At 67.6% G+C, this 54,293-nt stretch carries 59 protein-coding genes (2 of these 59 cut by a window edge); 24 read left to right on the forward strand and 35 right to left on the reverse strand.

From position 1 onward, the window contains the following. Positions 1 to 1,172, reverse strand: the 5' portion of a protein-coding gene (locus MRS60_RS08765) for an alpha/beta fold hydrolase (protein WP_243564545.1). Its footprint begins 10 nt before the window's first position; 1,172 of the gene's 1,182 nt are visible here — the first part of the coding sequence; it begins with the start codon at positions 1,170 to 1,172; its stop codon lies beyond the left edge, outside the window. Here MRS60_RS08765 and MRS60_RS08770 point away from each other — a divergent pair. From MRS60_RS08770 to MRS60_RS08785, 5 genes are all read left to right on the forward strand, one after another. Next, complete coding sequence (locus MRS60_RS08770; protein ID WP_217589600.1) at positions 1,158 to 2,039, forward strand: LysR substrate-binding domain-containing protein; 882 nt, start codon at positions 1,158 to 1,160, stop codon at positions 2,037 to 2,039. The two genes, MRS60_RS08765 and MRS60_RS08770, sit on opposite strands and share 15 nt — an antisense overlap. Before the next feature lie 78 nt (positions 2,040 to 2,117). Next, on the forward strand, positions 2,118 to 3,218 hold the full coding sequence (locus MRS60_RS08775; protein WP_243565612.1) for an NAD(P)H-dependent flavin oxidoreductase: 1,101 nt from the start codon (positions 2,118 to 2,120) through the stop codon (positions 3,216 to 3,218). 185 nt (positions 3,219 to 3,403) lie between these two features. Continuing rightward, on the forward strand, positions 3,404 to 3,775 hold the full coding sequence (locus tag MRS60_RS08780) for a GFA family protein (protein ID WP_243564546.1): 372 nt from the start codon (positions 3,404 to 3,406) through the stop codon (positions 3,773 to 3,775). Next, complete coding sequence (locus MRS60_RS34940) at positions 3,772 to 3,900, forward strand: hypothetical protein (protein ID WP_256260697.1); 129 nt, start codon at positions 3,772 to 3,774, stop codon at positions 3,898 to 3,900. Before MRS60_RS08780 ends, MRS60_RS34940 begins: the two co-directional genes overlap by 4 nt. A gap of 128 nt (positions 3,901 to 4,028) precedes the next feature. Continuing rightward, a complete protein-coding gene (locus MRS60_RS08785) occupies positions 4,029 to 4,484 on the forward strand; it encodes a MarR family winged helix-turn-helix transcriptional regulator (protein WP_034184210.1) in 456 nt (151 codons plus the stop codon). 48 nt (positions 4,485 to 4,532) lie between these two features. Here MRS60_RS08785 and MRS60_RS08790 read toward each other — a convergent pair whose 3' ends face one another. The 6 genes from MRS60_RS08790 to MRS60_RS08815 form a co-directional block, all read right to left on the reverse strand. Next, on the reverse strand, positions 4,533 to 5,249 hold the full coding sequence (locus tag MRS60_RS08790) for a GNAT family N-acetyltransferase (RefSeq protein ID WP_243565613.1): 717 nt from the start codon (positions 5,247 to 5,249) through the stop codon (positions 4,533 to 4,535). A 247-nt stretch (positions 5,250 to 5,496) separates the two neighbouring features. Then, positions 5,497 to 5,829 (reverse strand): DUF4148 domain-containing protein, encoded by a 333-nt coding sequence (locus MRS60_RS08795; protein ID WP_243564547.1) that lies wholly within the window; start codon positions 5,827 to 5,829, stop codon positions 5,497 to 5,499. Positions 5,830 to 5,903: 74 nt separating this feature from the next. Beyond that, positions 5,904 to 6,230, reverse strand: a complete 327-nt coding sequence (locus tag MRS60_RS08800) for a DUF4148 domain-containing protein (protein ID WP_243564548.1) — start codon at positions 6,228 to 6,230, stop codon at positions 5,904 to 5,906. A 58-nt stretch (positions 6,231 to 6,288) separates the two neighbouring features. Continuing rightward, on the reverse strand, positions 6,289 to 6,615 hold the full coding sequence (locus tag MRS60_RS08805) for a DUF4148 domain-containing protein (protein ID WP_243564549.1): 327 nt from the start codon (positions 6,613 to 6,615) through the stop codon (positions 6,289 to 6,291). A 66-nt stretch (positions 6,616 to 6,681) separates the two neighbouring features. Continuing rightward, a complete protein-coding gene (locus MRS60_RS08810) occupies positions 6,682 to 7,101 on the reverse strand; it encodes an organic hydroperoxide resistance protein (protein WP_243564550.1) in 420 nt (139 codons plus the stop codon). A 276-nt stretch (positions 7,102 to 7,377) separates the two neighbouring features. Next, the gene (locus tag MRS60_RS08815; protein WP_105390146.1) at positions 7,378 to 7,842 is read right to left on the reverse strand and encodes a RidA family protein; all 465 of its coding nucleotides are present in this window, start codon (positions 7,840 to 7,842) and stop codon (positions 7,378 to 7,380) included. 215 nt (positions 7,843 to 8,057) lie between these two features. Between MRS60_RS08815 and MRS60_RS08820 the strand changes: the two genes are divergently transcribed. After that, positions 8,058 to 9,023, forward strand: a complete 966-nt coding sequence (locus tag MRS60_RS08820; protein WP_243564551.1) for a LysR family transcriptional regulator — start codon at positions 8,058 to 8,060, stop codon at positions 9,021 to 9,023. Positions 9,024 to 9,054: 31 nt separating this feature from the next. On the opposite strand, the gene MRS60_RS08825 is transcribed toward MRS60_RS08820, so the two are convergent. The 4 genes from MRS60_RS08825 to MRS60_RS08840 all read right to left on the reverse strand — a co-directional run bounded on the left by MRS60_RS08825 (position 9,055) and on the right by MRS60_RS08840 (position 11,941). Then, on the reverse strand, positions 9,055 to 9,762 hold the full coding sequence (locus MRS60_RS08825; protein ID WP_243564552.1) for an SDR family NAD(P)-dependent oxidoreductase: 708 nt from the start codon (positions 9,760 to 9,762) through the stop codon (positions 9,055 to 9,057). Positions 9,763 to 10,294: 532 nt separating this feature from the next. Next, on the reverse strand, positions 10,295 to 10,858 hold the full coding sequence (locus MRS60_RS08830) for a shikimate kinase (protein WP_243564553.1): 564 nt from the start codon (positions 10,856 to 10,858) through the stop codon (positions 10,295 to 10,297). After that, a complete protein-coding gene (locus MRS60_RS08835) occupies positions 10,855 to 11,502 on the reverse strand; it encodes a hypothetical protein (RefSeq protein ID WP_243564554.1) in 648 nt (215 codons plus the stop codon). The genes MRS60_RS08830 and MRS60_RS08835 overlap by 4 nt, the downstream gene beginning before the upstream one ends. A 28-nt stretch (positions 11,503 to 11,530) precedes the next feature. Then, positions 11,531 to 11,941 (reverse strand): acyl-CoA thioesterase, encoded by a 411-nt coding sequence (locus tag MRS60_RS08840; RefSeq protein WP_034184218.1) that lies wholly within the window; start codon positions 11,939 to 11,941, stop codon positions 11,531 to 11,533. 383 nt (positions 11,942 to 12,324) lie between these two features. Between MRS60_RS08840 and MRS60_RS08845 the strand changes: the two genes are divergently transcribed. Further along, positions 12,325 to 13,437 carry a 3-deoxy-7-phosphoheptulonate synthase gene (locus MRS60_RS08845; protein WP_063835079.1) on the forward strand — a complete coding sequence of 371 codons (1,113 nt, stop codon included), beginning with the start codon at positions 12,325 to 12,327 and terminating at the stop codon, positions 13,435 to 13,437. A 19-nt stretch (positions 13,438 to 13,456) separates the two neighbouring features. Here MRS60_RS08845 and MRS60_RS08850 read toward each other — a convergent pair whose 3' ends face one another. Together MRS60_RS08850 and MRS60_RS08855 are read right to left on the reverse strand one after the other, a co-directional pair. Then, positions 13,457 to 14,824 carry a glutamate--cysteine ligase gene (locus MRS60_RS08850; RefSeq protein WP_243564555.1) on the reverse strand — a complete coding sequence of 456 codons (1,368 nt, stop codon included), beginning with the start codon at positions 14,822 to 14,824 and terminating at the stop codon, positions 13,457 to 13,459. Between the two features lie 120 nt (positions 14,825 to 14,944). Then, positions 14,945 to 15,781, reverse strand: a complete 837-nt coding sequence (locus MRS60_RS08855) for an AraC family transcriptional regulator (protein ID WP_034184220.1) — start codon at positions 15,779 to 15,781, stop codon at positions 14,945 to 14,947. 103 nt (positions 15,782 to 15,884) lie between these two features. On the opposite strand from MRS60_RS08855, the gene MRS60_RS08860 reads away from it, so the two are divergent. The 5 genes from MRS60_RS08860 to MRS60_RS08880 all read left to right on the forward strand — a co-directional run bounded on the left by MRS60_RS08860 (position 15,885) and on the right by MRS60_RS08880 (position 21,605). After that, positions 15,885 to 17,384 carry an efflux transporter outer membrane subunit gene (locus tag MRS60_RS08860; RefSeq protein WP_051983821.1) on the forward strand — a complete coding sequence of 500 codons (1,500 nt, stop codon included), beginning with the start codon at positions 15,885 to 15,887 and terminating at the stop codon, positions 17,382 to 17,384. A gap of 9 nt (positions 17,385 to 17,393) precedes the next feature. Then, positions 17,394 to 18,761, forward strand: coding sequence for an efflux RND transporter periplasmic adaptor subunit (locus tag MRS60_RS08865; RefSeq protein ID WP_034184221.1), 1,368 nt, complete (start codon positions 17,394 to 17,396; stop codon positions 18,759 to 18,761). Next, on the forward strand, positions 18,758 to 20,296 hold the full coding sequence (locus tag MRS60_RS08870; protein WP_243564556.1) for a DHA2 family efflux MFS transporter permease subunit: 1,539 nt from the start codon (positions 18,758 to 18,760) through the stop codon (positions 20,294 to 20,296). Before MRS60_RS08865 ends, MRS60_RS08870 begins: the two co-directional genes overlap by 4 nt. Before the next feature lie 59 nt (positions 20,297 to 20,355). Next, positions 20,356 to 20,784, forward strand: a complete 429-nt coding sequence (locus tag MRS60_RS08875; RefSeq protein WP_034184290.1) for a hypothetical protein — start codon at positions 20,356 to 20,358, stop codon at positions 20,782 to 20,784. A gap of 86 nt (positions 20,785 to 20,870) precedes the next feature. Next, a complete protein-coding gene (locus MRS60_RS08880; protein WP_081938595.1) occupies positions 20,871 to 21,605 on the forward strand; it encodes an autoinducer binding domain-containing protein in 735 nt (244 codons plus the stop codon). On the opposite strand, the gene MRS60_RS08885 is transcribed toward MRS60_RS08880, so the two are convergent. From MRS60_RS08885 to MRS60_RS08915, 7 genes are all read right to left on the reverse strand, one after another. Further along, on the reverse strand, positions 21,528 to 22,310 hold the full coding sequence (locus MRS60_RS08885) for a glutamine amidotransferase (RefSeq protein ID WP_105390137.1): 783 nt from the start codon (positions 22,308 to 22,310) through the stop codon (positions 21,528 to 21,530). The genes MRS60_RS08880 and MRS60_RS08885 overlap by 78 nt on opposite strands. Positions 22,311 to 22,331: 21 nt before the next feature. Beyond that, positions 22,332 to 22,976: a glutathione S-transferase family protein gene (locus MRS60_RS08890; RefSeq protein ID WP_034184223.1), complete on the reverse strand. Its 645-nt coding sequence runs from the start codon at positions 22,974 to 22,976 to the stop codon at positions 22,332 to 22,334. Further along, the gene (gene metC, locus MRS60_RS08895; RefSeq protein WP_051983830.1) at positions 22,970 to 24,163 is read right to left on the reverse strand and encodes a cystathionine beta-lyase; all 1,194 of its coding nucleotides are present in this window, start codon (positions 24,161 to 24,163) and stop codon (positions 22,970 to 22,972) included. Before metC ends, MRS60_RS08890 begins: the two co-directional genes overlap by 7 nt. 35 nt (positions 24,164 to 24,198) lie before the next feature. Then, the gene (locus tag MRS60_RS08900) at positions 24,199 to 24,852 is read right to left on the reverse strand and encodes a pyridoxine/pyridoxamine 5'-phosphate oxidase (protein ID WP_034184224.1); all 654 of its coding nucleotides are present in this window, start codon (positions 24,850 to 24,852) and stop codon (positions 24,199 to 24,201) included. An 8-nt stretch (positions 24,853 to 24,860) separates the two neighbouring features. Continuing rightward, positions 24,861 to 25,763, reverse strand: coding sequence for an HpcH/HpaI aldolase/citrate lyase family protein (locus MRS60_RS08905; RefSeq protein ID WP_243564557.1), 903 nt, complete (start codon positions 25,761 to 25,763; stop codon positions 24,861 to 24,863). Between the two features lie 49 nt (positions 25,764 to 25,812). Then, positions 25,813 to 26,955: an acyl-CoA dehydrogenase family protein gene (locus tag MRS60_RS08910; protein ID WP_243564558.1), complete on the reverse strand. Its 1,143-nt coding sequence runs from the start codon at positions 26,953 to 26,955 to the stop codon at positions 25,813 to 25,815. Positions 26,956 to 27,414: 459 nt separating this feature from the next. Then, positions 27,415 to 28,290, reverse strand: a complete 876-nt coding sequence (locus MRS60_RS08915; RefSeq protein WP_217589590.1) for a lipid A biosynthesis lauroyl acyltransferase — start codon at positions 28,288 to 28,290, stop codon at positions 27,415 to 27,417. A gap of 731 nt (positions 28,291 to 29,021) precedes the next feature. On the opposite strand from MRS60_RS08915, the gene MRS60_RS08920 reads away from it, so the two are divergent. From MRS60_RS08920 to MRS60_RS08930, 3 genes are all read left to right on the forward strand, one after another. Next, complete coding sequence (locus MRS60_RS08920) at positions 29,022 to 29,495, forward strand: universal stress protein (protein ID WP_243564559.1); 474 nt, start codon at positions 29,022 to 29,024, stop codon at positions 29,493 to 29,495. Positions 29,496 to 29,544: 49 nt separating this feature from the next. Beyond that, positions 29,545 to 29,820, forward strand: coding sequence for a DUF1488 domain-containing protein (locus tag MRS60_RS08925; protein ID WP_034184230.1), 276 nt, complete (start codon positions 29,545 to 29,547; stop codon positions 29,818 to 29,820). Positions 29,821 to 30,007: 187 nt separating this feature from the next. Then, the gene (locus MRS60_RS08930; RefSeq protein WP_034184231.1) at positions 30,008 to 30,442 is read left to right on the forward strand and encodes an Hsp20/alpha crystallin family protein; all 435 of its coding nucleotides are present in this window, start codon (positions 30,008 to 30,010) and stop codon (positions 30,440 to 30,442) included. Positions 30,443 to 30,543: 101 nt separating this feature from the next. Here MRS60_RS08930 and MRS60_RS08935 read toward each other — a convergent pair whose 3' ends face one another. Continuing rightward, the gene (locus MRS60_RS08935) at positions 30,544 to 31,209 is read right to left on the reverse strand and encodes a nitroreductase family protein (RefSeq protein WP_243564560.1); all 666 of its coding nucleotides are present in this window, start codon (positions 31,207 to 31,209) and stop codon (positions 30,544 to 30,546) included. 230 nt (positions 31,210 to 31,439) lie between these two features. Here MRS60_RS08935 and MRS60_RS08940 point away from each other — a divergent pair, with 230 nt between their 5' ends. Then, a complete protein-coding gene (locus MRS60_RS08940; protein ID WP_034184294.1) occupies positions 31,440 to 32,090 on the forward strand; it encodes a BON domain-containing protein in 651 nt (216 codons plus the stop codon). 94 nt (positions 32,091 to 32,184) lie between these two features. Further along, positions 32,185 to 32,385, forward strand: coding sequence for a hypothetical protein (locus MRS60_RS08945; protein WP_243564561.1), 201 nt, complete (start codon positions 32,185 to 32,187; stop codon positions 32,383 to 32,385). Positions 32,386 to 32,471: 86 nt separating this feature from the next. Here the strand turns inward: MRS60_RS08945 and MRS60_RS08950 are convergent, their stop codons facing one another. From MRS60_RS08950 to MRS60_RS08970, 5 genes are all read right to left on the reverse strand, one after another. Beyond that, positions 32,472 to 34,220 carry a SulP family inorganic anion transporter gene (locus MRS60_RS08950; RefSeq protein ID WP_243564562.1) on the reverse strand — a complete coding sequence of 583 codons (1,749 nt, stop codon included), beginning with the start codon at positions 34,218 to 34,220 and terminating at the stop codon, positions 32,472 to 32,474. A 186-nt stretch (positions 34,221 to 34,406) separates the two neighbouring features. After that, on the reverse strand, positions 34,407 to 34,658 hold the full coding sequence (locus tag MRS60_RS08955) for a hypothetical protein (RefSeq protein WP_034184234.1): 252 nt from the start codon (positions 34,656 to 34,658) through the stop codon (positions 34,407 to 34,409). A gap of 144 nt (positions 34,659 to 34,802) precedes the next feature. Next, entirely contained in the window at positions 34,803 to 35,741 is a 939-nt protein-coding gene (locus tag MRS60_RS08960; RefSeq protein WP_131948864.1) for a TIGR00730 family Rossman fold protein, read from the reverse strand. A gap of 27 nt (positions 35,742 to 35,768) precedes the next feature. Continuing rightward, positions 35,769 to 36,104: a c-type cytochrome gene (locus tag MRS60_RS08965; protein ID WP_105390125.1), complete on the reverse strand. Its 336-nt coding sequence runs from the start codon at positions 36,102 to 36,104 to the stop codon at positions 35,769 to 35,771. Positions 36,105 to 36,146: 42 nt separating this feature from the next. After that, positions 36,147 to 37,148 (reverse strand): Acg family FMN-binding oxidoreductase, encoded by a 1,002-nt coding sequence (locus MRS60_RS08970; protein ID WP_175749443.1) that lies wholly within the window; start codon positions 37,146 to 37,148, stop codon positions 36,147 to 36,149. 176 nt (positions 37,149 to 37,324) lie between these two features. Here MRS60_RS08970 and MRS60_RS08975 point away from each other — a divergent pair, with 176 nt between their 5' ends. Next, positions 37,325 to 38,314: a zinc-dependent alcohol dehydrogenase family protein gene (locus MRS60_RS08975; protein ID WP_131948830.1), complete on the forward strand. Its 990-nt coding sequence runs from the start codon at positions 37,325 to 37,327 to the stop codon at positions 38,312 to 38,314. 34 nt (positions 38,315 to 38,348) lie between these two features. On the opposite strand, the gene fnr is transcribed toward MRS60_RS08975, so the two are convergent. Together fnr and MRS60_RS08985 are read right to left on the reverse strand one after the other, a co-directional pair. Next, positions 38,349 to 39,122, reverse strand: coding sequence for a fumarate/nitrate reduction transcriptional regulator Fnr (fnr, locus tag MRS60_RS08980; RefSeq protein WP_034184297.1), 774 nt, complete (start codon positions 39,120 to 39,122; stop codon positions 38,349 to 38,351). 301 nt (positions 39,123 to 39,423) lie between these two features. Continuing rightward, on the reverse strand, positions 39,424 to 40,071 hold the full coding sequence (locus MRS60_RS08985; protein WP_034184238.1) for a response regulator: 648 nt from the start codon (positions 40,069 to 40,071) through the stop codon (positions 39,424 to 39,426). 346 nt (positions 40,072 to 40,417) lie between these two features. On the opposite strand from MRS60_RS08985, the gene MRS60_RS08990 reads away from it, so the two are divergent. Continuing rightward, on the forward strand, positions 40,418 to 40,876 hold the full coding sequence (locus MRS60_RS08990; protein ID WP_034184239.1) for a universal stress protein: 459 nt from the start codon (positions 40,418 to 40,420) through the stop codon (positions 40,874 to 40,876). 52 nt (positions 40,877 to 40,928) lie between these two features. On the opposite strand, the gene MRS60_RS08995 is transcribed toward MRS60_RS08990, so the two are convergent. From MRS60_RS08995 to MRS60_RS09005, 3 genes are all read right to left on the reverse strand, one after another. Then, entirely contained in the window at positions 40,929 to 41,762 is an 834-nt protein-coding gene (locus MRS60_RS08995) for a universal stress protein (RefSeq protein ID WP_243564563.1), read from the reverse strand. Next, complete coding sequence (locus MRS60_RS09000) at positions 41,759 to 42,262, reverse strand: universal stress protein (RefSeq protein WP_105390122.1); 504 nt, start codon at positions 42,260 to 42,262, stop codon at positions 41,759 to 41,761. The genes MRS60_RS08995 and MRS60_RS09000 overlap by 4 nt, the downstream gene beginning before the upstream one ends. A gap of 191 nt (positions 42,263 to 42,453) precedes the next feature. Beyond that, a complete protein-coding gene (locus MRS60_RS09005; RefSeq protein WP_034184242.1) occupies positions 42,454 to 43,293 on the reverse strand; it encodes a universal stress protein in 840 nt (279 codons plus the stop codon). Between the two features lie 209 nt (positions 43,294 to 43,502). Here MRS60_RS09005 and MRS60_RS09010 point away from each other — a divergent pair, with 209 nt between their 5' ends. The 4 genes from MRS60_RS09010 (at position 43,503) to MRS60_RS09025 (ending at position 47,745) form a co-directional block, all read left to right on the forward strand. Further along, on the forward strand, positions 43,503 to 44,000 hold the full coding sequence (locus MRS60_RS09010; protein ID WP_175749448.1) for a hypothetical protein: 498 nt from the start codon (positions 43,503 to 43,505) through the stop codon (positions 43,998 to 44,000). Then, a complete protein-coding gene (gene phbB, locus MRS60_RS09015; RefSeq protein WP_034184298.1) occupies positions 43,990 to 44,736 on the forward strand; it encodes an acetoacetyl-CoA reductase in 747 nt (248 codons plus the stop codon). Before MRS60_RS09010 ends, phbB begins: the two co-directional genes overlap by 11 nt. Further along, entirely contained in the window at positions 44,733 to 46,547 is a 1,815-nt protein-coding gene (locus MRS60_RS09020; RefSeq protein WP_105390119.1) for a PHA/PHB synthase family protein, read from the forward strand. Before phbB ends, MRS60_RS09020 begins: the two co-directional genes overlap by 4 nt. Positions 46,548 to 46,704: 157 nt before the next feature. Further along, entirely contained in the window at positions 46,705 to 47,745 is a 1,041-nt protein-coding gene (locus MRS60_RS09025; RefSeq protein WP_105390118.1) for a zinc-dependent alcohol dehydrogenase family protein, read from the forward strand. A 79-nt stretch (positions 47,746 to 47,824) separates the two neighbouring features. Here MRS60_RS09025 and MRS60_RS09030 read toward each other — a convergent pair whose 3' ends face one another. Then, complete coding sequence (locus MRS60_RS09030) at positions 47,825 to 49,228, reverse strand: MBL fold metallo-hydrolase RNA specificity domain-containing protein (RefSeq protein WP_243564564.1); 1,404 nt, start codon at positions 49,226 to 49,228, stop codon at positions 47,825 to 47,827. A 247-nt stretch (positions 49,229 to 49,475) separates the two neighbouring features. Here MRS60_RS09030 and MRS60_RS09035 point away from each other — a divergent pair, with 247 nt between their 5' ends. Continuing rightward, a complete protein-coding gene (locus MRS60_RS09035; protein ID WP_243564565.1) occupies positions 49,476 to 50,039 on the forward strand; it encodes a hypothetical protein in 564 nt (187 codons plus the stop codon). Positions 50,040 to 50,079: 40 nt separating this feature from the next. On the opposite strand, the gene MRS60_RS09040 is transcribed toward MRS60_RS09035, so the two are convergent. The 3 genes in view from MRS60_RS09040 to MRS60_RS09050 are tightly spaced (at most 2 nt apart) and all read right to left on the reverse strand, a layout consistent with a single transcriptional unit that may run on beyond the window. Continuing rightward, complete coding sequence (locus MRS60_RS09040) at positions 50,080 to 51,204, reverse strand: ABC transporter permease (protein ID WP_243564566.1); 1,125 nt, start codon at positions 51,202 to 51,204, stop codon at positions 50,080 to 50,082. Positions 51,205 to 51,206: 2 nt separating this feature from the next. Next, on the reverse strand, positions 51,207 to 54,011 hold the full coding sequence (rbbA, locus tag MRS60_RS09045) for a ribosome-associated ATPase/putative transporter RbbA (protein ID WP_243564567.1): 2,805 nt from the start codon (positions 54,009 to 54,011) through the stop codon (positions 51,207 to 51,209). Further along, a protein-coding gene (locus tag MRS60_RS09050) for an HlyD family secretion protein (protein WP_034184249.1) crosses the window boundary here: on the reverse strand, positions 54,008 to 54,293 show its 3' portion. The gene runs 788 nt beyond the window's last position; only the last 286 of its 1,074 coding nucleotides appear in the window; its start codon lies off the right edge, out of view; it ends in the stop codon at positions 54,008 to 54,010. The genes rbbA and MRS60_RS09050 overlap by 4 nt, the downstream gene beginning before the upstream one ends.

The raw sequence follows: 54,293 nt of genomic DNA on the forward strand, positions 1-54,293 counted from the left end.
CCGATAGCGCCATCCTGACGCATCTTCGCCATGGGCTCTGTAAAGGCGAGTACAGTTCGGAGAAATTTTTCCCTGTCCGGTCCCGGCTGGAGATTGGCATAATGGGAGGCTCCGGCGAGCTCGATAAATTGAGCTGACGCCGCATTGATCAGATATGCCAATAATGTTTGGGCATCGGCAGATCGCGACCAAAAATCATTTCCTGATCGCAGAATCAAGACATGAGAGCGAATAAATGAAGCGTCGAAAATCTGTCGGCCGTTAACCATCAACAAGGTATCGGCAAATGGTCCGGTGGGATACCTAAAGCTCGCGGGTGTACGCGTATCTGCAGTTGGATCCCCTTCCATGGCCAGTGCAACATAGCGCGTGAGAAAAGCTGGATCGATCCCATCGTTGCGCCAGCGGCCGGCGAGTGCATCGGCGGTCGACAACTGGTATGCGCCGTAGTGCTTGCGATTCAGCTCCGCCGGATGCTGTGGATCGCCAAATTCCGCCTGCAGGCTCCATCCACCCGGCGGACCGCCGTATGCACCGTTGTAATAAACCAGGTACGTGATGCTGTCGGGATAAAGGGATGCATAGTGTCCAAGCCATTGAGACCCGGTCGCCCAGCCCATCGCTGCCAGGCGCGTCTCGCCCGGATTTCGGCGTTTGATGTCCTTTACCACAGCGGCAATATCGCGCACCGCTTCGTTGGACCGGACTGCAGGCGGGGCGGCGAACTGTCCGCCTTTCAATTCCGCAGGAAAATCTGATCTCCCGAACCCGCGTACATCCATCAGATACAGGCGATGTCCCGCTTTTGCGAGTTCCTCCGCCGTTGACGAGCTGGGCGCATTGACGTCCCAACTCGCTAATACGCCCGGCCGGCCGCCGTTGACCAGGAGCATCGGGCCGCGATCCGAACATGCCCGAGTATCACGAATTTCTCGTACGAAAATGTGTAGGCCATCTTCGCCCGGAATCGTGTAGTCCCGACGAATGATCTCCGCATACGTCTGGTGTGACGACAGGGCAGACAGACTGAGCAGCGTAGCGAAGGCAATTTGAGAGTGGCGCACGGACGTTTCCAGGTAAAGGGAGTCAGCTCCATTGTCTGGCCAGATTAGTAACGCATCCATGCTGCTGGTGAGGTTTTTTGATATCGTGGTGATATGGAACTTCGTCATCTGCGCCACTTTCTTGCTGTCGCGGCAGAGTTGCACATGGGGCGTGCCGCCCAGAGCCTCGGAATGGCACAACCACCGCTCAGCCAATCGATCGCGCGCCTCGAAAAGGAGCTCGGAGTTCCGCTCTTCGTCCGGGCTCATCGGCGTTTGAGCCTGACCGCGGCCGGTATGGCTTTTCGTGAGGAAGCCCAAGCGTCTGTCCATCATGCAGAATGCGCAGCCGCCTTCGCGCGATCGGCATCGCTCGGAGAAGCTGGGGTGATCCGGATCGGCTTCGATTCGGCCGCGCTCTATCAGCACTTACCGCAGCGATTGCTGGCCTTGAAGGCACAATATCCAGCGATCCACCCTGATCTGAAGGAACTCTCGACTAATGATCAGCTCGAGGCCTTGGCAGGCGGGGTTATTGATATCGGATTCGCCCATCCGCCATTCAGCACCAGGAACGCTCTGGTAGTTCACGATTTCCCCGCTGAAATCAGCATGGCCGTTCTGTTCGACGACGGCGCGACCGGCGATATCACGTTAACGGAAATTGCCGAACAGGGGTTGATTCTCTTTCCCGCTCGACAGGGCCCCGTACTTCACGCTCAGATTCTGGAAGTATTTGCCACGGCGGGACTCGAAGTCAGAATCGCTGCCGAAGCCAACCGTGCTTTAACCATGTTGTCGCTCGTCTCGGCGAAACTCGGCGCGACAATTCTGCCGGCTTCGACAAAGCGACTTCAGTTCACTGGTGTGCGGTTTGCGCATATTTGCGATGCAGCGATGCCGAAATGGCCGCTGTCCATGGTGACGAGACGCGACCAGACTTCTCGTCTGGTCAGAAAAGTATGGCAACTGTTCGTGGAAGCACAAGGTAAATAGGATTGGACCATCGGCGAATGGCAGAACGATCCCTTAACGTACGTAAAAATCCGCTTCTTGAGCGCACCCCTGACCGACATGAATCACCCGACCGATAACCGGACGCTGTTGCGCACGCTCGGCATTCGCACACCGATCGTCCAGGCGCCGATGGCCGGCGTCAGCACGCCGGCGCTGGCCGCCGCCGTGTCGAACGCGGGCGGGCTCGGCTCGCTCGGCGTCGGCGCGACGAACGCCGACGGCGCGCGCAAGATGATCCGCGACACGCGCGCGCTCACCGACCGGCCGTTCAACATCAACGTGTTCTGCCATCGTCCGGCCCGCGCCGACGCGGCCGTCGAACGCGCGTGGCTCGACTGGCTCGCGCCGGCGTTCCGCGCATACGGTGCAACGCCGCCCGCATCGCTGTCGGAGATCTATACGAGCTTCGTCGCGGACGACGCAATGCAGGCGATGCTCGCCGAAGAAAAGCCGGCCGTCGTCAGCTTCCATTTCGGGCTGCCGTCCGCGGACGTGATCGCCGCGCTGAAGCGCGCGGGCATCACGCTGTTCGCGACCGCGACGAATCTCGACGAAGCGCGGCAGATCGCCGCCGCCGGCATCGACGCGATCGTCGCGCAGGGCATTGAAGCCGGCGGGCACCGCGGCGTGTTCGATTCGACCGCCCACGACGACCGCCTCGGCACGTTCGCGCTGACGCGCCTGATCGTGCGCGAATGCGCGCTGCCCGTGATCGCTGCCGGCGGCATCATGGACGGCGAAGGCATCGCCGCCGCGCTGGCGCTCGGCGCGCAGGCCGCGCAGCTCGGCACCGCGTTCGTCGCCTGCCCGGAGACGTCGATCGACGACGGTTATCGCCGCGCGATCCTCGGCGACGCGGCGCGCCGCACGACGTTTACGTCCGCGATCTCGGGCCGGCTCGCGCGCGGTATCGCGAACCGGCTGACCGCGCTCGGCGACGACCCGCACGCGCCGGCCACGCCCGCGTATCCGATCGCGTACGACGCGGGCAAGGCGCTGCATGCGGCCGCGAAGGCGCAGGGCGAATTCGGCTACGGCGCGCAGTGGGCCGGGCAGGCGGCGCCGCTCGTCCGCTCGCTGCCGGCCGCCGAGCTGTTCGCGACGCTCGAGCGCGAAACGCGGGCCGCGATCGAGCGCCTGCAGCACGCGCTGGACTGATCGCGTTCGGCCGGCAAGCCGCCCGCACGTGCCGGCGATCCGTGCTTCAGATCGCCGCGCCGAACGTGTTCCGTCTGCCATCGATTTGCAATGCTCTGTATCTGCGCGAACCGCGGATACAGAGCGATACAAAGCAGGTTCGGGCGTCCGCTATAAAGCAGGCATGACTTCTTAGAGAGCACATCATGTCTGCAACCTGGTTCAAAGGGTCCTGCCATTGCGGGGCCGTCAAATTCGAAGTGAAAGCGGCCATTGCGCCGGCGGTTCGCTGCAACTGCAGCCTGTGCCGTCGCCGCGGCGCGCTGATGAGCCCGATGTTTCCCGCTGACCACCTGAAGATCGTCGAAGGCGAGGGCGCACTGACGTGCTACAGCTTCAACACGCACACGGCCCGCCACTATTTCTGCAGCCGTTGCGGCGTCTATCCGTTCCATCAGACACGCATGGACCCCGCATGCTGGCGCGTCAATCTCGGCTGCCTCGACGGCGTCGATCCGTATGCGCTCGACGCAACCGTCGCAAACGGCGCGAGCCTGTCGGTCGTGGAGGACGCATGAAACGCTGGCTGATGATCCTGCTGTTTGCCGCAGGCGGGCTCGCGACCGAAATCGCGCATCCGGTGCAATGCTCGCTGCTGTCGGAAAGCCGGTTGCAATCCGGCAAGCGCCGCAGGCAGGACTGACGGCGGCGATCCGGCCGCGTTGCACCATCCCGTCGCTTCATCGACACCGATTTATCATGCTTCCGATAAGATCGCACGCGATATATAATGCGTCTATCTGCGGCCGTTCGCGTCGCTGGAGGAAGTTCATGAAACCGACCGAAGCACCATCGCCCGCCGCGCCGAAGCTGTCCGAGTTCCTGTGTTTTGCGATCTACTCGGCGAACCTCGCGTTCGGCAAGGCGTACAAGCCGATCCTCGACGAGCTCGGCCTCACCTATACGCAATACATCACGATCATTGCGCTGTGGGAGCAGGACAACCAGACGGTCGGCCAGCTCGGCGAGAAGCTGTTCCTCGAATCCAATACGCTGACGCCGATCCTGAAGAAGCTCGAGGCGATGGGTTACCTGGAGCGGCACCGCGATCCGTCGGACGAGCGCCAGGTGCTCGTCAGCCTGACGAAGAGCGGCCGGCGCGTGCGCGAGAAGGGGCTCGACATGAACCTGGTCGAAGCCACCGGGTTGAAGCCGGACGAATTCGCGAAGGTGCAGAAGGCGATCGTCACGCTGCGCGGCAACCTGATCCGGTCGACCGAAGACTAAACACACTGGCAACAAGCGGCCGACGCGCGTATCGCGTCGGCCGCTTCGTCATGCGTGTTCGTCGCCCAGCACCAGCAGGTTCATTTCGCGACGGACGACAAAACCAAGCGCGAGATAGCGTTCGATCGCGACCTCGTTTGACGTGAGGACGTGCAGGAACGGTGTTTCCGCGCGCGCACCGATCGCCGCAATCAACGACCGGATCAACCGTGCCGCAAGCCCTTGCCGCCGAAACGCGGCATCCACGCAGACGGCGCTGATCTCGGTATACCCGTCGACCTGCATCCGCTCGCCGGCCATCGCCGCCAGCCGGCCTTCGCTGCGTACGCCGATATAGTCGCCAAGCTCGATCGTGCGCGGGCCGAACGGGCCGGGCTGCGCGGCCGTGGTCAGCGCGAGCATGTCCGGCACGTCGGCTTCGGCGAGCGCGACATGCTCCGATGCATGCGCCGGATCGGGTGTCCGTTGCCAGATCATTTGAAGCAACGTCGCGCGCCGGAGCACCGACAATCCCGCCGGCGGCCGGATCTCGTCCGGCGTGACCAGCGCCGCCGGCCCGTGCGCGGCGATCAGTTCGCGCAACGCGTCGAACGATGTCGGGCTCGCGTCGGCGATCGCGGCGAACGGCGCAATGGCCGCGGGAAACCGCCGCGCGCGGTCGCTGCCGAGCGCAAAGCGGCGCTGTTTTCCCGTGAGCGCGTTCCAGACGACATGGTCGAGCGGGTGTGCGCCGCCTGTCGTGTTTCCGGTCGTGGCTTCCGGCATCGGCTGCTCCTCGATTGAAGATTTCGTGCCGCACAGAATAGACCGGATCGGCCGGGCAGGTAGCCCCGCAACGACATGGATCGCGTCATTGGCCTGACGCGCGTGCGCTGGCCTTCTTCGTTCTCGACGAATCCATAACCGGAAGACGTCGATGCAAATCAGGGCGCCCCAAATAGAAAAGCGCACGCGATTAAATCGCATGCGCCTTATGTGGCGGACGTGGACGGCCGATTCCGTCGTGCAATGCTCAATGACCGAAATAAATCGAGCGCTCGGCCGTGCGAACCGCGCTGCGGCTGCCGGACTGCGTTGTCGCGCCATCCGCGTCGTTGCCGTAACCGGACGCCATCGTATCGGCTGCGGCTACGCCGTTATCGCGAATCCGGCTCAGCGCCGCCTGGAGATTGTCCGGGTAGTTCGGATCGTTGGGGCGGTTCGGCAGGTAGCCGGCCTGCTGCAACGCGGCCAGTTCCGCACGCACCTGCGCACGCGTCACGGTACTTTCGCTGGCATTCGCCGGCGCGACGACGGCGGCCGACACGGCAACGAGGAGGGCGGCAATCAGTTGGGTTTTCATCATTCACCTCGACAAGAAAAAAGGAATTCAGCGGTTGCGCGCCGCACGCCGGCAACCGGCGCCGTTCGCGGTTTCGTTCAATGACCGAAGTAGATCGAGCGCTCGGCGATGCGCGTCGCGGGCCGGCTGCCCGACTGCGTGGCGGCGACGGCTTCGCGGCCGTAACCGGATGCCGATGCATCGGCCGTCACGGCGTCGTTTGCGTGAACGCGTGTCAGTGCGGCCTGCAGGTCGTCCGGATAGTGCGGATCGTTCGCGCGTCCCGGCCGATAGCCGGCTTGTTCGAGCTGCACGAGTTCGGCACGCACCTGCGCGCGGGACACGACGGCTTCATCGGCAAACGCCGGGACGGCAACGGCGGCCGAAACGGCCACGAGAACGGCAGCGATCAGTTGGGTTTTCATCATTCACCTCGGAACAGGAATAAAAAGAATTCAGGGGTCACGTACTGGCGCACGACGCTCAATGACCGAAATACACCGAGCGTTCGGCCACGCTGACCGCATGCCGGCGGCCCGATTGCGCCGCGGCATCGCCGTTGCTGCCGTAGCTGGATGCCTGCTCGTTGGCCGCGACGGCATCGGCCGCATGGATCTGCGCCAGCGCAGCCTGCAGATCGTTCGGATAGGTTGCGTCGGTGGCGCGATTCAGCGGATAACCGGCCGTTTGAAGCTGCGCGAGTTCGGCGCGCACCTGCGCACGCGTCACGGCGGTTTCGTTTGCAAACGCCGGTGCGGCAACAGCGGCCGAAACGGCGACGAGAAGGGCGGAGATCAATCGGGTATTCATCATTTGCCTCTATGGGAAAAGAGTCGGGAGTTCGGCAGGGCGGCGCTCGGCCGCCCGATGCCGCATTCACGCAATACGGATTTCGACGTCGATGTTGCCGCGCGTCGCCTTCGAATACGGGCAGGTCTGGTGCGCGACATCGACGATGCGCTGCGCGACCTCGCGGTCGAGCCCCGGCACGCTCACGTTCAGCCGGGCCTGCAGGAAGTACGCGTTGCCGGCCGTGCCGAGATCCACTTCGGCGTCGACGGCGAGATCGGCCGGCAGCGTCACCTTCGAGGCGCGCGCCGCAAGCTGCATCGCACCGATGAAGCAGGCCGACCAGCCGGCCGCGAACAGTTGTTCCGGGTTGGTGCCGGTGCCGGCGCTGCCCGGCGACGACAACTGGATGTCGAGGCGGCCGTCGGAACTGCGTGCCGAGCCGTCGCGGCCGCCCGAAGTCGTATGCGTCTTGCCCGTGTACAGCACTTTTTCGATCTTGCTCATCATTTGCTCCGTCAGTTGGCAGGTTTTTCTCTGATGCGATTCGATCGCATGCGATGGAGTTTCGTCGAGGCGACCACCCATGTCAAGCGCATTCGATTAAATCGCACACGATATTTTGTATTTCAATGTATCCGGAACGTGTCGGGCTTTGCGGGACAAGGCTTTCGGCCGATCGAGCCCCGATATGCAAGCTAACGGGGCGGGTGACGAACGCCGGGCAGGGCGGGCGGAAACGCCCTTGGAAATGGATTGCCGCCCCGCGAGACGGCCGATACGTCACGCCGGCTCGATCTCGGCGATCACGACGAGGATGACGGCCGCGTCGGCCGGCAACTGGCGCTGGGAGAACGCCGAGCGCGCGTGTCCCGCCTTGCCGCCCAGCGCGGCGGCGAACAGGTCGGACGCGCCGTCGATCACGGCCGGCTGCCCGTAAAAACCGTCGGCCGAGCTCACATGCCCCTCGACGCGCACGATCTTGCGCAGGCGGTCGAACCCGCGCAAATGCCTGCGGATCTGCGCGAGCACGTTCAGCGCCGCAAGCCGCGCGGCATCGCGGCCTTCGTCGACGCTCAACTGCTCGCCGACGCGGCCGGTATAGGCGATCCTGCCGTCGACGAGCGGCAGTTGTCCCGATACGAACAGCAGGTTGCCGGCTTCGCTTGCTGCCGTATAGCTGCCGAGCGGGTTCGGCGGTTCGGGTAATGCAAGGCCGAGTTCGGCCAGCTTCTGTTCGACGGTCATGTCGTTCTCCTTGCGGGAAAATGGATCGGGCGATCGGTGTTGCCTGTCGGTCACTCTAGTCATGCGGCCGAAGCCGGTAAATGTCAGCGGCGCAATTGATTCGGGACACGATGTAACGAATCGCGCCACGCGCGCTCGCTGGTTTCCCGCGCGATCTTCATGCACACTCGTTGCTTCATCGCGCGCCCCACACCGGAGACGGCAGGAACCGCACCATGCAACGCAAATTCGACGACTTGCTGCTGGGCAGCATCGAGCTGTTCTGTCTCGCCGCCGAACTCGGCAGCTTCACGCTGGCGGCAACCGCGGCGAGCGTCACGCCGGCCGCGGTCAGCCGGTCGGTGGCGCGGCTCGAGGAGCGTCTCGGCGTGCGGCTGTTCGTGCGCACGACACGACAGATCCGCCTGACCGATTCCGGCCGGCGCTATTTCGAGCAATGCCGCGATGCGCTGTCGCAGCTCGTCGACGCGGAACGCGAAGCGACCGGCCAGCAAGCAACGCCGGCCGGCGTGCTCCGGATCAGCATGCCGACGCCGTACGGGCACTACCGCGTGCTGCCGCTGCTGCCCGCGTTTCGCGAGCGCTATCCGGACGTGCGCGTCGAAACCCACCTGAGCAACCGCAACATCGACTTCGCCGAAGAGGGCTTCGATCTCGCGATCCGCGGCCGCGCGCCGGCCGATTCGAACCTGGTCGCGCGCAAGCTGGAGGATGCCGAACTCGTGATCGTCGCGGCGCCCGGCTATCTGAAGCGCGCGGGCACGCCGACCGCCATCGACGATCTGCATGCGCACGAATGCATCCAGTTCGAGCTGCCGAGCAGCGGGCGGCCGATTCCCTGGCTGTTCGACGACGGATCGGACGAGATCGATATCGCGACGACCGGCAGCTACAGTACGTCGGGCGACGTCCTCGCCGGCGTGACGCTCGCGCGCAGCGGTGCGGGCCTGTTCCAGACCTACCGCTTCATCGTCGAACAGGATCTGCGCGCCGGTACGCTCGTGGAGGTACTGCCCGGCCTTGGCGGCCGGTCGCGGCCGTTCATGCTGCTGTACCCGCATGCGCGCTTTCTGTCGTCGCGCGTGCGTGTGTTCGTCGACTTTCTCGTCGAGCATCTGGAGCGCGCGCCCGCCGGGCAGGCGCGCGGTACACGCACCAAACGAGCCGCCGCATCGCGCTAGGCACGCCGGCTCGTTCTTTCGATGCCGATGCTCAGTGCCCGGCGCTCTGGCCGCCGTCGACGTGCAGGATCTCGCCGGTGACGAATGGCGCCGAGTCGAGATACAGGATCGCGTCGACGATGTCGCTCATCTCGCCCATGCGGCCGACCGGGTGCAGCGACGCGAGCGTCGCATGCGTTTCGGGCGCATGCATCGGCGACTTGATGATGCCCGGCGACACCGCATTGACGCGGATGCCGGCCTTTGCGTACTCGATCGCGAGCGATTTCGTCGCCGCATTCAATCCGCCTTTCGTCAACGACGCGAGCACCGACGGCACGTTGCTGTTCGCGTGATCGACCAGGCTCGTCGTGATGCTGACCACGTGCCCGATGCCGTGCTGCTGCATCGCAGCGATCGCGCGCTGCGTGACGTAAAAGAAGCCGTTCAGGTTGACGCTCGTGACCTGCGCGTAGTCGTCCGCGGTGTACTGCGTGAACGGCTTCGCGATGAACACGCCGGCGTTGTTGACGAGCGTGTCGACGCGGCCGAAGCGTTCGATTGCCGCGTCGACCACGCGACGCGCGACGGCCGGATCGCCGATGTCTCCCGCGACGGTGACGAGATCGGGATCGTTCGACGGCCCGATCGAACGGGAAGTCGCGACGACGCGATGGCCGCGTGCGCGGAACGCGTTGACCGTTTCCGCGCCGATGCCTTGCGATGCGCCGGTGACGATGATGACTCTGGATGTGCTCATGACATGCCTCGACAGGTGAATGGTGTTCGGCTTCAGTGCCGACCGGATCGATGAATCCGATGGGCGAACTGTAGGCGCGCCGATCGCGATTTCGAACACCCACCGTGGAGCAACAGTCTTGCGTCGCGGGAACAAATGCGGGGAGGGCCGGTTTTCTCGGGTCGGAGCGGCCGATCGACATGCGGATGCAGGCGACGCAAAGCGGCGCCCGACGTCGCGCGCAAGCGCGTCGATGCGTTGCATACGAGTTTTGAAGCGTGGCGCGATCTCACCTGGGGCCGACTTTCCCGCGGCTTGACGAGCCGATTTGTCGGTCACGGCACACGCAGTTGGATAAATCTATGCATCCATCCGGATAACTTTTCTTATCACAACAGCACTATTGCGAATAAAAACTCGCTGTTTCAGAAACGTGCCTGACGTCACCGTCCAGACCATTCCGATGCGACGCTCCATCGATTCGACGGCGGGGAAGCGGTCGTCAAGGCGCGGCTGTCCCGGCCGGCGACGGTCTTGAAACGAATGCACGCATTCAACCCGGTGCGCGCATCCGCGCCTGCAACACCGTCAACACTTCGGCCGTCGCACGCGCGACACCCTGCGCGGTCGTATCGACGAACGCATGCGCGCATTCGCGATACAGCGGGTCGCGCATGCGGTACAGCGCAGCGAGCGTTTGCCGCAGCTCGGCCACCCGCAGCAGCGGCCGCCGCGCGTCGTCGCGCGTACGGCGCCACAGCGTGTCCGGCTCCGCATGCAGATAGATCACGCAGCCGCGCTCGCTCAATCGCGCGCGGGTGCGCGGATCCAGCACCGCGCCCCCGCCGGTCGCCACGATGACGTTCGGGCGCTGTGTCAGCTCGTCGACGATATGCGTTTCGAGCAGCCGGAAGCCGCCTTCGCCGACCATGTCGAACAGCACGGCGACCGAACGGCCGGTACGCCGCTCGATCTCGTCGTCGCTGTCGGCGAACGTCCAGCCGAGCGATGCGGCGAGCGCGCGGCCGAGCGTCGATTTGCCCGCGCCCATCATGCCGACCAGAAAGGCGCGCGCGGGCAGCGCCCGCACCTCGGCCGCCGCGACGACGGCGCTCATAGCCGCCGGGCGAGCGGCCAGCCGGCCCGCGTCGCCAGGCAGATCCGCCGCGCGCGCACCGCGTCCGACAGCGTGTCGAGCGCCGCGCCGGTCGACACGTCGTCGGCGTCGAGCAGCGCGCCGAGCACCTGCCCGTCCGGATCGCCGGTCGCGATGTGCTCGGCCGCATCCGCCGCGATGCTCCGCGGCGTACGCTCGGGCGTCCCGTCGCGTTCGGGCCGCCGCGCTCCGTTGCGCAGGTCGAGCCAGCGCACGACGAGGCCGCAGAACAGCGTGCCGCTCGGCACGGCTGCGTCGGCGCGCGGCTCCGCCATGTCGCCGGGTGCCGCGCACCGCGTGATCCAGCTCGCGAACTCGAGCAGCGACGCATCGTGCGCGAGCGTCGCCGCGTCGAGCGCGACGGTCACGCCGGCGTCCCGCAACCGGCCGAGCAGCGGTCGCACGCCGTCGTGTGCGCCACCGCACGGCTGCAGCAACACTTCCAGTTCGTCCTCATGGCGGCTTGCGAGCGCACGGTGCCGGTCGAGCGCGGCCGGTTCGAGCAATGCATGCGCGGCATGCCGGACGATGACGATCGCGCGATCGTCGCGCCGCTCGACGATCGCGCCGATCCGGCGCCGCGCGCGCGCCACCGCGCAGCTCACGTGTCGCTCCCGACATGGCGCACGCGCATCACAGCGAACCCTGGAATTCGAGCACGCGCGTCTTGAATTCGTCGGGCACGGCCAGCGTCGTGTTGTTCGCGTAATCGAACATCACGTGCGTCGACATGCCGCGCGCGACGATCGTCTGGTCGTCGCGCTCCATCAGGTGCTCGAGATCGAAGCTCTTGCTGCCGAAGCGCACGATGCTCGACCGGATCGTCAGGTTGTCGCCGAACTGCGCCGGTGCGAGGTACTCGCACTGCGTCTTCACCATGATGTGCGGCAGCTTCTCGCTCCGCGGCAAGCCGAGGAGGTCGAACATGTAGCAGAGGTACGAATGCTGCAGGTAGTCGTAATAGACGGGACTGCTAACATGCCCCATCGAATCCGTATCGCGATACTTGACGTGAATCGGTGTTTCGTAATGACGCTTCGACATGGTGACTCTCCGGGATAACTTGGTTGATTTATATATTCGAACCTGACTGGCCTGTCAGGCACCAGAAAATTAATCGAATGCCTATCTGGCCGCCACTATCAGAACGAATAGCAATCTGCCGCCAAAGGCCGTGAAATCCGGCTCTCCGATTCCGCCAAAGCGCTCCCTTATTTCCATGTAAAACCGAATGTCCGACCCGACCCGCATTGCGAAAACAGCCGCGACTCATGTCGGAAAATATCGAATAACGCCCTTATTTCCTTCATTCATAAGGTTATGAATTAGAAACTGATAACTATGTTAGTTGCGCCACGAAAGAACCATTCAATAAAGTCGCGTTGTAGTAAAAAATCCCCCGAATTATCGACAGGAGGGCAGTCCCCATGCATGCAAACGCCTGGACGACCGACCGTGACGCCGTGCTGCGCTTGCCGACCCCCGCGGATCTGGCAGGCACGCTGCAGCCGGCGTTGCGCGCGGCGCGCACCGTCCATACGACCCGCCGCGCGATCGCCGACGTGCTGAACGGTGCGGACGACCGTCTCGTGGTCATCGCCGGCCCGTGCTCGGTGCACGACCCGGCCGCCGCGCGCGACTATGCGGCGCGGCTCGCGCTGCAACGCGCGCGGTTTGCGGACGAGCTGGAAATCGTGATGCGCGTGTACTTCGAGAAGCCGCGCACGACGGTCGGCTGGAAAGGGCTCATCAACGATCCGCTGCTGGACGGCAGCGAGCGGATCGACGCCGGGCTGCATGCCGCCCGCGCGCTGCTGTGCGACATCAACGGCGCGGAGATGCCGGCGGCGACCGAATTCCTCGATCCGCTGTCGCCGCGCTACCTGGCCGATCTGGTCGCATGGGGCGCGATCGGCGCGCGCACGGTGGAGTCGCAGGTGCATCGCGAGCTCGCGTCGTCGCTGCCGATCCCGATCGGCTTCAAGAACGGGACCGACGGCAACGTCCAGGTGGCCGTCGATGCGATGTGCGCGGCCGCGCGCGCGCACCGTTTCCTGTCGGTCGATGCCTGCGGCCGGCTGTGCGCGACGGCGTCGTCCGGCAATCCGCATACGCATGTCGTGCTGCGCGGCGGACGCGAACCGAATTTCGACGCGGCCGCCGTGAATGCCGCATGCGAGCGCATGGCGGCCGCGCAATTCGCGCCGCGCGTGATGATCGACGTCAGTCACGGCAACAGCCGCCGCCAGTTCCGGAACCAGTTGGGCGTCGGCGCGGACGTTGCCGCGCAGGTCGCGGCCGGCGATACGCGCATCGTCGGCGTGCTGATCGAGTCGAACCTGATCGAAGGGCGGCAGGACCTGGTGCCCGGCGTTCCGCTGCGCTACGGGCAGAGCATCACCGACGCGTGCCTGTCGTTCGCCGACACCGCCGGGCTCTTCGAAACGCTCGCGCACGCGGTCCGGGCACGGCGGCGGGGCCATGCGCCGATGCCCGGCATCGAGTTCGCGCACGAGCCGCTACTTGCGTGCTGCGCATGAGCGGCCCGGCGCGACGTCATCAGATTTCGGCTTCGTCGTAGATCCGCGTCGCGTCGCCGGCCCACGCGTCGCGGTAGCGGGCGAGCCAGTGTTCGGCCTGGGTCGGCGCGCCGGCGACGATCTCGTCGAGCGGCGCAAGATACACGGATTCGTCGCGGCCGGCCGCATCCAGGCGCGCCCGCGCGCGCAGGCCGCGATGCGCGATTGCGAGCGCATCGGCCGCGAACGCACGCAGCGGGCGGCCGTCGACCGGTGTATCGAGCCCGAGACGCGGCACGTCGCGACGCAATGCCAGCAGCGCGCCGCGATCGATCGCGGCGGCCAGCGTCTCGGCGTCCGACAGCGCGGCCGGATCGTACAGCAGGCCGGTCCAGAATGCGGACAGCGCGATCATCATCTCGGGCGAGCCGGCATCGGCGCCGCGCATCTCGAGATAGCGCTTCAGCCGCACCTCGGTGAATACCGTCGTCAGGTGGTCCGCGAAATCGCCGAGCGTCGGCGTGTCGCCTTCGAGATGCGGAATGCGCCGCCGCATGAAATCGCGGAACGTCCGCCCGGTCGCATCCGCGTAGCGGTCGCCGCGCCGCACGAAATACATCGGCACGTTGTCGAGCAGCCAGCTCACGTAGCGCTCGAAGCCGAAGCTGCGCGACAGGAACAATGCCGGCGCGCCGCAGCGATCCTCGTCGGTATCGAGCCACGTATGTGCGCGCGTCGACAGCAGGCCGGACGGGCGGCCTTCGCAGAACGGCGAATTCGCGAACAGCGCGGTCGCGACCGGCTGCAACGCGAGCGACACGCGCATCTTGCGCGCCATGTCGCTTTCCGATGCGAAATCGAGATTGACCTGCACGGTGCAGGTGCGCTGCATCATGTCGAGCCCGCGCGTGCCGACGCGCGGCATATAGCGGCGCATGATCCCGTAGCGCTGCTTCGGCATCCACGGCAGCGCCGCGCGCGACAGGTGAGGGTGAAAGCCGAGCGGCGCACAGCGCAGGCCGAGCGGCTCGCATGCCGCGCGAGCCGCGGCGAGGTGCGCATGCAATTCGGCATGCGTGTCGTGCAGCGTGTCGAGCGGCGCGCCCGACAGTTCGAGCTGGCCGGCCGGTTCGAGCGAGATCGCCGCGCCGTCGCGCTGGATCACGCCGACGATCCGCCCGGCATCGACGATCGGCGTCCCGTCGCCGCGCAGCCGCTCGAGCACCGCGGCGATGCCGGACGGCCCGTCGTAGGGCGCGGCCGCGTGCGTCGCGCGAGCGACGACGAACTTCTCGTGCTCGGTGCCGATCCGGAATTGCGCGGCCGGCTTGCAGCCGGCGGCCAGATGATCGGCGAGTTGCTGCTCTGAGACGATCGGCGTGTTGTCCGATCCGACGGCATTCGACATCGACACCCTCCACATGGCGTATTGGGCGACCGACCGGCCGGTCGCACGGCGACTATAGCGGCGTCGATGCAGGCGCAGTACTGGCAGGGGTGATAGGGGGCGGTGCGCAGCCGTGCCGTGCTACGGCTGTTTGCGCTTCGCGAAGTAATGCGCGGGCGAATCGCCGAACGCGCGGCGAAACATCGCGATGAAATTGCTCGGCGTCGCGTAGCCGAGCGCGTCCGCGATGTTGGCGACGCTGTCGCCGCTCGCGAGACGTTCGAGCGCATGCGTGAGACGCGCCTGCTGCCGCCATTGCGCGAAGCTCGTGCCGGTTTCTGCGACGAACAGCCGGCTCAATGTGCGTGCGGACAAGCCGGCCCATTCCGCCCACGCTTCGAGCGTGCGGCTGTCGTGCGGCTGCCCGAGGATCGCGTTGGCGATCCGCAGCAGCCGCCGGTCGTGCGGCATCGGCAAGTGCAGCGGTTCGTGCGGCGCGCGGCGCATCTCGTCGAGCAGCACGACGCTGATGCGCGCCTGCTCGATGTCGAGCCGGTCCTGGTCGGCCCACGACACCGCGCGCCGCACGAGCGCGCGCATCAGGTCGGTAATCGCGATCACGCAGGGCTGGCCCGGCATCCGCCGGCTCGCGGCCGGTGCGATCACGACGCTCCAGCCGCTCAACGCACCGCTGATGCTGACCTTGTGCTGCTCGCCCGGCGGAATCCAGCCCGCGCGATGCGGCGGCAGCAGCCACGAACCGTGCGGCGTGCGCACGTGCGCGAAGCCGCTTTCCACGCAGAACACCTGGCCGCGCAGATGACTGTGCCAGTCGACCTCGCGGGTGCCGAGCTGATACGCGTTGCTGCCGTCGTCCTCGCCCCAGACGGCGATCAGCGACGGGCCGTCCGCACGTTCGCTCGGATCGATGTCGGCGCGCTGTATGGCGCGCGGCGGAGAAGCATCTCGGATGGGCATGGCCGGAATTCATTATTTTTTGTCTAAACAACATTATCAGCTTTGTCAGGGTGCGTCCAACAATGCATGTCGTGTTCAAACCGATACGAAGCAGAGGAATGCGATGCATGCAGCACTTGCTCCCTGGACACGCGATGCCGGCGCGCTGCGCGTCGTGTCGCGGATGGCCGTCGCCGCGGCGCTCGCCGTGCTCGGCGCGTGCGCGAGCCGCGACGGGCTCGCGCCCGCCGGCACGCTGCGCGGCGCCGATACGCTTGCCGCGTCGCGCAGCCTCGCGCATGCGCCGGCCGCCGACTGGCCGGCCGCCGACTGGTGGCGCACGCTGAACGACGCGCAACTGAATGCGCTGATCGACGAAGCGCTCGCCGGCAATCCCGATCTCGCGACCGCCGATGCGCGCGCACGCGAAGCGCAGGCGCTGGTGATCGAGGCGCAGGCCGCGCGCGTGCCGCACGTCGTCGGCCGCGCGAGCGCGAAGGGCGAACGGATGTCCGGCACGCAGTTCTCGGCGGGCGAAGGCGGCGGCTTCTTCAGCCACACGCGCGAGATGAATCTCGGCTTCAGTTGGGATCTCGATCTGTGGGGCGGCCGCCGCGCCGCATGGGAAGCCGCGCTCGGCGAAGCGCGTGCCGCGCGGATCGACGCGCAGGCCGCGCGCGTGTTGCTGTCCGTCAACGTCGCTCGCGCATACGTGAACCTCGCGTACGCGTTCGATCAGCAGGACGTCGCGCGTGCCGAATACGAGCGCGCCGACGAGGCGCTCACGCTGACGCGCCAGCGCGTATCGAAAGGCATCGACAACGTCGCGCAACAGCGCCAGGCGGAAAGCGAGGTCGCGGCCGCGACGCGCGAGCAGGCGCGCGCGGCGCAGACGATCGACAGCGCGCGCATCGCACTCGCGATCCTGCTCGGCGCGGGCCCCGATCGCGGGCTCGAACTCGTGCGTCCCGCGCCGCTGCCGGCCGCCGCGCTGGCGGTGCCGGCCGATCTGCCGGCCGCGCTGCTCGGCCGGCGCGCCGACCTCGTCGCCGCGCGCTGGCGGGTCGAGGCGGCGAGCCGCAACGTCGCGGCCGCCCGCGCGGAATTCCTGCCGAACGTGAGTCTCACCGCGCTGATCGGGCTCGCGACACGCGGCGGCGCATCGCTGTTCCAGGCCGCGTCGCGCACCTACAACGTCAGTCCGGCCGTGAGCCTGCCGATCTTCGACGGCGGCGAGCGGCGCGGCGTGCTGCGCAGGCGCGACGCGCAATACGACCTCGCGGTCGCCGGCTACAACAAGACGCTGATCGGTGCGATCGGCGAGGTGGCCGACGATTTGCACCGCCTGCGCTCGCTCGCCGTGCAGGCCGATGCGCAGCAGCTTGCGTTCGACTCCGCCACCGATGCGTGGCGGCTCGCTGACGCGCGTTACCGGGCCGGCGTCGGCAGCTACCTCGACGCGCTCGTCGTGCGCCAGCAACTGCTGATCGCGAGCCGCGAGGTCGCCGCGCTGCGCGCGCAGCGCGCGGACCAGTCGCTGCAGCTCGTCGCCGCGCTCGGCGGCGGCTTCCGCGCCGAGCCGGACGACGCCGCGCTCGCCGCCACTCCTTCCCACCGTCCTTGACATCGAACCATGAGCAGCGACAACACCCTGCAGACTCCCGCGCGGCCCGCAGCCGCCGACCCCGCCAGCGCCCGCCAGAACCCGGCGGCCGACCACACCGGTGCGCCGCGCGCGCCGGGCGGCCCGGACGCGCGCACGCAACCGGCACCGGGCGGCGCCGCGCCCGCGACACCGCCGCCGCCCGCGCGACGCAAGCACCTCGTGCGCGCGCTCGTCGCCGTGTTCGCGCTCGGCATCGTCGGCTGGGGCATCTGGTACGTGCTCGTCGGCCGCTGGTACGAAGCCACCGACAACGCATACGCGCAAGGCAACGTCGTAGAGCTGACGCCGCAGGTGACGGGCACCGTCGTGTCGATCGACGCGGACGACGGCAATCTGGTGCGCGCCGGCACGCCGCTCGTCCGTCTCGACGCGAGCGACGCGCAGATCGCGCTCGCGGCCGCGCAGGCCGACCTCGCGGCAACGGTACGCAAGGTGCGCGGCCTGTACAGCAACGAGCGCGGGCTCGCGAACAGCATCGACGGCGCGCGCGCCGAACTCGACGCGCGACGCACCGCGCTCGACAAGGCGAAGGCCGACTACAGCCGCCGCGAGGATCTCGGCCGCTCCGGCGCGATCTCGCGCGAGGAACTCGCTCACGCACGCGATACGCTGACGTCCGCGCAAAGCGCGTACGCTGCCGCGCAAAGCGCGCTCGCGACGTTGAGCGAGCAGCATCAGACGAGCAAGGCGCTCGTCGACGACACCGCGGTCGCGTCGCATCCCGACGTGCAGGCCGCGGCCGCACGGCTGCGCGCCGCATACCTCGCACGCGCGCGCACCGACATCGTCGCGCCCGTCACCGGCTATGTCGCGAAGCGCACGGTGCAGGTCGGGCAGCGCGTGTCGCCCGGCGTGCCGCTGCTCGCGGTCGTGCCGCTGCGCGAGCTGTGGGTCGACGCGAACTTCACCGAGAAGCAGCTCGAGCACATGCGCATCGGGCAGCCGGTCGAACTGAGCGCCGACCTGTACGGCGACGCGGTGCGCTACAGCGGCCGCGTGCAGAGCCTCGGCGTCGGCACCGGCAGCGCGTTCTCGCTGCTGCCCGCGCAGAACGCGACCGGCAACTGGATCAAGATCGTGCAGCGGCTGCCGGTGCGCATCGAACTGACGGATCCGGCCCAGCTGGACGCGCATCCGCTGCGGATCGGCCTGTCGATGCACGCACGCGTCGACCAGCACGACCGCAGCGGTGCGATGCTGTCGCATCGCGAGCAACGCGCGCCCGTGTTCCGCACCGACGTGTACCGCGACGAGCTCGCGCGCGCCGACAGCCTGATCGCCGACGTCTTGCATGCGAACCAGCCCGCGGCGGTGCGCGCGGAGCGTGTGCGATGAGCGGCCCGATGGCGGCCGCCGATGCCGGCTTTCGTCCGTCGAGCGTTGCGCTGACGACCTTCGGCCTCGCGCTCGCGGTCTTCATGCAGGTGCTCGACGGCACCGTCGCGAACGTGTCGCTGCCGACGATCGCCGGCAACTTCGGCGTGAGCACGACGCAGAGCGCGTGGGTCGTCACGACGTTCTCGGTCAGCAATGCGATCGCGCTGCCGCTGACCGGGTTTCTCGTCAAGCGCATCGGGCAGGTCAGGCTGTTCGTGTGGGCGACGCTCGCGTTCACGTTCGCGTCGCTGCTGTGCGGCCTCGCGCAAAACCTGCCGCAGCTCGTCGCGTTCCGCGCGCTGCAGGGCCTGGTGGCCGGGCCGATGATCCCGACCACGCAGGCGCTGATGCTGTCGATCTACCCGCCGCAGCGGCGCGGCTTCGCGCTGTCGATGATTGCAATGGTCACCGTCGTCGCGCCGATCGCGGGCCCCGTGTTCGGCGGCTGGGTCACCGAGCATTACTCGTGGCGCTGGGCGTTCCTGATCAATTTGCCGATCGGCGTGTTCGCCGCGATGTGCGTATTCGCGCAGATGCGCGCGCGCGTCGAGACGACCGTCGCCGCGCGCGTCGACTACGTTGGCCTCGCCGCGCTCGTGGTCGGCGTCGGCGCGCTGCAGATCGTGCTCGACAAGGGCAACGAAGCCGACTGGTTCAACTCGACGTTCATCGTCGTGATGTCGGTGGTCGCCGCGTTCGGCATCGCGCTGTTCCTGATCTGGGAGCTCAACGAACCGAATCCGATCGTGAACCTGCGGCTGTTCGCGCATCGCAACTTCGCGGCCGGCACGCTGACGCTCGTGCTCGCGTATTCGGCATTCTTCGCGGTCAACGTGATCGTGCCGCAATGGCTGCAGCGCACGCTCGGCTACACCGCGTTCTGGGCGGGGCTCGCGGTCGCGCCGATGGGCGTGATCCCCGTGCTGATGACGCCGTTCATGGGCAAGTACGCACCGCGCTTCAACATGCGCGTGCTCGTGTGCTGCGCGTTCGCGATCCTCGGCACGTCGTCGTTCCTGCGCGCGGGCTTCGTGCCGGACATCGACTTCACGCACATCGCGCTGATCCAGCTGCTGCAGGGCCTCGGCCTCGCGCTGTTCATCATGCCGATCAACAGCATCCTGCTGTCCGACCTGAAGCCGGACGAGATCGCCGCCGGCTCCGGCCTGTCGACGTTCCTGCGCACGCTCGGCGCGAGCTTCGCCGTGTCGATCACGTCGTTCCTGTGGGACCGGCGCGCGATCCTGCATCACGCGCAGCTCAGCGAACACGTGAGCGCGTTAGATCCGGCCGTGCGGGCCGAAGTCGCGCGGCTCGGCGGCGGCGATCCGCAGCGCGCGGCGACGCTGCTGGGCAACCTGGTCGATGCACAGGCCTACCAGATTTCGTTCAACGACATTTCGTTCGCGCTCGGCTGCGTGTATCTCGCCGTGATCGCGGTGGTGTGGCTCGCGCGCCCGCCGTTCGGCCCCGGCGCCGCCGCGAAACGATGAAGCGGGTGCTGCGCGGCCCGTTCCGACCCATGCTGTTCAATTCGATGGAGGTTGACCCGATGCATACCCACCACGCTGGAGAAACGCCGTCCGACCTGGCGACGCTTGCCGTGTTCGACGTCACGGAGTTTCCGCTCGTCGTCGTGCGCAACGATGCGATCGCGGCCGGCTACGCACAGCGCTGGCTCGACGACATGCACACGCTGATGCGGCACGGCGAGCCGTTTGTCATGATCTTTCCGCCGGCCCGCCCGGACGAACCGCACGACGACCGCAAGGAGCGCGGCATGTGGCTCAAGCAGAACCGCGCCGCGCTCGCCGAGGTCTGCCGCGCGCTCGTCACGATCGAACCGGACCCGAAGGAACGCGACGCGGCCATCGCGAACGCGGCCGGCATCGAAAAGGCGTTCGGGATTCCGCTCGACGTGACGGCCTCGCTCGAAGACGCGAAGCAGGCGGGCCGGCGACGCCTGACTGAGGCGGTCTAGCGCGGTCCGTTCGCGCGCAACGCCTCGAACCGGTTGCGCAAGTCCGCCTGAATGCAGATTCCAACTAGATAAACGGGGTGGCTTGTATGAATGGACTGGATTGTCTGAAATGGTTGGTACCCGGCGACACGGATGCGTCATGGCAGCGGATGACCGACGCGGCCGCCGGGATGGGGTTCGACAAGGTCGTGCTGATCGTATTGCCGTTTACCGGCGCGTCGTTCGATCTCGCGCGCAAGTGGAGCAGCGGCGTACCCGGATGGACGGCGCTGTATCGGCAGCGCCAGTTCGACCGCGTCGACCCGATGCTGCGGCATTGCTTCCGCTCGGCGCTGCCGCTCGTCTGGGACGACGCGCTGTTCGCGCTGCCCGAGCAGCGGCCGTGCTACGAAGCGGCGTCCGCGTACGGCATGCGCAGCGGCGTCGTGCTGCCGGTGCGCGGCGCGAAAGGGGAGGTCGGCATGCTGTCGTGCGCGAGCGCGGACGACCTCGGCCGTACGCGCGAGCGCTGCGACCGCCATCTCGCGGCGCTGACGCTGCTGCGCGACATCGCGTGCGAAGCGATCGCCGGCACGCGTTGCCATGCACCGCCCGACAGTGTGCCGCGGCTCAGCCGGCGGGAAGTCGAATGCCTGCGCTGGCATGCGGCGGGCAAGACGTCGTGGGAAATCGGCCACATCCTGAACGTGACCGAGTCGTGCATCAATTTCCACTTCATGAACATCCGCCGCAAGTTCAACGTGTCACGTCGGCACGAAGCCGTGCTGCGCGCGGTCGAGTGGGGGCTGATCAACATCTCCGACGTGACGGTGCCCACCTGATGCGGGCATGCCCGCGAGCCAGCGATCGAGAAACGCGCTGAGCCACGCCGCCGTCGCGCGGTCGTGCCGCCGGCCTTCGTGCGCCTGCGTAGCGAGATCCTGCGCGCCGGGCGCCGACAGCTTGTGCGCGGCGGCCGTGCTCCAGCGCCGCATCATCGGATAGCTCACTTCCGGATGAAACTGGACGCCGTAAGCGTGCGGCCCGTAACGAACGGCCTGGTTCTCGAAATGCTCGCCGGTCGCGAGGATCTCGAGCCCGGCGACGCGCTCGAAGCCCTCGCGATGCCACTGGTAGACATGCGACGGCCATGAACCGAACCGTCGGCCGGCGGGCGTCGCGGCGATCGGCCAATAGCCGATTTCCGCGCGCCCGTCCCGATGCGCGCTCACGCGGCCGCCCAGATGGCGGATCATCATCTGCGCGCCGAGGCAGACGCCGAGAAAGGGCGCGGCCTCGCGCAGCGGCACGCCGATCCAGTCGATCTCGTCGCGAATCCAGCGATCGCCGTCGTTGGCGCTCATCGGGCCGCCGAACACCACGGCGCCCGCATGATCGGCCAGCGTCGCCGGCAACGGATCGCCGAGCGGCGGGCGTCGAATGTCGAGCGGATGGCCGCGGGCCGCGAGCAGCCGCCCGATCCGGCCGGGGCTCGACTGTTCGCGATGCAGGACGATCAGGATCGGACGAAGTGCAGAGTGCGTCATGTCGTGTGATTGAGTAGGAAGTCAGCCCGGCTGGCCGCGCAGCGCGTCGAACGACACCATCACCTGTTCGCGGTAGGCGGGCCGTCGGCACAGGCGGGCATACCAGGCCTCGACGTGCGGCAACGGCGGCCGCTCGACGTCGAGCGAGAAATAGCGGAACAGCGTCGCGCCGGCCGGAATGTCGGCCAGGCCCGGCGTCGCGCCGCCCAGAAAAGGTTGCGTCGACAACAGCCGGTCGAGCAGCCGGTAGTGCGTGGCGCTGCGCGCGGCCTTGTCGCGCACGATCGCGTCATCGCGCCGCTCCGGCGGCGTTCGTACCAGCGCCCAGAACAATCCGGTCATCACGTCGGGCTCGAGCGAGGTCTGCGACCAGTCCATCCAGCGCTCCGCGCGCGAACGGGCGAACGTGTCGCGGCACCAGAACGGATTGTTCGGCACGCGCGCGGCGAGATAGCGCAGGATCGTGTGCGACTCCCAGACGACGTCGCCGTCCCAGTCGATCACCGGGATCCGGCAGGTCGGGTTCAGCGCCGCGAACGCGGGCGTCTGTAGCGAGCCGTGCTCGCCGCCGGCCGGGATGTGCCGGTACGGCAGTCCCAGCTCGCCGATGAGCCATAACACCTTCTGCACGTTGAACGACGTGCGGCGGCCCCAGACGGTCAGCATCGCGCGGCATCCCCGCAGGCACCGGCATCCGCGCACGCCGCGTAGCGGTCGAGACCGGCGGCGAGATCGGCGATCAGGTCGTCGGCATCCTCGAGCCCGATGTGCAGGCGCACGCCGCGGCTGCCGGGCGGCCAGCGCTCCGCAAGGCCGTGCGCGTCCAGCTCGAACGGCAGCGCGAGGCTCTCGTAGCCGCCCCACGAATAACCGAGCCCGAACAGCGTCAGGTGGTCGAGAAACGCTTCGATCGCGTGCCGAGGCGCAGGCCGCAGCACGACCGAGAACAGCCCCGATGCGCCACGAAAATCGCGGCGCCACAGCGTGTGGCCGTCGTCGCCGGGCAGTGCCGGATACAGCACGCGCTGCACCTCGGCGCGCGACGCGAGCCAGCTCGCGACCGCGAGCGCGTTGCGCTGGTGCTGCCGCAGCCGCACGCCGAGCGTGCGCAACCCGCGCAGCGCGAGGTAGACGTCGTCGGGGCCCGCGCACAGTCCGAGATCGCCGTGCAGCTGCTTCAGCGCGGGCCACGCGCGCTCGTTGGCCGATACCGTGCCGAGCATCGCATCCGAATGCCCGACCAGGTACTTGGTGCCGGCCTGGATCGACAGGTCGATGCCGAATGCATGCGGCCGGAAGAAGAGCGGCGTGGCCCAGCTGTTGTCCGCGATCACCAGCGCGCCGTGCGCATGCGCGAGCCGTACCAGCGCGGGGATATCGTGCATGTCGAACGTATAGGACCCCGGAACTTCGACGTACAGTGCCCGCGTGTTCGCGCGGAATGCGGCTGCGACGGGCGTGCCGGCGTCGTACCAGGTCGTCTCGACGCCGAGCCGCGCGAGCACGCCTTCGCACGCATGACGCACCGGGCCGTAGACCGATGCGGTCATCAGCAGGTGATCGCCGGGTTTCAGGCAGGACAGCAGCGCAAGCGTGCACGCGGACAACCCCGACGGACACAGCACCGCGCCGGCGCCGCCCTCGAGGCTCGTCACCGCGCGCTCGAGCGCGTCCGTCGTCGGCGTGCCGCGGCGGCCGTAGATATACGGCTGCGTGCGGTTCAGCAGATCCGACACCGTCGGGCTGAGCACGGTCGACGCATGGTAGACGGGTGGATTGACGAAACCATGCCACGCAGCGCTGTCGCGGCCCGCGTGCGCGAGCCGCGTGTCTTCGTGCAGTCGGTCATGCATGCCGTCGCGCGGCTGCGGCGCGTGTGCGGCGGACTTCACGGCCATAGCGCGCACCGTTCCCAGCGCTGACCGGCGCGACGGTAGGCCTGCCGCGCGAAGCGCCGCGCGCTGTCCGCACGCCAGAATTCGGCTTCGTCCGGCGCCAGTGCGTACAGGTGCCAGTCGTCCGACGCGAGGGCCGGGTCGGCGGCCAGCCGCGCGAGTTGCGCGTCGATCGCGCGCGTCAGGTCGGCGGGATCGTCGAGCCGTTCGCTTTGCCGTCCGGCCAGGATGCTCGCGCGCGACCGCTCGGGGCGGCCCGCGAAATCGGCGCGGCCTTCGGCGGCCGGCAGCCGTTCGACCGGGCCGCTCAGCCGGATCTGGCTCGCGATCGCCGGCCAATAGAACGTCAGCGCGGCGTACGGCCGATTTTCGAGCTGGCGCCCCTTGGGGCTGCGCGTGCTCGCCGCGAAATGCCAGCCGCGCGCGTCGACGTTCAGCAGCACGACGGAGCGCGCATCGGGCCGGCCGTCCGGGCGGACCGTCGACAGCGTCATTACCTGCGGTTCGACAGCGCCTGCGTTAACCGCCTCGTCGAGCCAGCGCGCGAACTGCGCGTGCGGCGTGTCGGGCCAGTCCTGGGCAGGCACGTGCGGCGCCGCGTGCGCGAGTGTTTTCAGCGCCTTCAGGCGCGTTGCGATCGTATTCATGGCGTGACTCATGCGATGCCGAATCGGGTCGCGCGGGCGATCAGCCGATGCGCGGCGAGATAGTCGGGGACTTCCGCGAGGAAACCGTCGACGACGGCCGCGGCCACGCGGCGGCCGCCGGATTCGCGTCGCGCCGTGTCGAACGCGTCGATCACGCGGCGGGCGAGGGCGACTTCGTCGGCCGTCGGCGTGAGCACGCGATTGACGACCGGCACGAACTGCGCGTTGACGATCGCTTTCGCCTGATAACCCAGGCCGCGCGACACGCGCATGTCGAGCTCCGCGCCTTCGTTGTCGGCATAGCTGTACGGGCAGTCGATCGCCGTGACGCCGACCGCCGCGCATTCGACGCGAAAACGCGAGCGCACATAGTCGAGCTCGCGGCCCGCGCGTGTGCGCTCGGCACCCATGTCGGCCACCATGTCCTCGGTCGCGACGAGCACGGCCGTCACGCGCGGGCTCGAACGCGCGATCGCCATCGTGTTCACCAGGCCGAGTGTCGTCTCGACGTTCGGCACCAGTTCCGTCGAACCGGGCGCGATATCGTATTCGCGCTCGAAACGCGTTACGGCTTCGTCGAGCGCGACGACCTGCTCGGGCGTCGCGACATACGACATCATCACGATGTCCGGGCGGCCGCGCATCGCGGCGCGCAGGTCGTCGGTCCCGCCCGCGTCGAGCGGGTTCACGCGCACGGACGCCAGTATGCCGGCGTCGCGCCAGCCCGCGAGCACGCGCTCGCTGAGCTCGCGCGCGGCCGGACGCCGATCGGGCGGCGTAAAGGTTTCGAGTTCCTGGATCAGGACGTCAGCGCCGCTCGCGGCGCCGTCAACGAGCGCGTCGTGATCGGCGCCGGCGAGAAACAGCCAGGAGCGGCGCAGGCGGGAAGGGCGTCGGTTCGTCGGTGTCATGCGTGGTTTCCTGTAGGGCACGTGTTGCGCGTATCGATGGCGCGGGCGTTCAGCCGGCGCGCATCATCTGGTTGAAGATGTTCTTGCGATGCATTTCCTCGGTCCCGCCGACGCTCATGAAGCCGAGCGCATCCGACGCGAACGCGGCCACCGGCCCGGCTTGATAGCCGAGGCTGCCGTACAGCCGCACGAGGCCGAGCGCGCCGTCGACGAGATCCTGCGCGCCGACCAGCTTCGCGATCGAGCAGGTCATCAACGCGTGCGGGTGATCCGTCAGCAGCTGCGCGAGCGCGCCGCGCGCGAGCCACGTGCCGCGCTCGATGCCGATCTGCAGGTCCACGAGACGGCCCTGCACGTACTGATGCGCGTCGATCGTGCTGTCGAAGCTGCGCCGGTTGCGGCAATAGCCGATCGCGTCGCGCAGATACGGCGCCGTCACTTGCGCGGCGACGAGGCCGTAGTAGAGGCGGCCGAGCGAAATGATGTCGATCAGGTTGCCGAGCCCGGCACCGGGCTCGCCCAGCAACTGGCTGCGCGCGATCGGGCAGTCGTCGAAATGCAGCGCGCCGGTGGGCAGGTCGTCGAGGCCGAGCTTGCGGTCGGGCGCGGCGACGGTCATGCCCGGCTGGTCGCGATCGACGATCACGAGCGCGGTATTGCGCCGGCCGGGCGTGTCGATGCGCGTGACGACGAGGATGAAGCGCGCGAGCGGTGCATGCGCGATATTGAATTTGCTGCCGGTCAGCCGATAGCCGTCGCCGTGCTCGACCAGCTTCGTCGCGATGCTGCGCACGTCGGTGCCGGTGCCCGGTTCGGCAATCGCGGTCGCGCTCAGCTCGCCGCGCAGGATCGCGCCGAAATAGCGGTCCTGCTGCGACGCCGTGCCGTATCGTTCGAGCGCGCGCACCATGCCGGCCTGCGCGATCACCGACAGCAGCAGCGCCGGGCGGCGGATCGCCGACGCGAGCCCCTCGAGCGCCGCGGAAAAGTGCCACCAGCCGTGACCGTCGCCGCCGTACGTCTCCGGCACGATCATGTCCCACAATCCTTCCTGCCCGAGCCGCGCCCAGCCGGCTGCGTCGAAGCCGACAGGCGCGCTGTCGTCGTGCTCCGCGGCAGCGGCGATCTCCGCGCCGATCCCGCGAAAACGCGCGAGCGTCGCATGCTGTTCCTGCGTCCAGTCAAATGGCATCTGTCGTGTCTCCGGTCGAAGCGGCGCGGCCTTCGACGGCGCGCCAGCGATGTCGACAAGATTACGGGGGCACGGACAGCGGGGGTACTGGCAGTAGTGGTAGTTGCCGGGCGCTTGCATCGCGCGGGTGCGTGCTCTGCACGCCGTCGAAGATCGACGGCGGTGTCGCGGATCCGGCCCCGTGGTTTCCTGAGCGCGTATTTCGCAAACCGGCGTCATGGCCGTCATCGCGTTTCGGATTGCCGCGGTGGTCATGCCGCAAGCGATCAACAGCGCTGCATCGATCGGCAGGCCTCGGCGCTGGTCTGCAAGAACAGCGGGGCATGGCAGCCGCTGCCGCCTGATTTACCGCCCCGGTCGTAGGGCAGAGAGAAGTCGGCCCGTTATGGCGCGACAAATATCATTCAAATTCGCATCTGTGCGTGAGCGCCGGGTTTTGCCGCTCATGCCATGCCGCAGTCAATAGACCCCTGGCTCGCCTGCCGGACGATGCTTGAACCGTCGGTGCACCCAGTAGTACTGCTCGGGAAATCGAAGGATCTGCTCCTCGAGAAAGGAATTCATCGTGCGCGCGTCGAACGACTCGCTAGCGGTCGGATAGCTGTCGAGCGGTTCAAAGATGGTCAGCTTGTAGCCGCGGAATGCCGGCAGCACTTCGGTCACGAACGGTACGACCCGCGCACCGCTCAGCTTCGCCAGCCGCGATACCGACGTCAACGTGCAGGCCTGCACGCCGAACAGCGGCGCAAACACCGAACCCGTCGTGCCGTGATCCATGTCCGCGGCGAGCATCACCGGGGTGCCCGCGCGCAGCAGTCTGACGAGGTGTTTCGCGCTCGCACTGCGTTCGATCATCTCGGCGCCGAAGCGCCCGCGCTGACGTTTGGCGAGATCGCACACGCGACGGTTCGACATGCGCGTGTAGAGCGCCGCCACGGGCAGCGACGACGAATAGAGCATGCAGCCCACCTCGATGCCGACGAAGTGAAAACCCATGAAGATCGTCGGCGGTGCATCCGGATCGTGGAGATCGATGCGGCTGTCCAGCTCGACCAGCCGACCGAGCGACCGCGCGCTGCCGAACCACTGGAACCCGCGCTCCAGGTAGCTTCGGACGACGTGTTCGAAATGGGCACGCGCGAGCACATCGCGTTCCTCGGCGGTCTTCAGCGGAAAGCAGAGTTGCAGGTTGACATGCACCACGTGCTTGCGTCGGCTCGGTATCCGGTAGAGCGCAGCGCCGATGCCGCTGCCGGTTCTCGCGACCAGCGAGTACGGAAGAATGGCCAGGAACCGTAGGAGGCCGAACAGCAGCCAATACCCGAGAGCGTTCATGATGATGATGGACTTCCGTCTGATGACTGCCCGGCGCCGCTCGAGTCGAGTGATGGGGTACGGGGAAATCGGGTTGGGTCGAGACCACGCAAGGCAGGTGCTTCCGCGACCACCTGTGACGGCGGCCGCGCGCCAGGCCGATGATGGCCGACCGCTTCGATCCGACGTTCGAAGCGATACATGATGGCGGGCGGAAAATTCATCCACGCGATGCCGGCTCGGACGGCGCGGATGCGCATGGCCTCCAGATAGCGCGCCGGGTTCGGGCCGCGCGGCACATACGTGAATCGATGGAACACGCCACCGGCAGCCAGGTGGCGCGCGAAGGCGCAGGGAACGATCGCGGCGGCCGGTTCGACCGGCATCGCGACGATGTGGCAATCGGCTCACGATAACACGTGCGCGCGCCCCGCCGAAGAAGTCGCCCGTCATGCCGAGTCGGGCCGCATTCATACGCACGATCCGCGACACGGGAAACCGATGCCGAAGGGCGTTCGCGAAAGCGGGTCGGCTCCTCCTGAAACTCACGGCCTCGCCAATCTGCCTTCATCAAGGCCGGTCCCCGCAGGGTGCCGCATCTCGTTCGGCAGCCCTGCATCGTTTCGTGATCCTCAATCCATTTTGTCGATTTTCGCACCGTTGATTTCGGTCAACGTCCGATCCCGTCGCGCGCCGATGATGGAGGCAAGTCCAAACGTCGCATGTACGCCAGTCCATCCCGCGAGGTCCGTATGTACACGAATATCATGGTCGCCGTAGACGGTAGCGTTTCGTCCAGACAAGCCCTCGACGAAGGCCTGAAGATGGCCCGCCTGCACCAGGCCCGCCTGTTCGCCGTTTTCGTCGTCGACAAATCCATTTTGCTCAGCTACGCCGGGCGACTCGACCCGAATGCGTTGATCGAGGAGGTCAGACACGACGGTGTAGCGGTGCTGCGAGATGCCGAGCGGACGATTGCGCGCGCGGGGGTGAACGGCGATACGGAAATCGTCGAAACGGAGCTCGGTCAGGATATTGCGGAACGCCTGCAGCGCTATGCAGCCGAACATGCGATCGATCTGGCCGTACTCGGTACGCATGGTCGGCGCGGCATCCGCCGCGCGATGCTCGGCAGTGTCGCGGAACGCTTCCTGCGCACGTCGAGTTGCCCGGTACTGCTCGTGCGCGGCGACGACGCGACGCGTGCAGCCGTTGCGGCCGCATAGCGCAACTGCGCAAGCACCGTTCGGTGCGCGATCCCGTCAGGAGACCGTCATGGAAATCTCGTTTCCCGTCGAACCACCGGCGTATTCCGGGCAGGAGCCCGCGCTGGCCTTTCCGGCACTGGTAGAAGGCCGGCGCGTGCAATGCGCGATCACGGCCGCGGCACTGGAAGATCATTTCCTCGCCGCGTCACCTCGGGAGCCGGATCTCGTGGCCGCGTTCTCGTGCAATCGCCCCGCCATCGAATGCGCGGCGCGCCGCATGCTCGAGGAGGTCGGCGGCCGGCCGATCCTGCTCCACAGTGGATTTTTCCGGTTCTGTACGTAACCGGCTCGCGCCGTTGACGCGTATCAAACCGCAGCCGGCTCGCCCGTCTACGCTGGATTCCTGACAGGACGGTTCGTTCCCCGCGCGACAGGCGCATGTCACAGCGACGCGTCCCGCATTCCGGTTCGGCACCGTCAGGACGAACGCGCCGGGCCGACTCAACTCAACCGTTCGAGGAGTGCACATCATGAGCAATCTGACTCGCTACGATCCGTTTTCGATGGACCCCGTCTCCGACCTGTTTCAGGGGCTGTTCAGGCCGTTGCGAGGCATGACGCTGACGGACGAACCCGATCTCGCGTCCGTGAAGATCGACGTCACGGAAAGCGACGACGCCTATAAGGTCAACGCGGAACTGCCGGGCGTCGCAAAGGACGACATCGACGTCCAGGTGACGGGCCGGACCGTATCGATCAACGCGAAGATCGAGCGCAACGCCGAGCAGAAGGAAGGCGAGCGCGTGATTCGGCGCGAGCGCTACAGCGGCGCGATCAGCCGCTCGTTCTCGCTGCCCGGCGAGATCGACGACGCGAACGCGACGGCAGCGTATCAGGACGGCGTGCTGTCGCTGACGCTGCCGAAGAAGACGCCGGCCGGGCAGAAGAAACTGACGATCAGCTGAGCGGACGGCAGGCGCCGGGCGATGCTTGCATCGCCCGAAGCGGGAAACCGGCGCGCGGGCAATCCGCGCGCCGTTTCATCGTGAAGCGGCCGCAGGTCCGCTCACGCATCCGACACCGTGCCGCCAGCGCGGTAACCGACGGTCTGCGCGAGGATCGGGAGTTCGTCCTCGTTCAGGCGCAGCGCGTCGGCGAGCGCGCGATGGTTGATCCAGCCGCGCACGACCGTCCCGAGGCCGGTCGCCGCACAGTAGAGCGAAACGTTCTGCGCGATGGCCCCGGCCGCGACCGCCGAAAATACGTCGCGTTGCTGCGGCGGCATGTCGAGTATCGCTGAGGTCCGGACGACGTAGACGAGATCCAGCGGCGCGCGTCCGACGAAGTCCTGGTAACCCGTCAGGTTGCGGGCATCGACCGCGTGTTTCAGCACGAGTCGATGCGCGGGCGCGTCGTAGCGATAGACGCCATGCGGCAGCGCGACATAGATGTCGATTTCATTGGATGCATGCGCGGACGGCGCCGTACGACCGCCGCTAGCCGGCCGGTTGACGCCGTTCGCGGCCCACAGCATCGTGCCGAGCATCCTGGGCGGGAGCGGCGTGGCGGCGAATTCGCGGGAACTTATTCTCGTCGCGAGTGCGATCGTCAACGGCATGCCGTCGTCGAGGTTCGGGCGCGGCAGATCGACGATGGCCGGCGACTTTCCTTGTGGCGACGCCGGCAGTGCCGGGGGCGCCGGCGAATAGGTCAACAGTTGCTGGTCCGACAATTGAGTCTCCTTCGAGCATCGTTGCGCGTGCCTGGAACGTCACGCATCGGCGATCACACGATAAGGCGGCCGGGCCGCCCCGGCTTGACCTTCGTCAAGCGACGCATGCGCAGCCTGCGACGTGCGGCGCGAGATATCCGTTGACCTGCATCAGCGATCCGGCGCCGCGCGTGTGCAAATCTGGCTGCATGCGGCGGACAGGCACGCCGCGGCTCACAGGAGTGCACGCGATGAAAACCGACAAGCAGTTGAAGCAGGACGTTCAGGATGAACTGGAGTCGGACCCGGCGATCGACGCGACACGCATCGGTGTCGAGGTGGCCGACCGGATCGTGACGATATCGGGTCACCCGCCAAGCTACGCGGAGAAACTGGCGATCGAGCGCGCGGCGAACCGCGTGGCCGGCGTCAAGGCGCTCGTCGTCGACATGACTGTGCATCTGCCGAACGACGACGTCCGCACCGACGAGGACATCGCCAACGCCGTGCGTTCGGTGCTGCACTGGACGGTCGGTCTGAACGACGATGCGGTCAAGGTGCAGGTCGAGCACGGCTGGATCACGCTGTCCGGCAAGGTCGACTGGGCATACCAGAGCCATGCGGCCATGCGTGCGATCTCGCAGATGCGCAGCGTGACCGGCGTGACCGACCACATCAGCGTGCAGGGGGCGGTCGGATCGGCCGACATCAGCGGCGACATCAAGCGCGCGATCATGCGTCACGCGGAGCGCGAGGCGAAGCACATCGCGATCGAGGTGCGCGACGGCACCGTGCGGCTTTCCGGCAAGGTCGGCTCGTTCTCCGAGCGCAAGGCCGTGCGCGGTGCCGCGTGGTCCGCACGAGGCGTGCGTGCCGTCGTCGACGACCTGGTCGTCGAGTGAACCCGAGCAGCGGCGGCCGGATACGCAGTCGGCACGGATGAAGGAGGGAAGTCAGATGACAGTGTCGGGCGAGGTACATGACGCGGACTGATCGGTGGCGATCGAGACGATCGCCGTCGAAACGGGCGGCTATCGTTGCAGGATCCATGTGACGCTCACGTCGCCGGATGGCGCTTGCGAACACACGTTCGCGCATAACAGGACCCACGCCACCGAGCGCGAGGCCGCGGTCGAAGGGCTGCGAGCCGGGATGACGTGGGTCGAGATGAGGAAATCGAACACCTTCACGGTCTGAATCGCCGGCCGTCGCGGGCGTGTCGCTTCGATGCCGACTTCCCGGGTCATTCGATGCGGCACGCGCCATCGCACGCATTCATGTGGCTAGTCGTCCGCTGGATCTCGTGCGGGACCCGGTGACGACGGACGCGCGACGGGTTCGCCTTGCCGCTGGACATGATGCGCGACCGCGTCGGTCACGGTCGGAAAGAAGCTGGCCGATCCGAATACGTCGAACAAGCCGTAAGCGCGCAGGCGATCCTTCACCGGGCCCTTCATTTCCGCGAAATTCAGCGCGATACCTTGCTCGCCGAGCTCCTCGCGAAGCGCCACGAGCCGGTCCGCCGCGCTGACGTCGATATCGGTGACGGGTTCTGCCGCGACGACGATTCGATCGACCGGGCCCGCCGCTTGCGTGAGCGCAGCGTGCAGGTGCTCGCAGAAAATCTCGACATTGGCATAGAAGAGCGGGGCATCCCAGCGGAACAGCACGAGCCCGGGTGTTTGCACGGCGTCCGGATGCCGCGCAATGTCGTGATAACCGCGAACGCCCGCCAGCCGGCCAAGCACCGCATCGTACGGATGCCAGGCCCGCCAGACGAACGACAGCAGCGACAGCGCGCTCGCGAGCAGGACACCCGGTACGACCCCCATGCCGACGACGCCCGCAAGGCACAGCACCGAAATCAGGCATTCGCCGCGGCGCATTCGATAAAGTCGTACCACGCCGCGGACGTCGGCGATGCCGAATGCGGCGTAGATCACCACGGCAGCCAGCGCCGCACGCGGGACGAGCGTCAGCAGCGCCGGCGCGACTATGAGCAGCAACACGATGCAGGCCGCCGCGACGAGATTCGTGACCTGGCTTTGCGCGCCCGCGGCAATCGCGACGGGCGTGCGCGACGCGCTGCTGCTGACCGCGCAGCCCTGCATCACGCCGGCCAGCAGATTGGCCGCCCCCAATGCGACCAGTTCCTGGTTGCGGTCCGGCGCATCGCCCGCACGAGCGGAAAGGGCGCGCGACAACATGCTGATGTCGGCGAACGACACCAGTGCCACGGCGACCGCGCCGGACGCGAGCGCGGTCACGTCGGCGAGCGACACGACCGGAAGATGGGGCGTGGGCGCGCCGGCGGGCAACGCGCCGACCGTCGCGACCCCGTGCAACGGCAATACGCGTGCGGCCAGGGTCGCCGCCAGCACGGCGATCAATACGCCGGGCCAACGCGGCGTCACGCGCTTCATGGCCGCAATCGCCGCAAGAACGCCAACACCCAGCACACACGCATCGATCGAAAACCGGTGCTCGAAGAGGGCCCGCACGATGTGCGACAGGCCGGAGAACACGTCGTTGCCGGGCACGGACATGCCGAACAGCTCCGGCAGCCGGCCGACTGCAAGGGCGATGGCGATGCCGTTCAGGTAACCGTACTGGATCGGGCGCGACAGCAGATCGGTGACGAACCCGAGGCGGAGCGTACCGAGCAGGATGCAGATCGTTCCGGCCGACAGTGCCAGCGCGCCGGACAGCGCGACGGCCCGCTGCGGATCATGACCGGCGAGCGGTGCGATGGCCGCTGCGATCAACGCGGCCAGCGCGGAATCCGGGCCCAGCACGAGGATCCGGCTCGGGCCGAGCACCGCATAGGCGAGCAACGCGGCGATCGATGCGTAGAGCCCGGTGACGGCGGGCAGGCCGGCCGCCTGCGCGTAGCTCATGCCGACCGGAACCAGCACCGCGGAGAGCGCCAGGCCCGCATACAGGTCGCGCGCGAGCCACGCCCGCCGGTAGTTCGCGAGCAGCGCGATTCCCGGGAGCATGCGTGCGATGTGTCCGGAAAGAGGCCGGATCATCGCGGTTTCGTCAGGGAAAAGCCGGGGCGACGGACATGGCTTGCTCCGGCAAGCGTGCATTCGACGGGATGCCGCCGGACCGTAACAGGCGCGCGAAACGCAAGAGCGGGAAGCGCCATTGCGCCGGATGACGGGACCGCTGTCGCCTGACCGGATACCGGCGTCGCGACACGACGGCGCTCGACATCACGCAGCCTGGAGCGCCGAAAGCTGCAGCGCCTGGGCAAAACGGGCCAGCGACGCAAGCGATCCCGTCACGCTTTCGTAGCGTTCGCGCCCGATCTGCGCATCGAGCATGACCATCATGCCGGCTTCGCGCGCAAGTGCGAGGAGCGCCTGCGTATCGGGTACCGCGCATCCCTGCGCAGCGGACCTGGAGGTGCCGGTGCGGCCGGCTGCCCGGCTTCCCGGTTCGAAACAAGACATCGCATGTGGCATGACGGCTCTCCTGAGCGAACGGCCGGGAATCGATGTGCGGTACAAGCGGTCGTCGTGCATTCAGTATCGTTTCCGCTCCCGCGGGATTCAATCAGGCAGCCCCGAACCGCGTGTAGGAAATGGGCAAATGAAATCGGCCGATTCCTACATCGCGCGGCTCGCCCGTGAAGTCACGCGCCGTGGCGGCCGCGATCGCCGCTGCGCATACCAGCAGCCGATTGCGTGCCAGATGTCCTGCGCGGATTCGCAATAGACGAACAAGTCGAGATCGCTGCGATCGATCATCCCGTCGTCCGCGAGAAAGGCGAAATCGACGACGCGGCGCCAGTATGCCTCGCCGACGAGTATGACCGGCAGCGGCGCGATCTTCCGGGTTTGCAGGAGTGTCAGCACCTCGAACAACTCGTCGCAAGTGCCGTACCCGCCCGGGAAGAACACGGCGGCTTTCGCGCGCTCGAGCAGATGCAGCTTGCGGATCGCGAAATAGTGAAAGCGGAAGCACAGGGCCGGCGTGAGGTAGGGATTGGGCGCCTGTTCGCGCGGAAGTTCGATGTTCAAGCCGATGCTCGGTGCACCGTTTTCGTAGGCGCCTCGATTGGCGGCCTCCATGATGCCCGGGCCGCCGCCGGTGATCACGGCGAGCCTTGCCGTGCGGGTGCGCCGGTCGGCACGGCCGACGATGCGCCCGAATTCGCGCGCGACGCGATAGTAGGCGCTGTATTTGACCAGACGGCTCGCGACCGCGACGGCGCGGCGCCGGCGAGCGTCGTGCGGCCGCTCCGCCAGCGCACGGCTCGCTTCGCGCAGCCGCGCATTGGCTTCGGCGGGCGCGACGATGCGCGTGCTGCCGTAGATCACGATCGTGTGACCGATGCGTTCCTGTTGCAGGCGCTCCTCGGCTTTCCAGTAGTCGAGTTGCAGCCGGATGCCTCGCATGCCGGGGCGCTTCAGGAGCGTCGTGTCTTCATCGGCCTGTATGCAGTTCGCGGTCTCGGCCCGGCGCCGCATCGGCCGCGAAAGGGCGCGCGAGGGCCGCGCGCGACGTTGCCGGGCCCTGACGGCGGTCGGTTTGACTACGCTCATGGTGGAGAGGGGGGCTGACAAGGCCGGTTACTGACTCAGGACCCATTGCACCAGTTGGCGGGCGTCGTCACGCGATAGCGGCCCGCCTCGCTCGGCGGCGGAAGGCATCGGCGTATCGCCCCAATGCGCGCGGCCGCCGTGGCGCAGCTTGATTTCGAGTTTCTCCTGCGCGTGCGGCACGCCCCGGTAGCGTTCCGCGATCTGGTGGAACGATGGCGCGAGAAACGGCATGTCGGATGTATGACAAAACATGCAGTGCTGGGCATCGACGAGCGCGGTCGGTTCGGGCACCACCGTCTGGGCGGCCGCGATGCCGGCCGTCGCGGCGAGCATGCAGGCGGCGAGTAGGCGCGTGACGTTCATGGTTTTTTTCCTCGTCAGGACGAAAGCGGGCGCGGCGCGCGATCAGGAAATCACTTCGTCGAGCGGTCGGCGCGGCGAATGCGGCACATGCGGGCCGCGCCCGATGCGCAGCAGCAGTTGCGGATGCCCGCGAAGCGCGAGCATGTCGCGCAGCTGCGCGCGCAGTCCGGCCGTCTCGATCGGCTGGTTCAGGTACGACGCCGTGTAGCCCGCACGCGTCGCGACCAGCAGCATGCGCTCGAGCGCTTGCCCGGCGGCGAGCCAGGCCTCGCGATCGTCGCGAGCCGTCGCGATGCAGACGATCAGCGGCGACGCACCGACGAGCTGGTGGTGCAGCGCGGCCAGGCCGTTGCCGAGATCGAACGTGCGCACCGCGGTCGTCACGATCGGCGCCGCGAAATCCAGCAGTGCCGGCACGCCGGCCGCGAACGCGGGCATGCCGTCGACGTGCCGGCGCGGATCGATCCAGCTCGCCAGTTCGCGCCGGAACCGCGGGTCGGCAAACTGCTGGCGATCCGCGTCGGCGATCACCTCGGCCACCCGCGCGCGCCGCGCGATCGAGTCGGCACAGGCCACGTCGGCGCCTTCCGCGGCGCCCGCCGCGATCAGCGCGTGCTGGAGCGCGTCCGGAACGGGTTCGGATTCGAACGGGGCGCGCGTCGTGACGCGCTCGGGGATCGCGGCGAACAGCGTACCCAGCTCCGCATCGGTGTAGCCGTCGTCGCACACGCGCACGAGCGCCAGGACGTCGGGATCGATGTCGGACGGGAACGCGCTGATCGTATGCGCGATTCCGGCGTGATCGAGCGCGACGCGGAGGTTGAGCAGCGCCGCGCCGCAACTGATGATCAGTTCGCGATCGTACGGATCGACCACGGGCAGCGCGCGAACCCGGTCCGCGCAGACCGCGATCGTCGTGCCGTCGACGATGAACCGCCACGGCTGGGAATTGTGGCTCGACGGCGCCAGCACCGCGTAGCCCAGCAGCGACCGCAGTCGATCGTCGAGACGGGGGCTTGCAGCAACGGGGGTAACGGATGTCATTCGGCAATCTCCAGGGAGCCGGCCAGCGGCGGTACGCCATTTCATCCTGTCAGTAACCGGCCGGCGGCCGTTGACCCACGTCAAGCCCGCGTCAGCGAGTCGTACGGACACGGTTCCATGCGTCTACGCTTGGAACAGGCGAAGCGCGCGACGCCGATCGCGCGGGGGAGATCCAGATGCTGGCAATGATGTTCGACGGGACGACACCGGAGTTGCGCGAGGCACACGTGCCGGACCCGCGGCCCGCGGCGGGCCAGCTGCTGATCGACGTGCATGCATGCGGCGTATGCCGTACCGATCTCCACGTCGTCGACGGCGATCTCGCGCATCCGAAGCTGCCGCTGATTCCGGGGCATGAAATCGTCGGGACGGTGCGCTCGCTGGGCGCGGGTGTGACGGGTTTCGCGGTCGGCGACCGGGTTGGCGTGCCGTGGCTCGGCCGGACCTGCGGGCATTGCGCGTATTGCGCCGCCGGGCGGGAGAATCTGTGCGACAGCCCCGGATTCACCGGCTATACGATCGACGGCGGTTATGCCGAGCGCACCGTCGCGGACCACCGTTATTGCGTGCATCTGCCGCAGCGCTACGCCGACCAGGAGGCCGCACCGCTGCTTTGCGCGGGCCTGATCGGCTACCGTACGTTGCGCATGGCCGGCGACGCACGGCGAATCGGGATCTACGGGTTCGGCGCGGCGGCACATCTCGTCGCGCAGATCGCACATCACGAAGGACGCCGGGTGTTCGCGCTGACGAAACCCGGCGATACCGCTGCGCAGCAGCTTGCGCTGTCGCTGGGGGCGGCATGGGCGGGCGGCAGCGACGAAGCGCCGCCCGAGACGCTCGACGCCGCGCTGATTTTCGCGCCGGTCGGCGCACTGGTGCCGGCGGCGCTGCGGGCGGTCGACAAGGGCGGGATCGTCGTGTGCGGCGGCATTCACATGAGCGACATCCCGGCTTTTCCGTACGCGTGGCTGTGGGGCGAGCGCCGCATCGCATCGGTGGCCAACCTGACGCGCGCGGATGCCGTCGCGTTCATGCGGATCGCCGACGCGACGCCGCTGCGGGTCGAGGCAACGCGCTATGCGCTGACCGACGCGAACCGCGCGCTGTCGGACCTGCGCACGGGGCATCTGTCGGGCGCCGCCGTGCTCGACACGCGCGGCTGAACCGCGCGATGCGCGAGCCGGGAAATCCGCGGCGTCAGATGCGCGCGAGCTCTTCCGAATCGACGATGCGGATCTGCTTGCCCTGCGCCGCGACGAGCCCTTTCTGCTGGAACTTCGACAGCATGCGGCTGACCGTCTCGAGTTTCATGCCGAGATACTCGCCGATCTCGTCGCGGGTCATCCGCAGCACGAACTCCGCGGCCGAGTAGCCGCGCGCCTTGAAACGCGTGGAGAGATTCAGCAGGAACGCGGCCACGCGCTGTTCCGCGCTCATCGTACCGAGCAGCAGCATCAACGCGGACTCGCGGACGATCTCGCCGCTCATCATCTGGTAGACGTGGTGCTGCATCGTCCGTACTTCGCGGCAGACCTGTTCGAGCTGGCCGAACGGAATGATGCAGACGGTGCTGTCTTCGAGCGCGATCGCATCGCCGTTGTGATGGCCGGTGTGCACGCCGTCCAGTCCGAGCGATTCGCCGACGATCTGGAAGCCGGTCACCTGCTCGTCGCCGTCGCGATGCATGACGACGGTCTTGAACGATCCGGTTCTCACCGCGTAGATGCTGTTGAACGTATCGCCGGCCCGATACAGGGTGTCGCCGCGCTTGACGTGACGCGTCGTGCAGATCATCGCGTCGACCCGCGCGAAATCGTCGGGTGTCAGTTCCTGGGGCAGGCAAACGGCGCGCAGCGCGCATGAAGAACAGCGGGACGACGCGCGCTTCGGCTGGTCCGACCGCTCGACGGGGTGCAGCGGAATAAAGGGGCGCGACTGCGGTGTCATCGATACTTCGGCATGGCTCTGCATGATCTGCTCCGGTTTGTTGGGGCGGCGGCGAATCGCATGGGCACGGTCGCGCTGGCCGCTACGGGCGGCGTGAATCTTCGCCGCCTTCATCGAGGACGTGCCGCATCGGGGTACGGGACGACGATGCAGTCGATGCAGGACTGCGCCGCCGGCCGCGCCGGGAGGCACGCGTGTTTGTTTTTCTTGACCGGGAGTATGGACAGCCGGGCGCGCGAATGAAATCAGCGAAAATTGAAGATTAAGTAGGTGATGAAGAAGGGCTGTAGGGAAATTCCTACAAGCGTGCGGCGTCTTGCCGCGCTCAGAGGTCGTCCGGATCGTAGAACAGCTTGTGGCGTACCGCGTAACGCACGAGCGCCGCATCGTTCGGCATCTGCATTTTCTCGAGGATGCGCGTCTTGTAGGTGCTCACGGTCTTGACGCTGACGCACAGCGCCTGCGCGATGTCGGAGATCGATTCGCCGGAAGTCATGCGCCGGAACACGTCGAACTCGCGATCGGACAAGCGCTGGTGCGGCTGCAGTTCCGCCGGCTCGTTGAGGCTTTGCGCGAACTGCTCCGCCATCGCGAGGCTCACGTAGACGCCGCCGGATGCAATCTTGGTCAGCGCGGCCACCAGCTCCGCGCTCGCGCTTTCCTTGGTCATGTAGCCGGACGCGCCGGCGCGAAACGCACGCACCGCATATTGCTGTTCGGCATGCATCGTCAGCACGAGGATATGCAGGGCCGGCTTTTCGTCCTTGATCTGCCGGATCAGTTCGATGCCGTTGCGGCCGGGCATCGACAGATCGAGCACCAGCACCTGTGCCGGGGTGCCGCGGATCAGCGCAACGGTCGAAGCGCTGTCGCACGCCTCGCCCGCGACCTCGAAATCGTTGGCGTTCTGCAGGATGTACCGGAGGCCGTCCCGGACGAGCGCGTGGTCGTCGGCGATGAGTACCCTGATCATGCGACATGCCCCTTGCCGGATCGCGTGGAACGGCTGCGCGGCGGCGATCGTTGATCCTGCCCCGATTCGAACATCCCGATCGTCCGGCGTCCGGCTGCGGTCATGACGACCGCCTTCGATGCCCGGACGCCGTTCCGGCACATGCGCTTGCATGCGCCGATCCGCCGTTGCGGACGTTGAATGGAATTGTGCGCGTTTTGCAGGGGTTCGCCAATCGGCGCACGTGCACCGTGCCGCCGTGCCTGGCGCGAGGCCTGCTTGATCGGTGTCAACCGGCCGGGCGGCGGCGGGCCCAGACTGAAGATCCCGATCCGGCCGGAACGGGATGCAGAAACCGGGAGGCGCCATGTATGAACGGATCTTCGCCGCGCTCGACGACAGTCGCGGCGCGCGGCTCGCGCTCGACGAGGCGATCACGCTCGCCCGCGCGTCGGGCGGCCTCGTGGTCGCCGTGTGCGTCGTGACGGATACGCCGCCGCTGACGAATATCGGCAGCGCTTATGTCGATCGGATCGCCCCGGGCGGGGTAGATGCAAACCGCGCAGCGGTGGCGGTCGCCGATGCCGAAACCGCATTCCGGCTGTGCGGGGTGCGCGGCACCGCGCAAACGATCGATGCGTGCGGCGAGAACGTGTCGTCGGTGCTGGCGCGCGCGGCCACCGACTGCGATGCCGACCTGATCGTGATGGGGACGCACGGCCGGCGGGGTGTTCGCCGGGCGTTGCTCGGCAGCGTCGCCGAGTCGCTGCTGCGCACCGCGGACCTGCCCGTGCTGCTGGTCCGCGACGATTCGGGCGCGCCGTGATCCGCCAGGACGACGGGGCGGCCGACCGAGGCCGCCCCGTTCGCGTTCATGCTCAGTGCGACAGCAGCACCGGCACCGTCATGGTTTCGAGGATCGTGCGCGTCGCGCCGCCGAGTACGCGCTCGTGCATCCGGGTATGGCTGTACAGGCCCATCACGATCAGGTCCGCGTGAAGGTCGGTGGCCCGGTTCAGCAGCGTCGCGCCAACGCCGACCGTGCTTGCGCGTGTCGTCGTCGAGAACGATGCGCGGATGCCGTGGCGCTCCAGGTATGCGGCGACGTCCACGCCTGCCGGCGTCTTGTCCGGATCGGGTTGCCCGTGGCTGACCGTCTCGACGTTGACGAAGCGCGCACGCGCGAGCAGCGGCAGCGCGTCGGCCATTGCGCGCGCGGCTTCGCGCCCGCCGTCCCAGCCGATCAGCACGTTCTCGCCGATCTTGCGCACGTCGCCCGCGTACGGCACGACGAGCGCCGGACGGCCGCTGCCCATCACGACGTCCTCGATGAAATGGCGCGCGACGTACGTCAGGCGGTCGTCCGGATCCTCCTGGCCGAGCACGAGCAGGTCGGCATGACGCGCATGCAGGATCGCGGCGTCGGTCGCGGCGCCGGCGGGCGCCTGCCATTCGACGCTGCGCCCCGCGCGCTCGGCGGTTGCGAGGAATTTCTCCTCCGCGTCCTTGCGCCGCTGTTCGCACAGGCGCTCGTACACCGCGAGCTTGAGCGGCTCGTCGGGCCGCCGCAACGGTTCGAAGAGATCCTGGCAGACCACGTACAGGCCGACCAGGTGCGCGTTCCAGCGTCCTGCGAGTTCGAGCGCCAGTTCGACGCGCGTCGCGCAGCGATCGCTGTCGTCGAGATGGACGAGCAAGGTCTTGTAGCTCATGACGGCTCCTTTTCGGTAGACGCAGCGCCGGGCGCCGCGGCAGGCACCGGCGCACAACTCGCCGGAATCATCAGCACGGGGCACGCGGCGCGCCGCAGCAAGCGCTCGGCGACGCTGCCCAGGACGAGGCGGCTGAAGCCGCGCCGGCCGTGGGTGCCCATCACGATCAGGTCGGCGCCGGCTTCCTTCGCAACGATCAGGAGCCGCTGCGCGACGTCTTCGCCGCCCGGCTCGACATTGGCGATCCGCGGCGTGCCGGTGACGCCGCGCGCAGCCATGCGCTTGGCCGCGTCGTCGGTGACGCGCAGCCCTTCCTCGCGGAACGCGTCGATCAGGATCGACGGATCGTAGCCGTACATGTCGTAGGCCGGCACCAGGAAATCGACGACGTAGACCGGCGTGAGCCGCGCGCCCGATTCCGACGCCAGCGCCAGTGCGGCGTCGAGCGCGCGGGACGACGGTTCGCTGCCGTCGAGCGCGACCAGAATGTTCGAGTACATGGCGGTTCCCTCTGAACGCGTGTCAACGATTTCATCATCGGCGCACGCGCGCCGATCGCGCTGATCTGGATCAAGCGGCGCCGTCGCGTCGCAGTAGCCGCACCGCATCGCGTGCCGCAATCCACGCTTCGTCGGCCGGCTCGACGACGAGCAGCGCGAGCGTACGCAGCGGCGCGCTCAGTGCGACATCCTCAGTGCGACATCAGTACCGGCAGCGTCATCGACGCCAGCACCGTGCGCGTGGCGCCGCCCATCAGCAGTTCGTGCCAGCGCGGATGGCCGTACGCGCCCATCACGAGCAGATCGCTGCCCGTTTCGTACGCGCGCGACAGCAGCGTGTCGCCGACGGACGTGCCGGCGCCGCTATCGATGTCGAGCACGTTGACGTCCGGCGCGTGGCGCGCAAGCATCAGCGCGGCATCCGCGGCCGGAATGCGGGTGGTCGCCGCTTCGGAATCGCCGTCGACCACCGCGGCGACCGTCGTGCGTTTCGCGTGCTCGAGAAAGGGCAGCGCATCGTGCGCGGCGCGCGTGGCCTCGCGGCTGCCGTCCCACGCCACCAGCGCGCGTTCGCCGATCGACGGGAATTCCCCGGCATACGGCACGAACAGCACCGGACGCCCCGCGGACATCACGAGCGTTTCCGGAAACTGGTCGTCGATATAGGTTTCGGGATCGTTCGGGTCGCTCTGGCCCGCGATCACGAGATCCGCGAGACGCGCGAGACGCGGCACCGCGACGTTGGCGCGCTCGTCGGCGCGAATCCAGGCCGCCGATACGCCGGCCCGTGCCGTTTCGGCATGAAACAGGCGCTCGAGTGCGGCGAGACGTTCGTCGCGCTGGTCGCGCTGCTCGCGAAAGTAATCGGCGGAACCGGCCATCACGTAGAACGAAGTCGGCTCCGGTGTGTAGATCGCGAACACCCCGGTCAGGTGCGCCTTGAAGCGCCGCGCGAGACGCAACGCGAGCTCGAGGCGCGAATGCGCGCGAACGCTCGTATCGAGATGCACGACCATGCTCTTGTAGCTCATCTGGATCGCTCCATCGACGGTGTATCCGCCATTGCAATCCAGTCTACGAAGCGGGCTTCCCGCGCGCTTGACGCAGATCAACGGCCGCCGTGCCGCACAGCCGCACAGTGAGGCGGTCGCGGCCGGTACCGGGCAGGCGGCGCAAGACGGGTGCCGCCCGGGGTGCAGCCGGGGGCCGACCCTTCGACCGAATCGACAGAGGGAAGACGATGACCACCGACGCTTTGACGACACCGAACGGCGCGTGCCGGGCAGCCTGCGACATCGCGCTGCGCCTGTTCGCGCTGAATCGCGACTGGCAGCACGAATGGCATGCGCTGACGGGACGGCGCATCGAGCGGGATCGCGACGCGGCGCGGCAGTTGCAGCAGGCGCTCGCGGACACGCGGGAATGGACCGAGTTCGGCGCGGCGGCACAGCGCGTGATGCGCGATTACGCGATCGCGAGCGCGGCGATCTGGCAGGACGCCGTCGAATGGGGCATGCGCACGCAATACGAGGAGGCGGGCGTCTGGCGCACCTGGCTGCGCGAGTATGGCGCGGACATGCTGTCGCGCTACCAGACCGACTGGCTGCCCGACGTGAGCCGGCTGGCGGTGGTCAACGAAGCGAGCATGCCATGGCACGAATGGATGGCGGCGTTCGGACGCGGCATGACGGACATGGCCGGCGCGAATGCGACGCGGGAGCACGATCATGTGCGCTGACCGTGTCGCATTCGTGACGGGCGGCACGGGCGGCCTGGGCGCCGCGATCAGTCGCCGTCTGCATGCCGCGGGCATGACCGTCGCCGTGTCGCACACGGAGCACAACGACCATATCGCGACCTGGCTGGCGCACGAGCGCGAAGCAGGGCGCACCTTCCATGCGTTCGAGGTCGACGTCGCCGACTACGACTCGTGCCAGCACTGCGCGGCGCGCGTGCTCGCGCAGTTCGGTCGTGTCGACGTGCTCGTCAACAACGCCGGCATCACGCGCGACGCCAGCTTCGTGAAGATGACCAAGAGCATGTGGGACGCGGTGCTGCGCACCAATCTCGACAGCATGTTCAACATGACGAAGCCGTTCGTGCCCGCCATGATCGAAGCCGGCTTCGGCCGCATCGTCAACGTCGGCTCCGTGAACGGCTCGAGAGGCGCGTACGGGCAGGCCAACTATGCGGCCGCCAAGGCGGGCATTCACGGTTTCACGAAAGCGCTCGCGCTCGAACTCGCGCGACACGGCGTGACGGTCAACACGGTGTCGCCCGGCTATCTCGCGACCGCGATGGTCGAGTCGGTGCCGAAGGACGTGCTCGACACGAAGATCCTGCCGCAGATTCCGGTGGGCCGCCTCGGCAACCCCGACGAAATCGCGGCGCTCGTCGCGTGGCTGTGCTCGGACACGGGCGCATTCGCGACCGGCGCGGAATTCGACGTCAACGGCGGCATGCACATGCGATGAATGATTCCGTCATCCGCGTGCCGGTCACGCGCCGTCCGGCTGCCGCCGCCGGTGAACTCGCGCAGGCCCCGCGTCCGTGCGCGGGCGCACGGCCCGACGTGTCGCCGGCCGAACAATGGGATCGCGCGGCGCGCGCGAGCCTGGCCACGATGACACTCGGCTTGTCGCCGGTGTCGCTGGCGCTGGCCATGATCGACTGGGGCGCGCATCTCGCCGTGTCGCCCGGGAAGTGCTTCGAACTGGCGTGGCAGGCATGGCTCGCGGCCGGTCCGTTGCCGGCGGCGAACGGCGCGGCCGACGCCCAGGACGAGGCCGGGCTGGCGGTGCATGCCGGGCAGGCCGATCCGCGCTTCGCCGCACCGGCGTGGTCGAACTGGCCGTTTTGCGCATATCGCGACGGCTTCCTGTCGATCCAGCGCTGGTGGCGCGATGCGACGCACGGCGTGCGGGGCGTCGAGCGGCATCACGAAGCACTCGTCGGGTTCGCCGCGCGGCAATGGCTCGACGCCTGCTCGCCGGGCAATTTCATCGCGACCAATCCGGTCGTGCTCGACGCGACGATACGCAGCGGCGGCGCCAATTTCGCGGCCGGTGCGCGGCACTGGCTGGACGATCTCGGCGCGCAGATCGATCGCGCCGGCGGCGCCCGTCCGCGCGATGCGCAGGCCTATCTGCCCGGGCACGACGTCGCGATCACGCCGGGCCGGGTCGTATGGCGCAACGCACTGTGCGAATTGCTGCAGTACGAACCGACGACGGCCGGCGTCGCACGCGAGCCGATCCTGATCGTGCCGTCGTGGATCATGAAGTACTACATCCTCGACCTGCAGCCGCACAATTCGCTGATCCGCTTCCTGGTCGACGCGGGCTACACCGTGTTCGCGATCTCGTGGCGCAATCCGGGCGCGGGGTCGCGCGATCTCGGGCTCGACGACTACCTGCGCGACGGCTGCCTCGCCGCGCTCGACGTCGTTCGCGAGCAGTGCGGCGAAGCCGTCCACGCCGTGGGCTACTGCCTCGGCGGCACGCTGCTGGCCATCGGCGCGGCGGCGCTCGCGCGCGACGGGCGGCAGCACGACACGTTGCGTTCCGTCACGCTGCTGGCGGCCCAGACCGATTTCAGCGAACCCGGCGAACTCGGCCTGTTCGTCGACGCGAGCGAGCTGTCCGCGCTCGACGCGCTGATGTGGCGTCAAGGCTACCTGGACGGCTCGCAGATGTCCGCCACGTTCGAGCTGCTGAATGCGCGCGACCTGATCTGGTCGCGCATGATGAGCGAGTATCTGCTCGGCAAGCGCACGAAGCCTAACGACCTGATGTCGTGGAATGCGGACGTCACGCGCATGCCGTACCGCATGCACACGGAATACCTGACGCGGCTGTTCCTCGACAACGACCTCGCGGCAGGCCGCTATTGCGTCGACGGCCGGCCGGTCGCGCTGTCGGATATCGACGTGCCGATGTTCGTGGTCGGAACCGAGCGCGATCACGTGTCGCCGTGGCACTCCGTCTACAAGCTCCACCTGCTCACGCACAACGCGCTGACTTTCGTGCTGACCTCGGGCGGCCATAACGCCGGCATCGTGTCGGAACCCGGCCATCCGGGCCGCCACTATCGCCGCGCCACCCGCGAACCGGGCGCGCCTTACCGCAGCCAGCACGACTTCGTGAACGAAACGCGCGCCGTCGACGGGTCGTGGTGGACGTGCTGGCGCGACTGGTTGCGCGCGCACGCGTCGGGCGACGTGCCGGCACGCACGCCGGATGCCGGCCTGGGGGCGGCGCCCGGCACTTACGTGCTCGAAACTTGAAGAACCTGACCGGCGGCGTGCTCGATCGCGCCGCTCATCTTCGCGGCGGGATCGGGCCTGCGCATCGGCAGCGCTGCCGGCGCATGCGACGCCTGCCTGCAACGTGCACGCCGGGCCCGATCAACGAACGAACCTCCCTTTCGATGGAGACAACGCAATGAAAGCACTCGTATACCAGGGGCCGCGGCGCAAGGCGCTCGAACGGCGGCCGATGCCGGAGCTGCAGGCGCCGACCGACGCGATCGTCCGCGTGACGCGCACGACGATCTGCGGCACCGACCTGCACATCCTGAAGGGCGACGTGCCGTCGTGCGAACCCGGCCGCGTCCTCGGCCACGAGGGCGTCGGGATCGTCGAGCAGGTCGGCGCGGCGGTCGACACGCTGCAGCCGGGCGATCACGTGCTGATCTCGTGCATCACGTCGTGCGGCCGGTGCGAATACTGCCGGCGCGGCCTGTACTCGCATTGCACGACGGGCGGCTGGATCCTCGGCAACCGGATCGACGGCACGCAGGCCGAGTACGTGCGCATTCCGCACGCGCAGACCAGCCTGTACCGGCTTCCGCCCGGCGCGGACGAGGATGCGCTCGTGATGCTGTCCGACATCCTGCCGACCGGGTTCGAATGCGGCGTGCTGAACGGCAAGGTGCAGCCGGGCTGTACGGTCGCGATCGTCGGCGCGGGGCCGATCGGGCTCGCGGCGTTGCTGACCGCGCAGTTTTACTCGCCCGCGCAGATCATCATGATCGACCCGGACCGCAACCGGCTCGACGTCGCGCGGCGCTTCGGCGCGACCGACTGCTTCGACGGCGCCAGTGGCGACCCTGTCGCGGATGTGATGAAGCTGACCGACGGCGTCGGCGTCGATTGCGCGATCGAGGCGGTCGGGATTCCGGCGACGTTCGAGATGTGCACGTCGCTCGTCGCGCCGGGCGGCGTCGTCGCGAACGTCGGCGTGCATGGCGTGAAGGCCGACCTGCATCTCGAGAAGCTGTGGGATCGCAACATCGCGATCACGACCCGGCTCGTCGATACGGTCAGCACGCCGATGCTGCTGAAGACCGTGCGCGCGGGGCGGCTCGATCCGAAGCGTCTGATCACGCACCGGTTTTCGCTCGACGACGTCGAGCGCGCGTACGACACGTTCGGCCGGGCCGCGGAAACGCATGCACTGAAGGTCATCATCGAAGTGGCGTGATGGCGGCGCGCGGCGGGAGCGGGTGCCCGCCGCGTCGGATGACGCGATGCGCGCGGCATTCGTGCGCCGCGCGTCGTCGTCAGGATAACGGCGTTGCCGGTTCGCGCGTGTCGTCGCGCTCGGCTTCGTCGAGATCGACGGTCTGCCCGTAGGTCGGCACCTCGCACGGCCAGTGCAGGGTCTCGGCGATGCGCCGCCGCAACGCATCGGCCGCCGCCGGCTCGCCGTGCGTGACGAAGGTCCGGAACGGCGCGCGCTGCATCGTGCCGAGCCATCGCAGGATTTCCTCGTAGTCGGCATGCGCGGACAGCGACGCGATCGACTCGACCCGGGCGCGCACGCGCACGTACTCCCCGTGAATCTTCAGCGTCGGCTCATGCGCTGCCAGCGCCGCGCCGCGCGTGCCCGCGGCCTGGTAGCCCACCAGCGCGATCGTGTTGCGCGGATCGGGCGCATAGCGGCTCAGGTGATGCAGCACGCGTCCGCCCGTCGCCATGCCGCTTCCCGCAATGATGACCATCGGCCCCTGGTGGTCGGCGATCGCCTTCGACTGGTCGACCGTTCGGATCATCGTCGCCGCGTGGCCGAGCGCGTTCGCTTCCGACAGGGTCAGCCGGTGCTCGAGGATGTGGTGGCGATAGATCTCCGTCACGTCCGTCGCCATCGGGCTGTCGAGAAACACCGGCACGCGCGCCATGCGGCCGGCCACCTTCAGGCGCGCGACGTAGTGCAGGATCTCCTGCGCGCGGCCGACGGTGAAGCAGGGGATCACGACCACGCCGCCGCGCGAGAAGGTGTTTTCGAACAGCGTTGCCAGCTCGGCCTCGGGGTCCGATGCCGGATGCAGCCGGTCGCCGTACGTCGATTCGACGACCAGGTAATCCGCATGCGCCGGCGGCGTCGGCGGCTGCATGATCGGGTCGTGATAGCGGCCGAGATCGCCGGAGAACGCCAGTACCTTGTGATCCCAGTGCATCACGACGCTGGCCGCGCCGAGGATGTGACCGGCCGGCAGCAGCCAGAACGACAGGCTGCCGCCCAATGCGACGCATTCGTCGAATGCGACGGGTTTCATCAGGTGCAGCGCGCGTTGCGCATCGTCGGTCGTGTAGAGCGGCTGAGCCGGGTGGTGCTTCGAATAACCGTGCCGGTTCGCGAAATCGGCTTCTTCCTCCTGCAGCCGCGCGCTGTCGCGCAGCATGATGTCGCAGAGTTCGGCCGTGGCCTGCGTGCAGTACACCGGGCCGCGAAACCCGTCGCGCGCGAGCACCGGCAGGTAGCCGGTGTGATCGAGATGCGCATGCGTGAGGACCACCGCATCCAGGGTGTCGGGCGCGACCGGCAGCGGGTTCCAGTTGCGCAGCCGCAGGTTCTTCGTGCCCTGGAACAGGCCGCAATCGACCAGGATGCGCCGGTCGCGATGTTCGACCAGATACTTCGATCCGGTCACGGTTTCGGTCGCACCGAGAAAAGTCAGCTTCATGGCTTGCCTCGCCGGGAGTTGGAGAGTTCGATGTTCCGATTACATCGCGTGTGCGCGCAATCGCGTTGACTGAAGTCAGGGATTGCCGTATCCGCGTGCGAAGGAAGGCGCTGAACAGTGGCGATTCGACAGGAGAATGGCGGCGAGCTGCCGGCCGGCATGCGGGGCGCTCCGTTTCATGGGGTTGTGATGTGTGTCAACCGCGCCCGTCGGCATCCCCATACAGTCGACACCAAGGCTTGCGCGCGTGGTGCGCAGAGTCGACCAGCGCGGCACGTTCGGCAGCCGGATGATCCAGCCGATGCCGCGCATTTGCGTATGGAACTCACGGCGGTGCGAGGCGTTGGCGATGAAACAGCGATGGTTGGCGGTTGGCGTGGCGCTCGCGTTGAGTGCTTGTGCGGGAGATGAGCGTACCGCCGCATTCAGGAAGAAGGAAACGCAACTGCTCGAGACGCGCCAGACGGCATTGCTGCGGTGTGCGACGCAATCCGAATGCGACCGTGCGTGGAACCGCACGCGGGACTTCATCGAAAGACGTTCGTCGACCCGGATCACGCGATTCGGCCCGGACCTGATCGAAACCGCGCAGTCGCATCTGGCCGGAAACGTCTATCTGTGGGCGTCCCGCGCAGCGTCGGCAGACGGGAGCGCGACGATCCGGCTCAAGGCGATGTGCAAAGGCATGTACGACAGCAATGGCGGCCCGGGCTGGCAATACGACGGTTGCGCGGCGAAGATCCTCGAGATACAGGAAGGCTTCCGCTCGCTCCAGGATCCGTCGTCTGCACAGGGAACGCCTCCACGATAGTGCGACAGCGCGCGCGGCGCAGCGCCGCGCGCCGGGTCGGTCACGCCATTTGGCCGATCGTCTTGCGGAACCGCATCAGCGACAGCAGGAACAGCGCGCATCCGATCGCGAACAGCACCGCGAACTGTACCCAGACCGCATCGAAGCCGGCGCCGCGATACAGGATGCGCTGCGCCAGCTCGACGAAATGGGTGGTCGGCGCGGCCAGCATGATGTCCTGCACGGCCAGCGGCATGCTTTCGCGCGGCGTCAGCCCGCCCGACAGCAACTGCAGCGGCAGCAACACGAGCACGAGCAGCATCCCGAACTGCGGCATGCTGCGCACGAGCGTCGCGAGAAAGATCCCCATCGACGTCGTCGCGAACAGGTGCAGCGCCATCCCGGCGACGAACAGCGGCACGGAGCCCGGAATCGGCACGTGCAATGCGCCGCCCACCACGAACGTCAGCGATGCGACGGCCGCAACCGTGACGACGAGCCCCATCGACCAGACCTTCGCGAGCATGATTTCCGCCGCGGTCACCGGCATGACCAGCAGATGTTCGATCGTGCCGTGCTCGCGCTCGCGGATCAGCGCCGCCCCGGTCAGGATCATCGACAGCATCGTCACGTTGTTGATCAGTTCCATCAGCGCGCCGAACCATACCTCGTCGAGATTCGGGTTGAAGCGCATCCGCATCGCGAGATCGACGGGCGGCAGCGGCGCGCCGCGATAGCGCCGCACGAACGCGTCGATCTCGCCGGACACGATCTGCTGGACGTAGCCGCCGCCGGTGAATGCCTGGGTCATGCGCGTCGCATCGACGTTGAGCTGAATCGTCGCATGGCGGCCGGCCAGCACGTCGCGCTGGAAGTCCGGCGGAATGTCGAGCGAGAACGTGTAGTCGCCGTTGTCGAGACCGCGATCGGCCGCGACGGCGTCGATGATCGGCGGCGCCGCGAACTGCGGCGGGAAGAACGCCGCGACGATGCGCGCCGACAGCGGCGACGCGTCCTCGTCGACGATCGCGATCGGCACTTTGTGCAGCGTTTCCGGGCGAGCGGTGGCGGCGACGTAGATCGACGCGCTGAACGTGTAGACGATCAGCGCGAGCAGGATCGGGTCGCGGGCGAGGCTCCAGAGTTCCTTGATGCCGAGCCGGTAAATGGCGAGCAGGCGCGACATGGTCAGCGCTCCTGTTTGCGCAGCAGCAGACCGGTCATGATCAGGATGACCGGTGCCGCCGCGAGCAGCGGCCAGAACTGGGACGACAGGTCGGCCAGCCCGAGCGCCTTGTTGTAAACGCCGCGGCTGATCGCGAGCATGTAGGTGGCCGGGTAGATCGTACCGATCCACTTGCCGCTGCCTTCGAGCGACGACAGCGGCGTGAGCAGGCCCGAGAACTGCACGACGGGGATCAGCGTGCCGATGATCGTCATGAAGATCGCGGCGATCTGGCTGCGGGTGAAGGTCGACGCGAACAGCCCGATGCCCGTGGCCACGACGTTGAATATCAGCACCGCGACCGTCAGCGTCGCAAAACTTCCCTTGATCCGCACGCCGAACACGACGTCGGCCAGCACGACCATCAGCAGGAAATTCAGCATCGCCAGCATCACGTAGGGCGCCTGCTTGCCGAGCAGGAACTCGGCCCGCGTGACCGGCGTCACGTACAGGTTGACGATCGAACCGAGCTCCCGTTCCCGCACGACCGCGAGCGCCGTGAGCATCGCGGGCAGCATCAGCAGCAGCATCGGCATGATCGCCGGAATCATCGCCGGCAGGCTCTTGACGTCCGGGTTGTAGCGATAACGAACGGCGACGTCGACCGCGGGGACGAGCGACGCGCCGAGCCGGCGCTTCGCCTGGTCGCGCAGCCAGTTCTCGTGCATGCCGGCGACATAGCCGCGGATCGTCTCCGCGCGCATCGGCATCGCACCGTCGACCCATGCGCCGATCTCGACGCGCCGGCCGCGCGCGACATCGCGTGCGAACCCGGGCGGGATCTCGATCGCGAGCGACAGGTGGCCGCCGCGCATGCGGCGATCGATGTCGCGATCGTCCGCGAGCGGCGCGCGCGGCACGAAATAGCGCGAGCCGGCGAGGTTCTGCGCATAGTCCTGGCTCAGGATCGACTGGTCGCGGTCGAGCACCGCGAACGTCAGGTTGTCGACGTCGAGACTGATGCCGATGCTGATCACGCACATCAGCACGAGCGAACCGAACAGCGCCAGCGTCGCGCGCAGCGGGTCGCGGCGCAGCTCCAGCACCTCACGCCACAGATAACTGCCGGCGCGCGCCGGGCTGAACCACGCGGCCCCGTGGCTTGTGCCTGCCGCCTCGGGCGGCGCGGCAAGCCAGCCGGCGTCGGACGGTGCCTCCGTCAACGCGCCGTCCGCTTGCTGCGCATCGGTCAGGTATCCGATGAACGCCTCTTCGAGCGTGCCGACGCCGCGCATGCGAACCAGTTCCGCGGGCGCGGCGCTCGCGAGCACGCGGCCCGCGTGCATCAGCGAGATGCGATCGCAGCGCTCGGCCTCGTTCATGAAGTGCGTCGAAATGAAGATCGTCACGCGATCGTGCCGCGCGAGCTCGATCATCAGTCGCCAGAAATCATCCCGTGCGACGGGATCCACGCCGGACGTCGGCTCGTCGAGGATCAGCAGTTCGGGCTTGTGCACCATCGCCACCGCGAGGGACAGCCGCTGCCGCATGCCGAGCGGCAGCTGCTCGGGCAGTGAGTCGAGCGCGTCGGCGAGCCCGAAGCGCTCGACCATTTCGGCGACCCGCCCGGATACCTCCGGCTCCGGTACGCCGAACAGGCGGGCATGCAGCACGAGGTTCTGCCGGACGGTCAGTTCGCCGTACAGCGAAAACCCTTGCGACATGTAGCCGACTCGCCGGCGGGTGTCGATGTCGTCCGCGGCGACCGGTCGGCCGAACAGCGTCGCGGTGCCTTCGGATGCGGGCAGCAGCCCCGTGAGCATCTTCATGGTCGTCGATTTGCCGCAGCCGTTCGAGCCGAGAAAACCGAAGATTTCGCCGCGGCGGATCTGCAGGCTCACGTGATCGACCGCGACGAAATCGCCGAACCGCATCGTCAGCGCCTCGGCCTCGATCGCATAACCGGCGGAAGCATCGGGCTGAAAAGGCTCGATCCGGATCGGCTGGTGCCCGCGCCGGCGCGCGTCCGGGAGCAACGCGACGAACGCGGCTTCCAGCGTGTCGCAACCGGTATGCGCGAGCAGTTCGCCGGGGCTGCCCGTCGCCAGCACGCGGCCGGCGTCCATCGCGATCAGCCAGTCGAAACGCCGGGCCTCGTCCATGTACGCGGTGGCGACCAGTACGCTCATCGCCGGGCGAGCGGCGCGAATGCGTCCGATCAGTTCCCAGAACTGCGCGCGCGAGAGCGGATCCACGCCGGTCGTCGGCTCGTCGAGGATCAGCAGGTCGGGATCGTGAATCAATGCGCAGCACAGCCCGAGCTTCTGCTTCATGCCGCCGGACAGTTTGCCGGCGGGACGGTCGAGGAACGGGTGGAGGCCGGTGCTGCGCGTGAGCGCGTCGATCCGGCGGCGGCGCTCCGCCGCATCGTGGCCGAACAGTCTCGCGAAGAACTGCAGGTTTTCCTCGACCGACAGCGTCGCATACAGGTTCCGGCCCAGGCCTTGCGGCATGTACGCGATCCGCCGGCAGACGCGTTCGCGGTGGCGTCGCGACGACAGATCCCCGTCGAGGGTCCAGACCTGACCCTGCTGGACCTCGCGCGCGCCGGAAGCGAGCGCGAGCAGGCTCGACTTGCCGACCCCGTCCGGCCCGATCAGCCCGACCATGCGGCCGGCCGGAATCTCGAGCGTCGCGTCGTCGAGCGCGTACTTGCCGCCGTATCGCAACGAGACGCCCGACAGCCGTACGACCGCGCCGGGCGCACCCGCAACAGGCGGGCCTTCGGTCGATCCGGCGTCGGCGCCGGCCGGCGACATCGATTTCATTGCGGCACCCTGATCGCGAGGCGCTCGGGCCACGCCATGTTCGGATCGGCCTTCAGCCACGCGACACCCGGCAGCCCGGTCTTGACGAGCTTCAGATGGCGCTGCAGCAGATCGCGGTCGATGCGCGCCTTCACGCGGAACATCAGCTTCTGCCGCTCGGTGGCCGTCTCGACCGTCTTCGGCGTGAACTGCGCGGTGCTCGACACGTACGACACACGTGCCGGAATCACGTATTCCGGCGCGGCGTCGAGCACGATCCGCACGTCGGCGCCGAGCGGCACT

It is taken from the genome of Burkholderia pyrrocinia (genome assembly GCF_022809715.1).
GTDB lineage: Bacteria > Pseudomonadota > Gammaproteobacteria > Burkholderiales > Burkholderiaceae > Burkholderia > Burkholderia pyrrocinia_C.

Bases quoted from the DNA above. Each gene is read 5' to 3' on its own strand.
- MRS60_RS09030 (WP_243564564.1), bottom strand. From the start codon at position 49,228: ATGAAGCTGACTTTTCTCGGTGCGACCGAAACCGTGACCGGATCGAAG.
- MRS60_RS09000 (WP_105390122.1), bottom strand. From the start codon at position 42,262: ATGTACTCGAACATTCTGGTCGCGCTCGACGGCAGCGAACCGTCGTCC.
- MRS60_RS08920 (WP_243564559.1), top strand. From the start codon at position 29,022: ATGTACACGAATATCATGGTCGCCGTAGACGGTAGCGTTTCGTCCAGA.
- MRS60_RS08775 (WP_243565612.1), top strand. From the start codon at position 2,118: ATGAATCACCCGACCGATAACCGGACGCTGTTGCGCACGCTCGGCATT.
- MRS60_RS08885 (WP_105390137.1), bottom strand. From the start codon at position 22,310: ATGACGCACTCTGCACTTCGTCCGATCCTGATCGTCCTGCATCGCGAA.
- MRS60_RS08785 (WP_034184210.1), top strand. From the start codon at position 4,029: ATGAAACCGACCGAAGCACCATCGCCCGCCGCGCCGAAGCTGTCCGAG.
- MRS60_RS08845 (WP_063835079.1), top strand. From the start codon at position 12,325: ATGCATGCAAACGCCTGGACGACCGACCGTGACGCCGTGCTGCGCTTG.
- MRS60_RS08850 (WP_243564555.1), bottom strand. From the start codon at position 14,824: ATGTCGAATGCCGTCGGATCGGACAACACGCCGATCGTCTCAGAGCAG.
- MRS60_RS08815 (WP_105390146.1), bottom strand. From the start codon at position 7,842: ATGACCGTCGAACAGAAGCTGGCCGAACTCGGCCTTGCATTACCCGAA.
- MRS60_RS34940 (WP_256260697.1), top strand. From the start codon at position 3,772: ATGAAACGCTGGCTGATGATCCTGCTGTTTGCCGCAGGCGGGCTCGCG.
- fnr (WP_034184297.1), bottom strand. From the start codon at position 39,122: ATGCAGAGCCATGCCGAAGTATCGATGACACCGCAGTCGCGCCCCTTT.
- MRS60_RS08830 (WP_243564553.1), bottom strand. From the start codon at position 10,858: ATGAGCGCCGTCGTCGCGGCGGCCGAGGTGCGGGCGCTGCCCGCGCGC.
- phbB (WP_034184298.1), top strand. From the start codon at position 43,990: ATGTGCGCTGACCGTGTCGCATTCGTGACGGGCGGCACGGGCGGCCTG.
- MRS60_RS08940 (WP_034184294.1), top strand. From the start codon at position 31,440: ATGAAAACCGACAAGCAGTTGAAGCAGGACGTTCAGGATGAACTGGAG.
- MRS60_RS08990 (WP_034184239.1), top strand. From the start codon at position 40,418: ATGTATGAACGGATCTTCGCCGCGCTCGACGACAGTCGCGGCGCGCGG.
- MRS60_RS09020 (WP_105390119.1), top strand. From the start codon at position 44,733: ATGAATGATTCCGTCATCCGCGTGCCGGTCACGCGCCGTCCGGCTGCC.
- MRS60_RS08865 (WP_034184221.1), top strand. From the start codon at position 17,394: ATGAGCAGCGACAACACCCTGCAGACTCCCGCGCGGCCCGCAGCCGCC.
- rbbA (WP_243564567.1), bottom strand. From the start codon at position 54,011: ATGAAATCGATGTCGCCGGCCGGCGCCGACGCCGGATCGACCGAAGGC.
- MRS60_RS08965 (WP_105390125.1), bottom strand. From the start codon at position 36,104: ATGAACGTCACGCGCCTACTCGCCGCCTGCATGCTCGCCGCGACGGCC.
- MRS60_RS08960 (WP_131948864.1), bottom strand. From the start codon at position 35,741: ATGAGCGTAGTCAAACCGACCGCCGTCAGGGCCCGGCAACGTCGCGCG.
- MRS60_RS08930 (WP_034184231.1), top strand. From the start codon at position 30,008: ATGAGCAATCTGACTCGCTACGATCCGTTTTCGATGGACCCCGTCTCC.
- MRS60_RS08825 (WP_243564552.1), bottom strand. From the start codon at position 9,762: ATGAGCACATCCAGAGTCATCATCGTCACCGGCGCATCGCAAGGCATC.
- MRS60_RS08795 (WP_243564547.1), bottom strand. From the start codon at position 5,829: ATGATGAAAACCCAACTGATTGCCGCCCTCCTCGTTGCCGTGTCGGCC.
- MRS60_RS08905 (WP_243564557.1), bottom strand. From the start codon at position 25,763: ATGACACCGACGAACCGACGCCCTTCCCGCCTGCGCCGCTCCTGGCTG.
- MRS60_RS08805 (WP_243564549.1), bottom strand. From the start codon at position 6,615: ATGAATACCCGATTGATCTCCGCCCTTCTCGTCGCCGTTTCGGCCGCT.
- MRS60_RS08950 (WP_243564562.1), bottom strand. From the start codon at position 34,220: ATGATCCGGCCTCTTTCCGGACACATCGCACGCATGCTCCCGGGAATC.
- MRS60_RS08790 (WP_243565613.1), bottom strand. From the start codon at position 5,249: ATGCCGGAAGCCACGACCGGAAACACGACAGGCGGCGCACACCCGCTC.
- MRS60_RS09025 (WP_105390118.1), top strand. From the start codon at position 46,705: ATGAAAGCACTCGTATACCAGGGGCCGCGGCGCAAGGCGCTCGAACGG.
- MRS60_RS09010 (WP_175749448.1), top strand. From the start codon at position 43,503: ATGACCACCGACGCTTTGACGACACCGAACGGCGCGTGCCGGGCAGCC.
- MRS60_RS08840 (WP_034184218.1), bottom strand. From the start codon at position 11,941: ATGTCGAAGCGTCATTACGAAACACCGATTCACGTCAAGTATCGCGAT.
- MRS60_RS08870 (WP_243564556.1), top strand. From the start codon at position 18,758: ATGAGCGGCCCGATGGCGGCCGCCGATGCCGGCTTTCGTCCGTCGAGC.
- MRS60_RS08780 (WP_243564546.1), top strand. From the start codon at position 3,404: ATGTCTGCAACCTGGTTCAAAGGGTCCTGCCATTGCGGGGCCGTCAAA.
- MRS60_RS09040 (WP_243564566.1), bottom strand. From the start codon at position 51,204: ATGTCGCGCCTGCTCGCCATTTACCGGCTCGGCATCAAGGAACTCTGG.
- metC (WP_051983830.1), bottom strand. From the start codon at position 24,163: ATGCATGACCGACTGCACGAAGACACGCGGCTCGCGCACGCGGGCCGC.
- MRS60_RS08820 (WP_243564551.1), top strand. From the start codon at position 8,058: ATGCAACGCAAATTCGACGACTTGCTGCTGGGCAGCATCGAGCTGTTC.
- MRS60_RS08910 (WP_243564558.1), bottom strand. From the start codon at position 26,955: ATGCCATTTGACTGGACGCAGGAACAGCATGCGACGCTCGCGCGTTTT.
- MRS60_RS08985 (WP_034184238.1), bottom strand. From the start codon at position 40,071: ATGATCAGGGTACTCATCGCCGACGACCACGCGCTCGTCCGGGACGGC.
- MRS60_RS08770 (WP_217589600.1), top strand. From the start codon at position 1,158: ATGGAACTTCGTCATCTGCGCCACTTTCTTGCTGTCGCGGCAGAGTTG.
- MRS60_RS08915 (WP_217589590.1), bottom strand. From the start codon at position 28,290: ATGAACGCTCTCGGGTATTGGCTGCTGTTCGGCCTCCTACGGTTCCTG.
- MRS60_RS08955 (WP_034184234.1), bottom strand. From the start codon at position 34,658: ATGCCACATGCGATGTCTTGTTTCGAACCGGGAAGCCGGGCAGCCGGC.
- MRS60_RS08810 (WP_243564550.1), bottom strand. From the start codon at position 7,101: ATGAGCAAGATCGAAAAAGTGCTGTACACGGGCAAGACGCATACGACT.
- MRS60_RS09005 (WP_034184242.1), bottom strand. From the start codon at position 43,293: ATGAGCTACAAGAGCATGGTCGTGCATCTCGATACGAGCGTTCGCGCG.
- MRS60_RS08970 (WP_175749443.1), bottom strand. From the start codon at position 37,148: ATGACATCCGTTACCCCCGTTGCTGCAAGCCCCCGTCTCGACGATCGA.
- MRS60_RS08860 (WP_051983821.1), top strand. From the start codon at position 15,885: ATGCATGCAGCACTTGCTCCCTGGACACGCGATGCCGGCGCGCTGCGC.
- MRS60_RS08855 (WP_034184220.1), bottom strand. From the start codon at position 15,781: ATGCCCATCCGAGATGCTTCTCCGCCGCGCGCCATACAGCGCGCCGAC.
- MRS60_RS08975 (WP_131948830.1), top strand. From the start codon at position 37,325: ATGCTGGCAATGATGTTCGACGGGACGACACCGGAGTTGCGCGAGGCA.
- MRS60_RS08890 (WP_034184223.1), bottom strand. From the start codon at position 22,976: ATGCTGACCGTCTGGGGCCGCCGCACGTCGTTCAACGTGCAGAAGGTG.
- MRS60_RS08800 (WP_243564548.1), bottom strand. From the start codon at position 6,230: ATGAAAACCCAACTGATCGCTGCCGTTCTCGTGGCCGTTTCGGCCGCC.
- MRS60_RS08900 (WP_034184224.1), bottom strand. From the start codon at position 24,852: ATGAATACGATCGCAACGCGCCTGAAGGCGCTGAAAACACTCGCGCAC.
- MRS60_RS08925 (WP_034184230.1), top strand. From the start codon at position 29,545: ATGGAAATCTCGTTTCCCGTCGAACCACCGGCGTATTCCGGGCAGGAG.
- MRS60_RS08875 (WP_034184290.1), top strand. From the start codon at position 20,356: ATGCATACCCACCACGCTGGAGAAACGCCGTCCGACCTGGCGACGCTT.
- MRS60_RS08880 (WP_081938595.1), top strand. From the start codon at position 20,871: ATGAATGGACTGGATTGTCTGAAATGGTTGGTACCCGGCGACACGGAT.
- MRS60_RS08995 (WP_243564563.1), bottom strand. From the start codon at position 41,762: ATGAGCTACAAGACCTTGCTCGTCCATCTCGACGACAGCGATCGCTGC.